Raw genomic sequence first — 55,530 nt, forward strand, 5'->3', positions numbered from 1 at the left:
TGAGCACAGTCACGGCAGCGCTGACTGAGCGCAGCCGGAGCCGGTTTGTGGCGGAGGTGAGCACAGTCACGGCAGCGCTGACTGAGCGCGGCCGGAGCCGGTTTGTGGCGGAGGCGAGCACAGTCACGGTAGACGCTGACTGAGCACAGATCCGCCTGGCAGATACCGGGGGCTGGCACCGCTGCGGGTACCGTGGCGGAGTGGATCAGCAGCGACAACCGGGTGCCGCCGGGGTTCCGTTCGATGTCGGATCGTTTCTTGCCGAGGAGCGGCGGCTGGCACAGGTCGCCAGCGTGGCGCCGTCCGGGATCCCGCTTCTCGGCAGCCTGTGGTTCAGGTACGAGCGGGGCCGCTTCTGGTTCAGCAGCCTCGCCGGATCCCCGCTGCCCACCGCGGCCAGCCGGGGCCGGCGGGTGGCGGTCATCGTCGACGACTTCAACCCTCCGGCTTCGATTCGACAGGTCAGGATCCGTGGTCGTGGGCGGATCGAGGCGCACGACGCGGAGACGGTACGGCGGATCTACCGTCGCTACCTCGGCCCGGAGCAAGAGAGCTGGCCGGAGTTCTTCCGGCTGCGGGCCGAGGACAGCGAGCGGTGGTTGCTGTGGTCGGTACGGCCGGACAGCGGGCTCGTCGTCACCTCGCCGGAGTACGGCGAGCTGGAGCGGCGCTGGACGCGCATGAGTGACTGTCCGCTGCCGTGACCTGTCCGCTGCCGTGATTTGGCCTCCGCGGCATCGCCATCACCCTGCACGCCGCATGGGTTTTGTGGCTCTGACGAGAAACACGGAAGCCGGCGACGCCTATTTGCCGACCTGTCGCCCACGGACACGCTCGATGCGGACCTCGGCCGTAGTCGGGTCCTCCATGCCAAGCCGGATCCGCCGCCGTAGCCGATTCACCACGATGTCCGCCAAGGGCGCATCGCGGTACTTGCGCCATCGCTTGGTCATCCACATCGACTTCTTGGCCAGCAGCATTGCCTCCGCCTGTTCGACCACCTCATCGACGATCCCGGCGCCCGTGGCTATCGCGAGGACCTGGTGCTCCCGATGCCGGTCAGCCCGGTTGGGCAACCGCTTGTTGCGCCGAATGTTCCTACGCGAACTCTTGTCGTTCTCGCCGTAGTCGTTGCGGCGATCCTTGGCGTAGCTCAACGCCTTCTTTTCCTGCGGACTCCTACCAGCCATCCCTCACATCCTCACCCTTGCACGTTACATGACCTGGGAGATGTCTATCGGCGAGACGTTCGTGGGTGCGGCGTGGGCGAGGCGGTGGCCGGTCGCGTCGTCGGGCGTCCGGTGGTGCAGATCGAGGCTGGCCGCGCGCTGGTGGCGTCCGGGGCGAGCAGCGCCACCAGGAAGCAGTACTCGCTGGAGGGATCCAGGGCCGTCGCGGTGTAGCTGGTCGTGCCCTGCGCCAGCGTCACGACAGCCCCGGACGGTTCACCGTTCCTGGACAAGGAGACCACGACTGTCGCGGTCCCGTGGCTGGGATCGTCCCAGCCGACCGTGATGCTGCCGCCGTGGTCCGCAAGCGTCAGGCCGGTCGGAACACCCGGAGCGGTCGGCGTTGGCGTCGGAGTATGGAGTTGCAGCGACTGGCCGGCGCGCCGCAACCCGCGTACCGCCGACGGAGTCTCCACCACCAAGGCGCTGATGACGGCGACCGCGACCACCGCCAGTGCCGCGGCCAGCAAGGAATTCTTGTGCCGACGGAGCGTGCCGTGGAGCCTCCGCCGCGTTCCGCCCCGCACCGGAACGGGCTGGAATCGCGCCGTCCACGTCGGTTCCTCCTGTGGCCAAGTCTGGGGCCGGTCGGCGGGCGGCTGTTCGGTGATCGGTCGTTCGATGAAACGCGGCCGTGCGGTGCGGTGCGGTTGTCGGGCGCGGTGCGGTCGTTGGGTGTGCTGCGGCTGTTGGGTGTACGCCGGTTGTTGGATGTACGCCGGTTGTTGGATGTACGGCGGTTGTTCGGCTTGTTGGGTCAGCGCCCGCCGCATCAGTGCTTGTCGGTCCAGGGCTTGTTGGTCCAGTGCCTGCTGGTCCAGTGCCTGTTGGTCCAGGGCTTGTTGGTCCAATGCCTGTTGAGTCGACGGCTCTTGGGTCAGAGCCTGAGTCAACCGTTGCTGAGTCAACCGCTGTCGCGCCAGCCTGCGCCGGGTCAGTCGCTGCCGGGCCAGCCGCCGGAGACGCGCCATTCGACGGTCCGCCAGCCGTTGTATGAACGCCGTCCGGTACCCGGTAGGCGGCTGCGTACGGCGCCACCTCCGGCGCCGCCGGGCGTCCTCCGGTTCCGGCGGGGTCGGCATCGGCGGCTCCACCGCCGCCAAGCGCTCCTCCAGCCGTACCGTGAACGGATGTCCGGCACCCAGCAGCGCGCGCACCCGGTGGTGGGCCCGGGTCAGCAGTTGCCGTGCCGTCGGAAGGTCGCCCGACACGAGGTGCAGCTCGGCCAGGTCGGCCGCCATCCGCAGCGTGTCCAGGTCCTCGTCACCGTACCGGCGGCGGAACGTGCCGTGTGCCGCCCCGAGCGTCGACAACGCCAGCTCCGGCTCGCCACGGTCGCGGTAGAGCCGGGCGAGGTTCGCCTGCGTCAGCAGAACGGCACGGGCGGCCGGGCCGTCCGTACCCTTGCCCGAGTCGAGCACCTGCCGGCAGAGGCCGTATGCCGTGTCCCGGTCCCCGAGGTCGTACGCGATGGTCGCGAGCACCGCACGAGCCCGCACGGTACCCGGGTGCCCCGGCCCCAGAAGACGCTCGCAGCGCGGTACCAGCGACGAAGCCAACCGCTCCGCCTCCCGCAGGTCGCCCAGTTCCCGGAGCACCTCGGCCAGCATGCGTTCGGTCGACAGAAGCGAGATGCCGTCCGACCGATCCGCCTCCTGGGTCACGCGCACGGCACGGCGCAACGTGTCCCGAGCCGCCGCCCACTGCCAGCGCGCCTGCTGCCGCCGCGCCGTCTCGTGGAGGCTCTCCACCTGGAGGCGCGTGGAGTCGTCCACGTCCTACCGCCCGCATCCGTATCGTCCGGCCGTCAGCGTGATCAGCCCGTCACCACGCCGTGCGTCCCGGCTTCTCTGTCCGGCACCGTGCGTCGCCCACCCGGGGCGCTGAGTGAGGATACCGGACCGCCGCTCGGCGCGCATGCCACCGCCGGGTGAACCTCAGATCCGCGACGATCGCCGGAACGACTCTCAACCTCGGTGACCCACTGGGCGTCGATACAGGTGACCGAGTACCGAAAGGAGTCCAGTGAGTGACGACGAATTCGCGGATTTCGTCTCCGTACGCTACGCGGAACTGTTACGCACCGCGTACTTGCTGACCGGCGGGCAGCACACCGCCGAGGACCTGCTGCAGACCGTGCTGTTGAAGGCGATGCGGCGGTGGGGACGGATCGACGAGCCCATGGCGTACCTGCGCCGGGCGATGGTGAACCAGAGCGCCAGCCGGTGGCGCCGGATCGGCAGGCGGAGTGAATTCCTCACCGCCGCGGTGCCGGACCGACCCGCCACAGGTGACTCGGCCGAGGACGTGGCCGCGCGCGATGAACTGCTGACCGCGCTCGGCACGCTGCCGGCGCGAATGCGCGCGGTCCTGGTGCTCCGGTACTGGGAGGACCTGTCCGAACAGGAGACCGCGTCGGCTCTCGGCTGCTCGGTCGGTTCTGTGAAGAGCCAGGCTTCGCGCGGTCTGGCTCGGCTGCGGTCGGTGCTGCGGCCGGAGACGGAAGCACATCCGCGGACAACAGCACGACTGAGTGCGCCAGTGCGGGCGGGGGCCACAGCGCGGCCGGACATGCCCGCCATGAGGGGGAGATCGTGAGCGTAGAAGAAGACCTGCGGATGCGGTTCGCACGAACCGCCGAATCCGTGGTACCGGATCCCGACCCGTACCAGCGACTGCTCCAGCGACGCCGGCGCTCCCAGCTGCGCCTGGCGGCGGCCGGTGGCGGCCTGGTCGCGGTGCTTGTCGCGGGCGCGCTCGCGTTGCCCAGCGTGCTCCCGGCGACGGACCGGACCGCCGGCCCCCGGCCCGGGGCGAGCCCGACCGGCGCCCCGGACGTGAACGACGGCGAGCCGATCAACTCCACGTGGGTGTCCCAGTTGCTCGACTCCCCGACCCGCGGAAAGCTGAGCGCCGACTACGTGCACAGCCTGGTCGAAACGGCACAGCAGAACCGTTCCGAGATGGGGATCGCGCCGGACCTCGACCACGCGGCCGTACTGTTCGTCGACGACATCGGCTCCGCGCGGGTCGGCCTGATCGCGTTTCACTCGACCGAGCGCGTGACCACGAACTGGTACGTGGCGGCCAAGGGCGCGTCGGCCGAGGATCTGCTGTCCCGTCCCGTGCAGGGAGCCTTTGGCTGGCGTGGCCTGATCGCGTTCGGCTACCAGGACACCCTGACCTGGTCCGGCCACCCCGGCAGCGTGGCACTCGACGCGCTGATCGGGCTCGTGCCGCAGAACTGCCGGATCGCCACCGCGAAAGACGCGGCGCATCACCAGTGGGTACCCGAACCCACCGGCTCGTACGTGGCCGCCACGACGGCCCGGTCGACCGAGTGGTGGAAAGTTACCTGCGGGGACACGGTGCACTACGAGGGACCGGCCAGGGACGCCGGCTCGTTCTCGTACGGCACCCTGTCCCAGGCCGAAATCGATGCGGCCCTGACCGGCGCCAGGGGACCGGTCGACAAGGAGGCGGCGCAGTTCGCGCTGTCCGGCCTGAACAACGCCGCGGCGACCACGACCGGGCCGGCACGGGTGCTGTGGGGCGGCAAGCTGCCCGGCCCCACCGGCTCCAGCTCGCCGGCCGTGGTGGCTATCGTGCCCGCCAGCGGGGGAGGCTGGCTGGTCAGTAGTTGGTGGCAGCCGGGCGGGCAGCCCGACGGCGTCACCGACGACGCCCCGCCCCCGGCGGACGTCACCAGTACCGACGTGAACCTCACCGATCCGACCGTGGTTTACGCGGTACGGCCCAGCAGCGCATCGGCTGTGGTCGCCGTCATCGCGCCACACGACGCGGCGACGGCCACCGCTTCGGTGGGTGGCCGGCAGGTGGCCCAGACCACGTTGCACGATGGGATCGGCCAGTTCAGCGCGGTGTCCGGCGAGTCGGTCACGGTACGGGCGATGGACTCGCACGGCCAGGTCGTCGGCACCTACGTTCTCGGCCACCACGCCGATGACCCCGACCCGAATCCCGATCCGGTCATCAACAGCTGGTAAGACGGCCGCGGAACGACACCCCGCGACGACGGTCGCGCGACCCCGCCGACCCGGCGGCACCCACCGTGCCGCCGGGTCGGTCGCGCCTGGCACTTCCACCCCGGACGCGGACCGCTACCCGATGCGCGCCGGCTACGCGGCGTGTGGCGGAGGCGCCGCCGTCTCTTCTGGCCGCTTCCTTCCCCGGATCATGTCGCGCACTGCCACCCCGGCCAGTACGGCGGCCGCGGCACCGGTGGCGGCGACCGGCGGCAACGGGAGCATGGCCGGCACCAGCACCCCCAACGCGACCACCCCGAGCGGCCGGGACAGCGACACCCGGTTGAACACCTCGTACTCGAAGCGGGACCGGCCGATCAGAAACAGCGCCGGACCGCCGAAGATCACCCCGAGCCACGCCGGGTCGAGGTGCCCGAACGGCCGGTCGATGACCAGCTCGTAGCCGCTCCCGGTGGCGAAGATGCCGGCCACCATGACCAGGTGGGTGTATGTCCCGGACCAGGCGAAGTCGCCCGGGTGCTCCCCGGCGTCGATCGCCAAAGGCAGCACGGCTCCGGCGCGGTAGAAGTAGATCCGGAAGATCAGTACGGTGGTCGTGAACGACAGCGCGATCGCGACCACCCGGCTGCTGTCGAAGGTTCTGGCGAACGACGCGCCCATCACCAGGATCGACTCGCCGAGCGTGATGATGACGAACTGCTGGTACCGCTCCGCGAGGTGTTCCGGGCTCAGCGTCCAGTCGCTGGGACGGGTGTGGCCGAGTCCCGGCACCCGCCAGCCGAGCGCGAATCCCACGTAGTCCATCACCAGCGCGATCGTCCACAGGACTCCGCGGGCGGGGCTCTGCGGAACGATCGCGGCTCCGAGGATCCACGGCACGGCCGAGACCCCGGCCCAGCACAGCCCGCGAATCGGAATGATCCGCTGAGGCCCCCGGATGGCGATCAGGAGCAGGAGCGGACGGGTCACCTGGACGACGACGTAGGTGACCGCGAAGGTGAGACCCCGCGCGCCGAACGCGTGCGGCAGCGCCACCGCCATGATCATGCTGCCGAACATGATCACGAAGACGTTGACCTGGATTATCGGGCTCCGGGGATCGAACACGCTGGTCATCCGCGCCGCGTAGATCCAGATCAGCCAGAGCGCCAGCAGCAGCACAACCGTCTCGCCGGTCTCGGTGATGATGACGCGCCGCTGGGTCGTGAAGTCCCCGACCAGCCGGGAGGACAGGCGGGTGAACGCGAACACGTAGACCAGGTCGAGGAACAGCTCCAGAAACGTGGGGCGGCCCTGACCCTCGCGGCTGGGCCTGATCACGCGCCCGCCAGTGGTCATCGTCGTCCGTTCCCGTTTGCTGTGCGCCGGCTCTAGAACGGTCGTACCACGAGGATCCGGGCTCAGGGCGGGGATGGGCGCAACCGGGGATGGGTGCGACCGGTAGCCGGCGCCGGCACCCGGGCGCGGAAGCGCCGGACCCGCGCCACGGGCCGTCGGGCGGGAGCGGAGCGATCGGGTGGCAGGGATCCCGGACGGCCAGTTGCCTCGACGGCCAGTTGCCCCGACGGCCGAGTCGCCGTCAGGCGGTCGGCGCCTCCGCGACGATCGGGAGCACCCGCGGATCGGCGAGTCGCTGGTAGTCGCGCGTGTCCAGTGCCAGCGAGCGGTGCGGCGATCCAGACCCCCGCCGGGATCGGGCGGGGGCCCGGACGAGGCTCGTCAGCCGGTGATCTTGTTGAAAATCTTCGAGTACGCGTACCCCGTCGGCTTGTCGTACCCGTGGACCTCCCAGAACGACAGCTCACGGACGCCCTTGGAAGCCGCGAAGCTCTCCAGCGTCGACGCGTTGGCCTGGGTGAAGTTCTCGTTGTCGTCGTTCTTGCCGGCGATCGGCGTGAGGCCCAGCTTGCCCCAGCTCGACGACGCGCCCCACAGGCTGTTCAACTGCCCGTTGGTGGCGTTGGCCGCGGATTCCGCGTCGGCCAGCGCGTTCTGGCCGTTGCCGAAGTCCATCGTCATGATGTTCACGATGGACACCGTGACGCCCTTGCTCTTCGCGTCCCGGAGCAGGTTGAGTGCGTTGCTCTCCAGGCCGCTCGGGTCGACCGGCAGGGTGTAGTCGACCTGGATCGACGGATTGTCCTTCTGCACCTGGGCGAGCGCCTGGTCCCGCCTCGCGTTGGCAGCGGTGTTGTCGAGGTCGGAGCCCTCGATGTCGAAGTCGAGCCGGTAGCAGCCGTACGTGCTGGCCACACTCTCGTACGCGGCGGTCAGGCTGGCCACCGACGTACACGTCTCGGCGAGTTCGCCGCCCTCGGCGCCACCGAACGAGATGGCCACCCGGCCACCGGCGTTCTCGATCGCCTTGACCTGCGACACGTACGTGTTCATCGCGTTGTCGCCGTCCTCCCACTGCGGCGTGCAGCCGGACTTCGGGATGAGGAAGGCGAGGGTGTAGTACTTCAGGCCGGTCGCCGCCAGGTCCGCGGACATGTCGTTCTTCGACTCGCTGCCGATCTGGAGGTACGGGGCGGCGAAGTGCGTGGGGAACCCGGAGGCGGCGGCCGGGCTGGCGGACAGGGCGAGCACGGACGCGGTGGCGAGCGCGGGTGCGACGACGGCGGCAACCACGCGGGATCGTCTGGGCATACCGGACCTTTCTCGTGTGTGACGGGCACGGCGGGGCCGACCCTTCAGTGGGCTCGCGACTTGCTGAAGCTGAGAGACGGTGACGCTGAGAGACGGTGACGCTGAGAGACGGTGACGCTGAGGCGCGGTGAAGCCGCGTCCCGGTGGAGCTGAGACACGTAGCTGCGACCCGGAGTCGCGACGATGGCGACAGCGACACGGGCCGCTACACACCAGTTCGGAGTGACTCCGGTTAGGAAGGCTTCCTGTCTGAAGAGGAATCATCGACTCCGATGCCTGGACATGTCAAGAGATGTCTATCGCTGACCGAGCTGACGGAGATCGTCGTGTGTGCCCTCGCCGAAGCCCCGTCTCGAGCCAGTACAGCTAGCTCGCGCCGGCCATCATCTCGCCGAACACCCGCGCCGCCGTCGAGTCCGTGAACAGCGCCGCCAGCCGGGTCCGGGCCAGGCGCCGCCGGAACGGTCCGACCCTCGAAGCGTCACCGGCGTCGTGCAGCATCTCCAGCATCCAGCGGGAGAACTCCTGGTACCGCCACGCCCGCTCCAGGCACGTCGCGCTGTACGCGCGCAGCCCGCTCTCGTCGCCGTCCCGGACCGCCGCGCTGATCGCGACCGCCAGCGTTTCGGCGTCGAGCACGGCGAGGTTCATCCCCTTGCCGCCCATCGGCGTCATCACGTGCGCGGCGTCGCCGGCCAGGAACAGCCGGCCGTAGCTCATCGGCTCGCACACCTCGCTGCGCATGTCCACCCGGCCGATCTCAGTGATCGGGCCGTCCGGGAGTGCGTCATCGCCGAGCCGCATGCGCAGCTGCGGCCACACCCGCTCGGCCGGCCAGTCGGCCGGCTCGTCCTCCGGCCGGCACTGGAGGTAGTACCGGCTCGCCTTCGGGCCACGGTAGAACTGCGCCGCGTAGCCGTGCTCGCTGACCGCGAGGAGCGGGTGCGGCGGCGGTGGCGCGGTGGCCAGGATGGTGAGCCAGCTGACCTCGTGGTCGAACGTGTACGTCGCCACCGCGCCGGCCGGCAGGCTGGCCCGGCTCGCCCCGCGGGTACCGTCGCAGCCGGCCAGGTACGGGGCGGTGAACGTGGTCGTGACGCCGGACGGATCCGTACCGGTGACCCGTACCCGGTCGCCGGTCAGCTCGTGCGGGGTCACGTCGGCCGTCTCGAACCGCAGGTCGCCGCCCCCGGCCAGGAAGCGCGCGATGAGCCCCCGGACGAGTACCTGCTGCGGGCACAGCCAGCCGTACTGCCCGCCGGACAGGGTGGCGTGGTCGACCAGGTGCGCCTCGCCGTCGACCCGGAACTCCAGGATGCCGTCGTCGGGCGGCCCGCCGAGCACGTCGGCCAGACCCCAGTCCTGGTACATGCGCCGCACCCGGGCGTCGACGATGCCGGCCCGGTGCCGGTTCTCGACGAACTCCCGGCTGCGCCGCTCCAGCACCACGCATGGGATGTCGTTGTGCTGCAACATGTTCGCCAGGGTCAACCCGGTCGGCCCGGCGCCGACGATGACGACGGTGGTGTCGACTTCGGCCCGGTCCGCCCCCGTGCTCTCGTTCATCGATCCAATCTACGGTTCCCGGCCGCCGGCCGGTACCCGTGAGAGCGGGGGAGAGGGGGAGAGGGCGTCAGCGCGCGCGGCCGGCGCGCAGCGTGTCGACGGCCTTCGCGATCCGCCGCTGCCGGGTCGCGTCCGTCTTGGCGTCCTCAATGGACAGTACGTGTACCCGCTTGTTGCTGTACGACAGGCCGTCGAAGGTGCGCCGGGCATCCGGCTCCGCGTCCAGCGCGGCGGCGAAGTCCGCCGGCACCTCCACCTCGCGCGGCGCCGTGTCGAGTTCGAGGTCGACGTCCAGCTCGTCGCCGGCCGAGACCCCGGCGCCGGCGCGGTGCTCCGCGCTGACCCCGACCAGGTACCGGCCGCCCATGCTCGCCACGGTGTTCCGGTAGGTGTACCCGTTGATGGTGACCCGCACCGCCGGGCGCTTACCCGCCCCGAAGCCGTCGACGATCTCGGCTGGTACCTCGAAACCGGTCGCGGTCTTGCCGTTCAACTCCAGCGTGGTTCGGAATCTCATGATTTCGGATCCTCGCACGGACTGCCGGTCGGAAACACCCGTGCGACCCCTCGGGTTTCGGCGGGGTCGTTGACAGGTGCCCGGCGGCTTGCCGGATTTCCGGGGTCAGCTCGCCCTGGCGTAGGTCAGGCCGAAATCGTGTTTCCACTCCTGTCCGTCGGCGGACGCTTCCCACGCGCCCGTTATCGTGTCGCCGTCGCCAGAGATCACTCCGGTGTAGCGCTGCCAGAAGCCGGGTGCCTCACGCCATACCTTCCAGACCCCGCCATCGAGCGTCATCTGGTAGACCCGGGCGACGCCGCGCGAGTCGTAGTAGTGCTGGGTGAAGGCGCCTGGTACAGCCAGCCCAGCGCGGTCCGTGGCCGGGCCGATGACGGCGATGCCGCTGGGAGCGGCCGGGTGCTCGTTGACGAACCGTTGGGTGAGGAAGAAGCCGCCGTCCAGCCACTCGAAGGTGGTCCGGCCGTCGCGGCCCGTGACGGACGGGCTGCCCGGTCCGAAGTACCCGGCAGCGAACGTGGCTTCCATCTCCCAGGTGCCGGTCAGCGCATCCAGGCGGTCGAGCGAGGCGGGCCGCGTGGTGGGAATGCCGTCGGGGATGTCGGCCGATCCCGGCCGGCCGTGGTTCTCGGGTCTGCTGGTCGTGGTCATCGTGCTGGGTTCCTTTCCGTGAAAGTCTCGGCGGTGGGGGATGGGGCTGTGGCGGCGGCGCTATCGCCTGATGGCGGCGGTCAGGCTTCTGGTCCGCGTCCACCGACTGCGGGCGATGAGCACGAACGCCACGCACAGGGGGATGGTCGTCGCGAACGCGGAGCTGTGCAGGACGGCGGCGTTGATGACGGTCGCGCCGGCCATGTCGGCGGCGAGTCCGGCCGCGGCCAGCCCGGCCAGCCGCGGGATGAGCAGACCGATGGCCCCGGCCAGCTCGGCTATCCCCACGAGATACCGTAGCCATTGGCCAGCGCCGATCTCGCCGAACATCTGCACGGCGGAGTGAGCGCCGGCCAGCTTTGGAACGGCAGCCAACGCGAACATCGCCGCCAACAGAATCTGTGCGGCCCACAGCAGGATGTTGAGGCGATTGCGCGCCGGAGCTCGGTCCGCCGTCGCGCGGATGCTACTGCTCATGACTGTCTCCGTTCAGTGGATAGCGCGGGTGTCAGCCGCGCCGCAACGTGGCGAGTAGTTCTTCCAGGCGCTCGTGAGAGTCACGCACACCGCGTTCCATGTCAGCGGCCACCATCGCGTCGCGGTCTTCCACCGATTGGAAGGCCGAGACGGTGCGGACCAGCGTCGTGGCACCGCGCTGCTCCAGCGTGGTGGTGTCGAGCTTGACGTGGCCCGGGGCTCCTTCGAATTCGAATGTCTGCACGATGACCTGCGGCGAGGGAGTGCCGTGGAAGATGCCGTGGAAGCCGTATGCGTTGCCGTCGGAGTCGGTGTGGACGTACCGCCACCTTCCGCCATCGCGGACGTCGTAACTCTCGACGGTCATCGTCAGGTCGCGTGGGCCCAGCCACTGCGCCAGCAGATCCGGGTCGGTGTGTGCGCGGAATACCAACTCGCGAGGCGCGGCGAACTCTCGGGCGATGACGATTTGCGGCATGCCCGGTTCCGCGGTGATTCGAGTCTTACCCATCGGGCTCTCCTTTGTTGGTTGTACTGCTGTTGATCGGTGATGCTGCTGCTGTGCGGTGATGCCGCTGCGTTGTCATGCGCCGCCGGCCGGTCAGCCGTGGCCGTGCCGGGCATCGTCGTCCTGCCTGGCTTGCAGCGCCGCGAGTAGCTCGTCGAGCCGCTCGTGGCTCTCGTCCCAGAACCGTTGGTAGCGGGCCAGCCAGGTGGTCACCTCGCGAAGCGGCTCGGCCTCCAGGCGGCTGAGCCGAGCGGTGGCGCGACGGCTGCGCGAGACCAGACCCGCGTGCTCAAGCACCCTCAGGTGCTTGGAGATCGCGGGCTGGGAGACGTCGAACGGCGCGGCGAGCTCGGCGACGGTCGCCTCGCCCTCCGTCAGCCGGATCAGGATCGCCCGCCGGATCGGATCGGCGAGCGCACCGAACACGAGGCTGAGCCTGTCTTCGGCCATCCATAACCACCCCGTTCCAAAACCAGATGGTTATAGAGTAGCGCGCCAACCCCCGCTGTCAACCCGTGCCGGAGCGGGAACGTGATTCGAACATGTGTGCGATAATGCTGGAGTGTCCGGCGAGGCGACCATCCTGCACGCCGACCTCGACGCGTTCTACGCGTCCGTGGAGCAGCGCGACGATCCCGCGCTGCGCGGCCGGCCGGTGATCGTCGGGTCCGGGGTGGTGCTCGCCGCCAGCTATGAGGCCAAGGCGCACGGCGTGCGCACCGCGATGGGCGGGCGGCAGGCCCGGCGGCTGTGCCCGGCCGCCATCGTGGTCGAGCCGCGGATGTCGGCATACGCGCAGGCCAGCAAGGCGGTCTTCGAGGTGTTCCGGCAGGCCACGCCGCTGGTCGAGGGACTGTCGATCGACGAGGCGTTCCTGGACGTCGGCGGCCTCCGTCGCATCTCGGGCAGCCCGACCGAGATCGCAGTCCGGCTACGCCGCGACGTGCTCGCCCAGGTCGGGCTGCCGATCACGGTCGGCGTCGCCCGGACGAAGTTTCTCGCCAAGGTGGCCAGCCGGGTGGCCAAGCCGGACGGCCTGCTGATGGTGCCGCCCGACGGCGAGCTGGCGTTCTTGCACCCGCTGCCGGTCGAGCTGCTCTGGGGCGTCGGCCCGGTCACCGCGGGCAAGCTGCGGGAGCGCGGCATCGTCACCGTCGGGCACGTGGCCCGGCTCGGCGAGGCGGCACTGGTCTCGATGCTGGGCGCCGGCTCCGGGCGGCACCTGCACGCGCTGGCCCACAATCACGATCCCCGTTCGGTCCAGGTGGGTCGGCGCCGGGGTTCGATCGGATCCCAGCGAGCCCTCGGTCGCGCCGAGCGGTCGCCGGCCGATCTCGACGCGATACTCGCCGGGCTGGTCGACCGGGTGACCCGGCGGATGCGGGCCGCGGGGCGGCCGGGCCGCACAGTGACGCTGCGGCTGCGCTTCGCCGACTTCACCCGCGTCACGCGCTCTCAGACGCTGCCCTGGCCGACCGCCGCGACGCGGGCCATCCTGGGAACCGCGCGTGCGCTGCTGGCAGCGGCGATGCCGATGGTGACGCGCCGCGGCCTGACCCTGGTCGGCGTCGCGGTCGGCAACCTCGACGACGGGCCGGTCCAGTTGGAGCTGCCGTTCGGCCGGCGGCCGGCTGCGGGGCCGGGTGGCGACTCCGACGACCGCGACGGGGACCTCGACGCGGCGCTGGACGCGGTACGGGACCGGTTCGGCTCCTCCGCTGTGACCCGCGGCACGCTGCTGGGCCGTGACGGCGGTCCGCAGGTCCCCCTTCTACCCGACTGAGCCTGCCCGACTGCTGAGCCCTGCCCGACCGAGCCCGGCGGACCGAGCGCCATGGTGCCGGAGTTCACCGTGGGCGCCGCCACAGGGCGGAATGCCCGCACCCGGTCCGGTGGTTGACCACCGCCATGACAACTGTTGGTTTCATCGGCAGCGGGAACATCGGCGGCACCGTCGCCAAACTCGCTGTAGCCGCCGGGTACGACGTGGTGTTGAGCAACTCCCGCGGCCCCGAGACACTCACGGACCTGGTGGCCGAGCTCGGCCCGCACGCGAGCGCCGGCACCGTGGCGCAGGCCGGGGCGGCCGGCGACCTGGTGATCGTGAGCATCCCGCTGAAGGCGTACCCGACCGTCCCGGCCGGGGCGCTCGCCGGGCGCGTCGTCATCGATACGAACAACTACTACCCGCAGCGCGACGGGCAGATAGCCGAACTGGACGACGACTCCACGACAAGCAGCGAGCTGCTGCAGCGGCACCTGCCGGACGCCCGGGTCGTCAAGGTGTTCAACAACATCTACTCCAAGCACCTCGCCTCGCTGGCCCGCCCGGCCGGCGCCGCGGACCGCACCGCACTGCCGATCGCCGGCGACGATCCGACCGCCAAGGCGACGGTGACCGCGTTCCTGGACGCGATCGGGTACGACGCCGTGGACGCGGGCGCGCTGCGCGACGGCCGCTCGTACCAGCCGGACACCCCCGCCTACGGCGGCCCGTACGGCCCGTTCAGCAACGAGAACGGCACCCCGGCCGACGCCGCGACCGTCCGGAGGGCTCTGGACGCCGCCTGACGCCCGCGTACAGAAGCGGGCCGCCACGGTCATCCGTGACGGCCCGCTGTCCACAATGGATCCACGGTGGGATCCACAATGGAGGAGTGTCAGCCGACGGCGGCACCCGTCGTCGCCTGCTTCTGGAACAGCTGGGTGATTTCCTCGACCGACCGGCCCTTCGTCTCCGGCAGGTACCGGCTGACGAATCCGACGGCGAGCACGCACAGCACCGCGAAGCAGACCATCACCCAGCCCAGGCCGATGGCCGACTGCCAGGTCGGGAACGCCTCGATGAGGGCGAAGTTGGCCACCCAGTCGACAGTGGCACCGATCGCGGCGGCCTGGCCGCGCACCGCGGTGGGGAACACCTCACCCTGGATCAGCCAACCCGTACCGCCGACACCGATCGCGAAGCTCGCGATGAACATACACAGCCCGATCATCACGACCACGATCCGCGGGGTACCGCTGAACAGCCCCAGCCCGATCGCGGTGACCACGCCGAACACCGCCATCCCGATGTACCCGCCGATCGCCAGCGGCCGGCGCCCGATCCGGTCGATGTAGCGGAACGCGAAGTAGGTGGCGGCCACGTTGACCACGGTCATGATGGCGGTCACCTCAACACCGGCGACCGTCGTAGCCACCTTCGAGGTGTCATGGCCCTGGAACAGCGGGCCGAGCAGGTGCGGCCCGTAGTACAGCGGCACGTTGATGCCGGTGATCTGCTGGAACGCGAAGAACACACAGACCACGATCAGCGCGCGCCGCACTCCCGGCGTCCAGGCCCGGAACTTCGCGCGCTCGCGCCCCTGGTCGCTCTCTTCGAGGCGGCGTGCGGCACGCTCGACGTCCTCGGCGGACGCCTGTACGCCCAGCACCTGCACCGCCTTGCGGGCCTCCTCGTACCGGCCGTGCCGCAGCAGCCAGCGCGGCGACTCCGGCATCTGGGTGCGCAGCACCAGACCGATGATGGCCGGTACCGCGCCCAGGCCCAGGACCAGCCGCCAGTCCAGGCTCGCCGCGTGCGACGGCATCGCCTTGAAGATGACCAGCGCGATGACGTACGCGACCAGGATGCCGACCGTGATCATCCACTGCTGCAGCATGCCCAGCGAACCGCGCTTGTTGCGCGGAGCGTACTCGGCGATGTACGCGGTCGCGATCGCCGAGTCGGCGCCGACGGCCAGCCCGATCAGCGTCCGTGCGACGAGCAGGACCGCGGCGTCCGGAGTGAACGCGGACAGCAGCGCGCCGACCGCGTAGATGAGGGCGTCGGCGATCAGAAGGTACTTGCGCCCCAACCGGTCGGTCAGTGGACCGGCGAGCAACGCGCCGGCCGCCGCGCCCAGCGATGCGCCGGCGACCAGATAACCCAGGGCGAAACCGCTGAGGTGGTACGGCACGAAGTTCAGCGCCGAGCCGATGTTCGAGGTGTCGAAGCCGAACAGGAAGCCACCGATCGTCGCGAGCACCGTCAGCGACCAGTAGAACCTGGTCGGTGCGCGCTGATCCAGCGCCTCCAGCACATCCGGCCCGCCGGTGGCGGTCGTTGCACTCATCTGTCTGCCCCCTTCGAACAGCCAGCGCTTCCACCCGCGCGGCTCGCGCCGTGCGTGCCGGCGAGGAGCGTCGCCGTGACGTCCCGACTACCCAATGGCCGCTCCGGTCAATCGGAATGCCGCAAATGTGAGATCGGCCATCGCCGCCCTGGGCCCCTCTCGCAGGCACTGGGCGGTTTGGGCGGTGGCGCCGGTCACGCCGCCGGGTCACACTCCGTTGCTCGTACGCAACCGTCCATTGTGGAGCAACGGATGGGTTCGCGGACTCGGTGACTTGCGTCCGCGGGGTAGCCTGCGGAAGCCGGGATCGGTGTGGCCGGCGTGCGATGGCAGGCGCGGCAGTGGCAGGCGCGGCAATGGCATCGGGGAGGCGGGTCGAGATGACCAGGGCGGAGACGGTCGCCCAGTTTCTGCGCGGTGAACAGGCCCGCCTGGTCGGCGAGTTCGAGCGCATCGACGGCGGCGGCGTGTTCCGGCAGGCGCCGTGGAGCCGCAGCGAGTTGGGCACCGGCACCGCCCGCATCCTGGAGCACGGAAAAGTGTTCGAGCGGGCCGGGGTGAACGTGTCGCTCGTCCACGGTGCCCGGGTGCCGGCGAGCATCGTCGAGACCCAGCCGTCCCTGGCCGGCAGGCCGTTCGTGGCGACCGGCATCTCGATCGTGCTGCACGCGGCGAACCCGTACACCCCGTCGTTCCACGCCAACTTCCGGTACTTCGAGGTTGGCGAGAGCACCGAGGACGAGCCGGACACCTGGTGGTTCGGCGGCGGTGCCGACATGACCCCGTCGTACGGGTTCGCCGAGGACGCCACCCACTTCCACGTCACCCTCAAGGACTGCTGCGACCGGTACGACCCGCGGTGGTACCCGGCCTGGAAACGCGCCTGCGACGAGTACTTCTATCTGCCGCACCGGGGCGAGATGCGCGGCGTGGGCGGCATCTTCTTCGACCGGCTGTCCGACGCCGACTCGGTCACCTGGCAACGGTGCTTCGACTTCGTCCGGGACGGGTGCGCGACCCTCATCGCCGCGATCGAACCGATCGTCGCCCGGCGCAGCGACACCCCCTTCGGCGACCGCGAGCGGCAGTGGCAGCTGCTGCGCCGGGGCCGGTACGTCGAGTTCAACCTGGTATACGACCGGGGCACCCGGTTCGGGTTGCAGACCAGGGGCAACATCGAGGCGATCCTCATGTCCCTGCCGGCGACCGCGAGCTGGGGGTTCGACGTGCGCCCGGAGCCGGACAGCCCCGAGGGGCAGATCGGCCGCTTCCTTCAGCCGACGGATTGGGCGGCCGGGGTCGGGCGGTCGCAGGACTGATACGCTGCCGGCGGCCGCGACTGGCGAGGGTGGACCACCACCGGGAAGCGGCCGTGACGTCGACGCCGACCGCCTGGGCACCCGCGACGCGCAGAACACCGCGCCGGAGGCTGCCAGCATGCGACTGCGTTACGGGATGAACCCGCACCAGCGACCCGCGACCGTGGAGCCCGTCGACGCCGGCCGGGCACCGCTGCGCGTGCTCAACGGCGAACCCTCGTACATCAACCTGCTGGACGCGATCGGGGCGTGGCAGCTGGTTCGCGAGGCGTCCATCGCGCTCGGGCGCCCGGTCGCCGCCTCGTTCAAGCACCTGTCGCCGGCCGGTGCGGCGGTCGCCGGGTCCGTCGACGCGGTGATGACCGACGCCTTCGGCCTCGACGGCCCGCCGGCCAGCGCCGTGACCACCGCGTACGTCAGGGCCAGGGACACCGACCCGAAGAGCTCGTACGGGGACTTCGTCGCGGTGTCCGAATCGGTCGACGCGGAACTCGCCGGACTGCTCCGCCGGGTGGTGTCCGACGGCATCGTGGCGCCCGGTTACCAGCCCGGCACGGTCGCCGCCCTGTCCGCCAAGAAGGGCGGCGGATTCCTGGTACTGGAGGCCGATCCCGGGTACCGGCCACCGGCCCGGCAGGTACGGGAGGAGTACGGGCTCCGGTTCACCACGCCGTACGACGACCGGGTCCCGAGCCGAGGCGACCTCGCCGACCCGGTGTGCGGCACGCTGCCCGGCCCGGCGGTCGACGACCTGCTGCTGGGCCTCATCACGGTTCGCCACACCCAGTCGAACTCGGTCGCGTACGTGCGGGACGGGATGACCCTGGGAGTGGGCGCCGGCCAGCAGTCCCGGGTCGACTGCACCCGGCTCGCCGGTGCCAAGGCCGACACCTGGTGGTTGCGGCGCCATCCCGCGGTACGCGCGCTGCCCGTCGACCCGACCGCACGGATCCAGGACCGGATCGCCGAGCGGCTCCGGTACCTCGACTGCGGGGCCGGCAGCGAGCGCGGGGCCGGCAGCGAGCGCGGGGCCGGCAGCGAGCGCGGGGCTGGCAGCGAGCGCGGGGCTGGCAGCGAGCCCGACGGCGTACCGGCGCTGACGGACGGCGAGCGCCGCGACTGGCTGGACCGGCTCGACGGTGTCAGCCTCGCCTCCGACGGCGCCCTGCCGTTCCGCGACAACGTCGACCACGCCCACCGCCACGGGGTGCGCTACATCGCCGAACCGGGCGGTGCGGCGCGCTCCGCCGACGTCATCGCCGCCTGCCGGGAGCACGGCATCGCCTTGGCACACACCGGAATCCGGTTGTTCCGGCACTGAGGCTTGTTCGGGCACTGAGCCGCTTGTTCCGGCACTGAGGCTTGTTCGGAGACCGAGCCGCTTGTTCCGGCACCGAGCCGCTTGTTCGACGCTGAGCCCGCACCGCGAAGCCACCGTGCACCGCGAAGCCGCCGCGCACCGCGAAGCCGCCGCGCACCGCGAAGCCGCCGCGCACCGCGAAGCCGCCGCTCGGCACTCAGCCGGCGTCCGGCTGCCCCGGCAGCGTGAGGACCGCGCAGACCGCGCGATGGTCGGTGTCCGGCACCGGGTGCACGGAGACGGTACGCACCCCGATCCTCGCGTCGACCAGCACGTGGTCGAGAGTCGCCACCGGTACCAGATCCTCGGGCCAGGTGGGTTTCAGGCCGGTACCGGTGGTCGCCGCCGCGTCGCGGTACCCCGAGGCGAGCAGGCGCCGCAGACCGGGATGGTCCAGGGTGGCGTTGAAGTCGCCCATCAGCAGCCTCGCGGTACCCCGGGTGGTGGCCCGGGGCTCCCCGGCCAGACCCCGCTGCCAGCACCGCTCGTGCGCCCGGGTGTAGGGGGCACAGGGATGCACCGACCGGACCATCACGGCCGCGGCGCCGGCCGGGTGAACCGTCGCGGTCGCCTCCACGAACCCGCCCGGGTCGACCGGTGTGGCGCCACCGGTGAGCGGTGTCCGGGCGAAGAGCGCCGAGCCGATCCCCAGCGGTTCCGGATCGGCGACCCGGTAGGGCAGCAGGGCGGCGAGGCCGGCCCGGTCGAAAGCGTCGCCGGCTTCCGGCGTGTACTCCTGCAACGCCAGCACGTCGATCCGGTTGTCGCGCACCAGGTCGACGATGGTGGTCGCGTCCGCCCCGCCGACCCGGAGGTTCGCGGTCATCACCCGCAGTACCACGCCGTCGCTTTCCCCGCCGGTGCCCCAGGAACGCGGTACCACCACAAGCGCCAGGACCAGCACGGTGGCCGCCGCCGCGGCAGTGGCCCACCGGTCGCGGATCGTCGCGGCGACGCCCAGCCCCACCACCGCCGGCACGACCACCCAGGGCGTGAACGCCAGCAGCGCGGACCCCGGCCACGGCGGCTCGACACCGCCGGCCCGGACCGCGACCCAGAGACCGCACACCGCGACCAACAACCAGACGACGATCCGGACCGCGCGGCGCCGGCGGGCCGCCGACGGTCGTGCGTCGCGCGGTCGCACGCTGGGGGGTCGCGCTTCGGGGGGTCGCGCTTCGGAGGGGGAGAGCACACGGCAGAGTATCCGGTCGACGCGCGACCGCGCCGGCCCTCTGCGCCGGGCCCCGTGGCCAGGCCGTTGGGTCAGACCCGGGTCAGACCACTCTGCAAGGCCGTTGGGTCCGGGCGTTGAGGCAGACCGCCGAGTCAGGCCGCGGCGGTCGCCTCCAGGCCGGTCAACGCGAGGCTCCGCGCCCACAGCTGTTCCCGGGCATGTGCGTCGTATGCCTGCGCATCGGCCCGCACGTCGCGGGTCCGGTCGAAGAACCGTCCCGTGGTACCGGCCAGCGCGGGGTCACTGACCAGCCGGTAGGTCGCGGCGACACCCTCTTCCAGGGTGTCGATGTGATGCCCGATCTCGGCGAGAACCATCTTGGTGGGCATGAACGTCGCCGGATGCAGGCTGTTGACGGTGACCTCGGTGGCGGGTACCCGTTCGCTCACCGAGAACCCGGACATGATCTGGGCGAGCTTGCTCTGACCGTACGCACGCATGCCGGTGTAGCCGCGCTCGATCATGATGTCGTCGAAGTCGATCGGGTGCTGCCCGATGGACGCCACGTTGACGATCCGGGCCGGAGCACTGCGTCGCAGCAGCGGGAGCAGTTCCGCGGTGAGCAGGAACCCGGCCAGGTAGTTCACCGCGAACCGCAGTTCGTACTCGTCGAGGCTGGTGCGCCGGGTGCGCCCGTCGGGTTCGCCGCCGCCGATGCCGGCGTTGCTCACCAGCACGTCGAGGCGGTCGGTGGCCGCGCGTACGTCGGCGGCCAGCCGCCGCACCTGGGCCAGCTCCGCGAGGTCGGCGAGTACGGTACGCGGGCGCGGTACCCGGTGAGCGTCCCGGATGTCGTCGGCAGTGCTCTCCAACCGGTTCCGGTCGCGACCGTGCAGGATCAGCGTGGCCCCGTCCTCCGCGAGCCGGTGCGCCAGCGCCCGGCCGAGTCCGTCGGTGGCACCAGTGATGAGGATCGTGCGGTCGTCGGTCATCCGTTCGTCCTTCGAGGAGAGGTGGTTCGGCCGGCCGCCCTGGTTTGGCGGGTCGGCTTGGTCTTCTGATGGGTCGGCTCGGTCTTCTGTTGGGTTGGCTTGGTCTGGCGGGCGCGCTTTGCGGCCCGTGGCCCGGGTTCGGCGAGCGTGGTCACGAGTTCGTCGACGAGCGCCCGGTCCAGCGGCTGGTGGGTGGCGAGCACCCGGTACCAGATGACGCCGAACACGATGTCGGCCACGGTGCCGGGGGACAGCCCCGGCGGCAGGTCGCCGCGGGCCTCGGCACGGTCGAGGATGATGGCGAGGGCGTCGCGCCGGTGCTGGAGGGCTTCGGTGCGGAACCGGCGACCGAACTCCTCGTCGATCTGTGCGTGAGCCATCAGGGCGCGCTGGATGTCCATGACCCGGCGGTCCCGGCCGAGCGTGAAACTGGCCGTGAGAAAGCCACGCAGGTCGGCCGCGTAGCTGCCTTCGTCCGGGATGGGTATGTGCATCTCGGCCTTGGTCATCAGCGCGTCGAGCAGCACGTCCGCCTTGGACGGCCACCACCGGTAGACGGTCTGCTTCCCGGCGCCGGAGCGCGCGGCGATGCCCTCGATCGTCAGCCCGGCGTAGCCGACCTCGGCGAGTAGTTCGAGCGCCGCGGCGAGGATGGCCAGCCGGCTCGCCTCGCTGCGCTTGCGGCCCGGCCGAGCGGGCGCGGATCCCGGATCGGCGTCCGCGGGGGCCGATCCACGGCCGGACGTCGCTCCCGGGCCGGGCGCGGGGGACATCTCGCGGGCGGCCCTTGCCGACTGCGCTGCCTTGCCGGCCCCTGCCGGCGGGGATTGGTCGTCCACGACACCCATGCTAGCGTAAAAACGAGACGAGACGTAACGGTTCGAAATAGGAGACTCGCATGACACAGCACACCGCACTCGTCGTCGGGGGAACGTCCGGGATCGGCCTGGCCACCGCCCGGCGGCTGCGCGCCCTCGGCGCCGACGTCCACGTCGTCGGCCGGGACGAGCGGCGGCTTGACGAGGTGGCAGCGAGCGACCCCGGCCTGGTCGGGCACCGGGCCGACGGTGGCGAGCGGGCCGAGATCGGCGCAGTGATCGAGGCGATCGGCCGGATCGACTGGCTGGTGGTCACGTTGGCCGGAAGCGAGGGCTCGGGGCCGTTCGCCAGCCTGGACCTCGGCATGCTCCGCAGGGCCTTCGACGCGAAGTTCTGGGGGCACGCCACCACCATTCAGGCGGCGCTGCCGCACCTCGCGGAGACCGGCTCGATCACGCTGCTCGGGGCGATCACGGCACGCGCCGGCATTCCGGGTACCGCCGGAATCGCCGCGGTCAACGGCGCCGTCGAGGCGATGGTCAAGCCGCTCGCGGTGGAACTCGCGCCGATCCGGGTCAACGCGGTCGCGCCCGGTGGAGTCGACACGCCCTGGTGGAGTGCGATTCCCGAACCGGCCCGACGTGAGTACTTCACTCAGGCGGCACGGGCGCTGCCGGTCGGCCGAATCGCCACCGCGGACGACATCGCGGAGGTCACCGTGATGGCGGCGACCAACCCCAACCTCACGGGCACCATCATCGAGACCGACGGCGGCGCCCGTCTCGTATCGATGGGCTGAAAGAGCACGCCGGTGCGGCGACGATGCTCACTCGTTGCGGGTCGGGTCTTTACGCTCGGGCATCAATGGGTTGCGCAGTTTTTGTGACATCCGATTTCGGTCGGCTGTTCCGTCGTGCCGTGATGCCGGTCGCGAAGATGCCCATCGCGAAGATGCCCGCGCTGAAGAGGCCGCCCCACAGATGAGTGCGGCGGTGATGACTGCGGCGGTGGCGACTGCGGCGGGCATTCGGTCGAGGCCGGCGTAACCGTTTCGATCGGTGCGGTTACGCCGGCCGACACTGCGCTGGCGGATATCGCGGCGGTGCCGATATCCGGTTGCCCAGGCGCGGAAAGCCGCCGCGACGCGGTGCCGGACGGATCAGCGTCCGGCCTCGGCCTCGTACTGTTCCGCAATGTGCCGGGGGATGCGGCCACGGCCGCTCAGCTGGATGTTGCGCCGCTTCGCCCAGTCGCGGATCGCCTGATTCTGAGCGCGGTCACTCTGATTCGTCGCCGCGGCCCGCGGCCGTCGGGTGGTCGTGATACCGCCCCGACCCAGGCGCCGGGCACCGAGCACAAACTTGGCGAGCGAGGCGCGCAGCTGCTCGGCATGCTTGGCGTTGACATCAATTTCGTAGTTGGTGCCGTCGAGACCGAATTTCAGGGTTTCGTCGGCTTCGCTGCCGTCGATGTCGTCGAGGAGCTTGACTTCGAGCTTCCGGGCCATGTCGCTATCTCCGAGGTCTGAAACGGTGTACCAGCGGCCCTATGTTACGGGTTAGTCAATTGCCGTGGTGGAGTGTCCGGGCGTTTTCGGCTGCCGTTTATCCCATCGGGGTGGTGTCCGTGCGAGCGGATTCCGCCAGCCGGGAGATCGGCGACGCTGACCGTGGTAAGACGAGGTAGTAAGAGAGCGGCGGTAAGAGGGCGGTGGTAAGGCGTCGGTGATAATCGGGGAGTACCGGAGTTCCCATTATCGGGACAACGCCCACCGGTCCGGCATCGTGCCGCTGCGGATCAGCGCGCGGCGGTGTTCCAGCAATACCAGGTGCGCCAGTGTCTCGCCGACCGCCGAGCGGCGGATGAAGCCCCGCAGTTGTGACCAGTCGCGCGACCAGGTCATGCCGGCCGCCAGTTGCCAGGTGGTCTGCCCGGGCCGGTCGGCCACCAGTGCGGTCAGCTGCGCCAGCCGCTTGTCGTGGTGGGCGCGGAGGTCGTCGACGCGATCGGGCAGCCCACGGAAGCGGTACTCGTGTGCCGGCAACACCTCGTCGACGGGCAGCTCACCGACCGCGGCGAGGGAACGCAGAAACGCCCCGAGCGGATTGGGCGCCGCCGTGGCGTGCACCGAGATGTTGGGACTGATCCGGGGCAGCACATGGTCGCCGGAGAACAGCAGCGACCGGGTCGGCTCGTAGAAGCACAGGTGGCCGGCGGTGTGCCCGGGCGTCCACACCGCGCGTAGGTCCCAGGTCGGCAGGTCCGCCTTGTCGCCGTCGGCCAACAGCCGGTCGGGTTCGGGCATCCCGAGCAGCGACGCGTACCGCTCAGGAGTGCTCAGCAACTCCGGTACCTCGGCCTCCGGCGCACCGCACCGGCGCAGCCAGCGCAGCAGGTTCGCGGCCATGCCGTCGGCCGAGCCGATCCGGCGGGGGAGACTGGCCGCCTCCTGCACGTGCATGCCGATCCACGCGCCGGACGCCTCCCGCACCCGGGCGCCGAGGCCGTAGTGGTCCGGGTGCACGTGCGTCACCAGGACCGCCCGGACGTCGGTGATGGCGTGGCCGGTCTCGACGATCCCGGCGAGCAGCGCCTGCCACGCCTCGTCGTTGTCCCAGCCAGCGTCGATGATGGCCACGCCGGACGGCAGCTCCAGCAGGTAGACCAGGACGTACCGCAGCGGAGTGTCGGGCAGCGGCACCGGTATCGACCACAGCCCGGGGGACAGCCGCTCGACCGGGGGCATGACCCGGTCGCGCCATGCGCGCACCTGCCGGACGCCCGTGATTTCGATCATCGGTCCTCCTCGCCCGTGCCCCGCTCCGGCCCAGCTTCCCCGCAGCCGGCGGGCCGCGCCATGGCGTGGATCACCCTCGGCCCGTTACCTGGGGGCTGGGAGGACAATGGCGGGAACCGACTCGCCGACCGAGGGGGACCACGATGGCTCAGCAGGGCTTCCGACCAGCCGCAGGTTGCCGGTGAGCGCCGGCACGCTGACGCCGCCGGCAGCCCGCGACTCGGCCTCGTCCCAGGATGTGGTCGCCGCGCTGCGCGCCGCTGGCATCAGTGAGGTGGACGACTCGACCCTGCGCCGGGCGGAATACTCCTCGGACGCCTCGCTGTACCGCGTCGTCCCGCGTGTCGTGGTCCTGCCCCGGGCCGTCGACGAGGTACTCGCCGCGGTCGACGTCTGCCGCCGGCTGGGGGTACCGCTGACACCCCGCGGAGCGGGCACGTCCATTGCCGGCAACGCTGTCGGGGCCGGGGTGGTTCTCGACTTCTCCCGGTACCTGGGACACGTGGTCGCGATCGACCCCGAGCAGCGCACCGCGACCGTCGAACCGGGCGTGGTGCTCGCGCAGTTGCAGCGCGAGGCCGGCCGGCACGGGCTGCGGTTCGGGCCGGACCCGTCCACGCACAACCGGTGCACGCTCGGCGGGATGATCGGCAACAACGCGTGCGGGTCACGGGCACTGGGCTACGGCCGCACCGCGGACAACGTCGTCGAACTCGACGTGGTCGCCGGCACCGGGGAGCGGTTGCGCGCGGGCCGCGGCGGAGACCTCGCCGCGTCGTCCGTGCTGGCGTCGGTCGACCGGATGGTCCGGGCGAACCTCGCCAGCATCCGCACCGAACTGGGCCGCTTCGGCCGGCAGACCTCGGGGTACTCGCTCGAGCACCTGCTGCCCGAACACGGCTTCGACGTCGCCAAGGCGCTGGTCGGCACCGAGGGCACCTGCGCGGTGCTGCTCGGCGCGACGGTACGGCTGGTCCGGGCACCGGTGGCCACGGTGCTGGTGGCGCTCGGGTACCCGGACATGACGGTGGCCGCGGACGCGGTACCGGCTCTGCTCAAGCACCACCCGATCGCGGTCGAGGGGCTGGACGCCCGCATCGTCGACGCGGTCGTCAGCCGCCGCGGCGCGAGCGCGGTGCCGGAACTGCCGGACGGCCGGGGCTGGCTGTTCGTCGAGCTGGCCGGAGACAGCGAAGCCGAACTGGCCGCCGCCACCGGACCGCTGATCGCCGACGCGGGCACGTCGGCGTCGATGGTGGTGACCGATCCGAAGCACGCGGCCGCGCTGTGGCGCATCCGGGAGGATGGCGCCGGACTGTCCGCCCGGTCGCCGCGAGGCCGCCCGGCGCACGCCGGCTGGGAGGACGCCGCGGTACCGCCCGAGCGGCTGGGCGCGTACCTGCGGGCGTTCGAGGCGTTGACCCGCCAGCACGACGTGACCGGGATGCCGTACGGGCACTTCGGCGACGGGTGCCTGCACGTGCGGCTGGACTTCCCGCTCGACGAGCCGGGGGGCGCGCAGCGGTTCCGGGCCTTCCTGCTGGACGCCGCGGACCTGGTGGCCTCGCACGGCGGGTCGATGTCCGGGGAGCACGGCGACGGCCGGGCTCGCGGCGAACTGCTGGAGCGGATGTACTCACCGGCGGTGCTGGACGCCTTCGCCGAGTTCAAGGGCGCCTTCGACCCGCAGGACGTGCTGAACCCCGGAGTCATCGTGCGGCCCCGGCCGGTCGACGCGGATCTGCGGGTACCGGCGGCACCGCCGCTGCGCGAGCGGCTGGCCTTCGCGTACCCGCATGACGGCGGCGACCTGTCGACGGCCGTGCACCGCTGCACCGGAGTCGGCAAGTGCCTGGCCAACACCACCGGTTCGGGCGGTGTGATGTGCCCGTCCTACCAGGCCACCCGGAACGAGAAGGACTCCACCCGCGGCCGGGCCCGGGTGCTTCAGGAGATGGTCAACGGCACCCTGGTGCGCGCCGGCTGGCGCTCGCCGGAGGTGCACGAAGCGCTCGACCTCTGCCTGTCCTGCAAGGGTTGCGCGTCGGACTGCCCGACCGGCATCGACATGGCCACGTACAAGGCCGAGGTACTGCACCAGGCGTACCGGGGGCGGCTGCGCCCGCGTACCCACTACAGCCTCGGCGCCCTTCCCCGCTGGGCCCGGCTGGCGTCCCGGATGCCCCGACTGGCCAACCGGATGCTCACCGTGCGCCCGCTGGCCGCGATCGGCAAGTGGCTGGCCGGGGTCGACGCGCGCCGGCCGCTGCCCACGTTCGCGACGCGTACCTTCCGGCAGTGGTTCGCCGACCGTCGGCCGGCCGCCACCGGCGTCGATCCGGTGCTGCTCTGGGTCGACACGTTCACCAACCACTTCACTCCCGAGGTCGGCATCGCCGCGGTGCGCGTGCTCGAAGCGGCCGGATACGAGGTGCGGATCCCGGACGCAGGACTGTGCTGCGGGCTCACCTGGATCTCCACCGGCCAGACCGACGCCGCCAAGCGGATCCTGCGCCGTACCGTGGCCGCACTCGCTCCGCACGCCGAGGCCGGGGTGCCGATCGTGGGACTGGAACCGTCCTGCACGGCGGTGTTTCGCGGCGACCTGCCCGAGTTGCTCGGCACCGGAGATTCCGCCGTTTCCGCGGTGGCCGCCGCCACCCGTACCCTCGCCGAACTGCTCACCGATCGTCCACAGTGGACGCCACCGCGGCTGGACGAGGTACACGCCATCGCCCAGCCGCACTGCCACCACCACGCCGTACTCGGCTGGCACGCCGACCAGTCGCTGCTGAGCGACGCCGGCGCGAGCGTGGACGTACTGGGTGGGTGCTGCGGGTTGGCCGGCAACTTCGGCATGGAACGCGGGCACTACGAGGTGTCCACCGCCGTCGCCGAGGTCGCGCTGCTGCCCGCGGTACGGGCGGCGGAGCCCGACACAGTGGTGCTCGCCGACGGCTTCTCCTGCCGGATCCAGCTCGACCAGCTCGCCGGCCGCCGTGGCCGGCACCTCGCCGAGGTTCTCGCCGAACGGCTCGACTCGCGGTAAGTCGGTACCGTGCGGGTATGACGAATCCGCTGCGCGTGCTGTCACTGCCTGACCTCCGCCGCCGGACGAGCATGAAGTGGCGGCGGTTCCCGCCGGACGTGCTGCCGCTGTGGGTGGCCGAGATGGACGTACCCCTCGCCGAGCCGGTCGCCCGCGCGTTGACCGACGCCGTCGCGCTGGGCGACACCGGCTACCCGGCGGGCACGGTCTACGCCGAGGCGCTCGCCGGCTTCGCCGCCGACCGCTGGGGCTGGACTGTCGACATTGGACACACGGCCATCGTGCCGGACGTGATGCTGGGCATCGTCGAGGTGCTGAAGCTGGTCACCGGGCCCGGCGACGCGGTCGTCGTGAACTCGCCGGTCTACCCGCCGTTCTACCAGTTCGTCGAGCACCTGGACCGGCGGGTCGTCGAGGCGCCGCTCGACGCCGAGCACCGCATCGACCCGGACGTGCTCGCCGCCGCGTTCGCCGACGCCACCGCCGGTGGTCGTGCCGCGGCCTTCCTGCTGTGCAGCCCACACAATCCCACCGGCACGGTGCACACCCGCGAGGAGTTGGCCACCGTCGCCGAGCTTGCGGCCCGGCACCGGGTACGGGTCGTCGCCGACGAGATTCACGCCCCGCTCGTGTACCCGGGCGCCACGCACCTGCCGTACCTGTCGCTGCCCGGCACCGGCGACGCGTTCGCCTTGCTGTCGGCCTCGAAGGCGTGGAACCTGGCCGGCCTGAAGGCAGCCGTCGCGGTGGCCGGTGCCGACGCCGGTAAGGATCTGGCCAGGATGCCCGAGGAGGTCAGCCACGGTCCCAGCCACCTGGGCGTCATCGCCCACTGCGCGGCCCTACGGCACGGCACGGACTGGCTCGACGAGTTGCTGGCCGGGTTGGACGACAATCGGCGCCTGCTGGGCGGTCTGCTCGCCGAACACCTGCCGGCGATCGGGTACCGGCCCCCGCAGGGCACCTACCTGGCGTGGCTGGACTGCCGCGCACTCGACCTGCGGGCCGACCCGGCCGCGGTGTTCCTCGACCGCGGCCGGGTCGCGCTCAACTCCGGTTCCGAGTTCGGTACCGGCGGCGCGGGCCACGTCCGGCTGAACCTCGCCACGTCCCCCGAGACGCTGACCGAGGCGGTCGCCCGGATGGCGGCGGCGCTGCGCTAGGAATCCTCCGGTTCGGGTTCGGGGTTCGGGTTCGAGGCGGGATCCGGCGGCTGGCCCGGCATCCGGAACGCGTGCGTCGGCGGGAACTCGTCCAGGTTCAGGGCGGTCACCCCGCCCCGCGTCGCGGACTCCGGCGCCGGGCTGCACCGGGCCACCAGCCGTCCCAGGCCGGTACGGGTGCAGACCACGATGACCCGGTCGGTGCGTACCAGCTGCCGCCCCTGATGCGGCGACCACAGCGTCTGGGCACCGCGCCCGGTACGCAGGGCGAGTAGCCGGGTCTCGTGCGGCCGGTTCACCTCCGAGGCCAGCCGGCCCTCCAGCGGCGAATCCGCGCCGACCGGCAGCTCGGCGACGAGCAGCACCCGGCGGCGTACCGGGATCGTGTCCAGCACCGCCCGGCCCATCATCGCCGCCGCGAACGTCGGCGCGGCCAGGTAGGACACGCTGCGCGAGGTGGCCAGGCCGAAGGCCCGCTCGATCCGGGTCGCGAAGTCGCCGTCGAACAGCCGCAGTACCACCCGGAGTTGCCCCGCGATGGCCCGGCCGAGCAGCGCGGCTTCCAGGTTGCGGACGTCGTCGGTGGTCAGCACGACCAGCGCGCGGCTGGTCTGTACCCACGCCGCGCGCAGCACCCCCTCCTGCGTCGCGTCGCCGACGATGACCGGGATGCCGAGGTCCCGCGCGACCTGGATACCGCGGGCCTGTTCCCGGTGGTCCACCGCGACCACGTCGAGTCCCAGCTCATGCAGCGCGGTGATCACCCGGGTCCCGATGTTGCCCAGTCCGACCACCACCAGGTGGTCGCGCATGGGTTCGACCGGGCCGCCGGAGGCCATCGCCAACCGCGCGCGCACCGCGCCCTCGACGACCGCCGCGGTCAGGACCGGGATCAGCGCGACGCTGAGCACCGCGAGTACGGTCTGGACGAACTGCTCCGCCCAGGACAGGCTGGTGTCCGGGTCCGCGCTGCCCAGTGAGGTCAGGATCGTCACGTAGAACGCTTCCGGCCAGCTCAGATTGTCGATCTGCCGGAACAGCACCGCGCCGACCACCAGCAGGGTCAACACCACGGCGAGCACGACCCGCAGCCGCCGGCCGACGAAGACCGACATCGTGTACAGCGGATGCCGGCGGCGCCTCCGGTGCACCGGGGCAGCCACCGGCACGTCGGCGAGCACCAGGTCGGCGGTGCTGTCGTCCTCGGGAAGCAGTTCGGGCTCGTCCGCCTCCGCGGTGCCGTCGTTCCCCGTCGGTGCGGTGATCGCGAGCCCGCGCACCACGTCCTCCGCGGGTACCTCGCCGCGCCGGGTGACGACCAGGGTGCGGCCCGCCACCCGGAGGTGGGTCGGCGTACCCTCGCCCAACGCCGCCGCGACGAACCCGGGTGCGGCGATCGCCGACTCGGACAGCACGGCGCAGTCGCTCAACAGCGCCCGTACGCCGGTGGCCAGGCTCTGGTTGAACATCCGGAGCACGATGCGCAACCCCGGCCTGATCTCCTCGGCCAGCAGGGCGGCGTCGACATTGCCGGCGTCGTCCTGCGACACCAGCGCGAGGGCGGTGGCCTCGGCCAGCCCGGCCTCGGTGAAAGCTGCCGCGGTCAGCCGGGACGCCTCGACGATCCGCACGCCCGGCACCGCGGCCAGGTTCGGACCCTGCGACTGCGCGCGCGACGGGAGGATGACGATCACCTCGGCACCGTGCCGCACCGTCAGCTCGTCGACGAGGCGCAGCGCCAACGCGTTGTCGCCACACACGACGAAGCGGTGCCGGGCGGTGTCCGCCTCGACGCCGGGTGGCGGCGAGGAACCGGACCTGCCCGGCAGCCACGCCGCTGGTGACAGTCGCGAGCGCTTTTGCCGCGCGGGCTGTTGCATTTGCGGCGCGGGCTCTTGCGCTGCGGGCGGTGGGTTCGGCGTTTGCGACGGCTCCGGCGCGCGGTCGACCACGGCGGCACCATAGCGGAAGCGATCGAACGCGGTGAGTACAGGAACCCAACACCGGTTTACGTTCGCCAGCCGTCTTTACGTTCGCCAGCCTTCGCTACGTTTCGCCGGCTGGCGCTATGTTTCGCCGGCTGGCCTTCTTGCCCGGCGTCCCGCGCCGGCCGGTGGCTGATCCAGCCGGCTGGCGCGGGACGTCACGGCGTCCGGTCGGTCAGACCGGCTGTTCGCCGACCCTGAACTCCATCCGTCCCTCGGCGTCGGTGGCTACGTCGAGGGCCTTGTCGTCGAGCATCGTGGCCGCCTCGGCGTCAAGGAACAGGCGAGCGCCTTCGGTGTCGATGACCGCGTCTCCGGTCCATGGGGCCGGGGTGACGGTCAGCGTGAGAGCGCCGCGCGTCGGGTCCGTCGCGATGCGCAGCCCGGCGCCTTCGGGCGCGTTCGGCTGGTGGGTCAGGTTCCGTACGGCGGTCACGGCGGGATCGGTCAACATGAGCATGGTGGAACTCCTTCTGACTCGTATTCGATGACACTCTCTGCGTCGCCACGGGCTCTGTGTCGCCACGGGCTCGTGAGATGGGCTCGTGAGGTGGCAACTACCTCATGAGCCGGCGACAGCGCGGCGGGTCACCTAGACGGTGACGGCGCCGGGTTCATCTGCGATACGACAGGATCCTTTCCGGCTGGCGGGCTGCTTCGGACGGCCGTCAGGCACCCCACGTTTCACCCGATCACCGCATGCGTCAAATCGAGCCGGGGTGAACTGTGGAATTTGTCGCACCGATGAACCGGCCCGTCACCCGTGCGGGTGGCGCCTGATCCTGGCGCCGCCGCGCTGTCCGGCGCCGCTTCCGGCTCGCGACTTTCGGCTTTCGGCTGCCGGCTCGTGGCTTCCGGCGCGGTTGTCGTTGCCGTGTCCTTTGCTCTGCTTACCTGGACGCAACACTCGAACGCCGTTTGTGTCGCGTATGAGTAAGCAGAGCAAAGCATGCCGGAGAGACCTCCCCCGACCCGGCGCCATCAGCGGAAAGCCGGGGTCAGGCGGTCACGGCCGCGTCCAGCCAGGGACGCAACAGGGAGAGGACGTTCGCGGCCTGCATGGCCCCGGTGTGGTCGAGCCCGTCGAGCAGCGCGACCGTCCACCCCGCCGCCTCCAACTCCGCGCGGTGCCGGATGAGCGGTTGGGCCATGGACACCTGGACGCCTCCCCATCGCTCGCCGTAGTCGATGTCGTCGGCGGTACCGGCGAAGCACAGCCGCGGACAGGCGACCCGTGACTGTGCGGCGCGGTCGTCGAAGCCCTGCAGCGCCCGGTACAGCGTGACGAACTGGCCGGTCTGCGCCGGTGACAGGGTGACCTCGACCGACGACCAGTCCGGGTCGTCGCCGGCCGCGGGCTGGGTCGCGGACTGGGTTGCGGCCGAGGCGGACGCGGTCGCGGTCGGAGTTGCCGGGTCCGGGGCGGACATCGCCATCCCGTGCGTCGCGGTGGTGACCCGCAACATCTCGGCGTACGGCCCGCCGAGAGGCGGGAAGCCGCCCATGGCCAGCCCGGACAGCCGGTCGGTGCGGATCGCCAGCTGGAGCCCGGCCAGCGCCAGCCAGGAGTACCCGTAGTAGGCGAACCGGTCCGCACCGGCGGCATCGGCGACCGCGAGCAGGTCGCTCACGACGGTGTCGGGGGTCAGCGTGTCCGGCTTCGGAGCGGCCAGCACGTGCCCCTCGTAGTCGACGGCGACCACCCGGAACGCGTCGCTCAGCCCGTCGATGAGGGACCGTCCGAGGGCGGGGTCGGCGCCCCACTTCCGCATCTCGTCGGCCTGCGGGCCCTCCACCGGGCGGGGATTGACCGGGATGAGCACGGTCGGCCCATCGCCCTGGATCGCCACGTCGACCAGCGACCCGTCATGTAGCTGTGCCTGGGGCATCTCGCACCTCGCTCGGGGCATCCCTTTATGGGGTAAAGTATTAAGGACACAATAGCTTAGGCCGTAAGGAGATAGCTCGTGGGCGTCTTCGCGGGACAGGGCGACCCGGCCTGGTCGATGGCGATGCTGTGGCGCCCGCCGTCAACCGGGCCGGCGCGCACCGGGCCGGGACCCAAACCCGCGCTGAGCCTCGACGCGATCGTGAGGGCGGCCATCGAGGTCGCCGACCGCGACGGCCTCGCCGGGCTGTCCATGCGGGCGGTCGGCGAGCGGCTCGGCCGGACCGCGATGGCGCTGTACACGTACGTGCCCGGCAAGGAGGAACTGCTCGACCTGATGTACGACGGGGCGCACGCCGAGCTGCCCGGCGGGTACGGGCCGGGCGAGGGCTGGCGTGCCGGCATCGGCCGGTGGGCGGCCGACCTCGGGGCGTTCTACCTCCGGCACCCATGGACGCTCCAGGTGTCCCACTCGCGCCCGGCGCTCGGCCCGCACGAGCAGGGCGTCGTCGAAAACCTGGTGGGCATCCTGCGCGAAACCGGCCTGCCCGCCACCGCGCTGCGCCGGATCGTCGGCGTGCTCATCCACTTCGTGCGGGGCACCGCGCAGACGATCGCGGAGGCGCGGCTCGCCGCGACCGCGACCGGGGTCTCCGACGAGGAGTGGTGGTCGGCTCGGTCGGCGCAACTGCACCAGGTCGTCCCCGACTTCAATGCGCGGTTCCCGATGTCGGCGTGGCTCGGCGAGGAGGGCCTGCGGGAGGAGGGCCTGCGGGAGGACGGGCCGGGGGAGAAGGGCCTGCGGGAGAGCGGGCTGGGGGAGGACGGGTTGCGCGAGCGGGCCGCGTCCGGGACCGGCCCAGACGAGGGGTGCGACGAGGACGCGTCGGTGCCATACCTGGAGCGCGAGGCCCGGGCGATGATCGAGACCGGCCTGGCGGTGCTCCTGGACGGCATCGAGGCCGCGACGCTCCGGGCGTCCCGGCGGGCCCGGCCCTAGTCAGGCGGGTCGGCGCCAGCACGGTAGCTCGCGGTGCTACGGCTGCTCGAAGAATTCCCAGGCGATATTGTCCGGATCGCGGAAGCAGACCAGACCCGGCCCGAGCGCGTCGACCTCGAAGCCCACGGTCGGTGAGCATAGCCACGCATGAGGTTGTGCGCTGTCCGGTATCCGGTCCGCGGCTGGACCCGCTGGGCCGGTCAGAGGTTCTGCTTACGGAGCCAGTCCAGGCAGGCGTCGGCGACCGCGCGCCAGCCGCTGTCGACGGTCAGCGAGTGACCCCGGTCGGGGAACTCGACCAGGTCGGTCACGGCGCTGGATCCGCGATACTGCTTGAGCGTCGACTTCGTGATGACTTCCGGTACCGTGTGGTCCTGCCCGCCCATGATCAGCAGCAGCGGCCCGCGCTCCTCGTTTTCGGTGTGCACGGCCGCCGGCGAGTGCGGCGAGAAGTTCGCCGTCGCGGCCTCGAACAGGGGCTTGCCGGGTGCCGGGATCGTCCACTGCCGGTGGAGTTCGTCGGACTCCTCGGGGCTGACCGCGTTGCCGAAGCTGTACCGGAACTCCTCGGCGGTCAGCGAGACCGCACGGTGCCGGTTGGCCGGGTTCTTGAACACCGGCAGCGTGGCGCGCAGCGACGACAGCGGCACCGGCAACACGCCCTTGATCTGTGCCGCGTCGATGGCGATAGCCGCGACCCCTTCGTTCTCGCCGAGGAGCTTCTCGGCGATCATGCCGCCGAACGAGTGCCCGATGATGATCGGCTTGCGGGGCAGCGTGTCGATGACGGCGGCATAGTGCCGGGTGACGTCGTCGATGCCCTTGTCGGCGATGCTCTCCGGGTCGGCGCGGGCGAGTTCGACCGTGTCCGGTATGCCGGGCCAGCCCGGTGCCAGGGGCTGGTACCCGTTTTCGCGGAACAGCTCCAACCACGGTGCCCACGAGGAGGCGTGCAGCCAGAGACCGTGGATGAAGACGACTGGGATCCCGCTGTCGGTCATGATGTGGCCCGTCTGTCGAAGTGGGCATTCGAGGTCGGCATGTCGCGGTCGGTGATGACGCCGTTTCAGCGTGTCGACTGTCTCAGTGCCCGAAGCGGAGCGCAATAACCTCGCCACAGTGTGGACGGGCCGGCGGCCATAATGGCGCTTTCGGCGGTGACGCGAACCCGCGTCCGAACGGTGGGGAGTACGGGATGGAGCAGGCGCGCGAGCCGGAGCCGGACGGGGACGGCGGCAAGCCCGTCGTCATCCTGCGGGCCGCCCCGCACCCGAACGACCGGATCTTCTCCGCCGAGTCGCTGGCGGCGCTGCGCGACCGGTTCACCGTCGTGGAGCCGACCGACGAGGCCGAGTTGGACGCCTGGTTGCCCCGGGCGTTCGCTATCGTCGGGCAGCCCGACCTGCCCCGGCAGCGGCTGCGCGACGCCCCCCGGCTGCGTGCCGTGCTCAACGTGGAAGGCAACTTCTACCCCAACGTCGACTACCAGGCTTGTTTCGAGCAAGGCGTGTATGTGCTGGGCTGCGGGCCGGCGTACGCGCAGGCCGTCGCCGAGTACGCTCTCGGCCTCGCGCTCGACCTCGCCCGCGGTATCAGCCGCGAGGACCGGGCCTTCCGCGCCGGCAACGAGCGCTACGTGGCGGCGGGCAACGTGGACGCCGTCCTGCTGCGCCACGCCGACGTCGGCCTTGTCGGGTTCGGGAATCTCGGCCGGGCGCTGCACCCGCTGCTCGCCCCGTTCCACCCGACGATCCGGGTGTACGACCCGTGGCTGCCCGACTCGGTGCTGCGCGGGTACGAGGTCATCCCGGCCAGCCTGGACGAGACCCTGAGCCACAGCCAGTTCCTCTTCGTCCTCGCCACGGTCACCGAGCAGAGTCGCCACCTGCTCGGCCCCGCGCAACTGGACCGCATCCCGGCGGGCGGGCGGCTCATCGTCATCAGCCGGGCGCCCGTGGTGGACTTTCCGGCACTGCTGGAGCGGGTGGCCGCCGGCCGGTTCACGGCCGGCATCGACGTGTGGCCCGACGAGCCGGTACCGGCCGACTACCCGGCCCGCACCATGGAGGGGCTGGTGCTGTCCGCGCACCGGGCCGGAGGCATCCCGGCGGCCTTCCGCGAGATCGGCGACATGGTCCTCGACGACCTCAGCCTCATCGCCGCCGGGTTGCCACCCGCCCGGATGCAGGTGGCGGCGCGCGAATTGGTCGAGCGGTACCGGAACCGTCCGGTCACCTGACCGCCCGGCCCCGCGCGGCCCGCCCGGCCAGCCCGGAGCGCCAGCGCCAGCGCCAGCGCCAGCGCCAGGACGGTCGACCGGCGGCCGCACCGGCCGAGCCGCTCGACCGGCGGCCGCACCGGCCGGGCCGCTGGACCGGCGGCCCGCCTCGGCCGGGTCAGGCGCCGTCAGATGCGCGGTACGGCTACTGTCGCACCGCCGCCGAGTCGACCGCCGGCCTGCGCAGCGCGACCGCGGCAGGGATCAGGCTCGCCAGCACGGCGACGAGCAGGCACACGCCGGCGATCGCGCCGACCGTGCGCCACGGGATGGCCACCTGGACGGCCGGTGCCACCGGCGCCAGCCCGCGGTGCATGCCGAGCAGGGTCACCGCCGTGACCACGCCGCCGAGCAGGATGCCGATCGCGGCCACCAGTACCGACTCCAGCCCGATCATCCGGCGTACCTGGCGGGGCGTGGCGCCGGCCAGCCGCAGTGCGGCCAGTTCCCGGCCCCGTTCGCCGGTCGCCATGACGAGGGTGTTGGCGATCGAGATGATCGTGTAGATCAGGGCCAGGCCGAGCACCGCGGTCATCGCCGCGTTGTTGACGCTGTTCTGCTCGTCGTCCACAGTGGACAGGTAGTCGGCGGTGGACAGCAGTGCGCCGCCACCGGTCGCCGCGGCCCGGGCGACCGCCGCGCGGTCGGCGGTGCCCGACAGTCCAAGGTAGACAGTGTCGGCCAGCGGTCGGGCGGTGTGCCCGTCGCGCAGGGCCCACGGCAACAGGACGGTGTCGGCGAGGTCGATCTGGTTGGCCAGCACCGCGACGACGCGCAACCGGACGCGTACCGAGTCGTCCAGCCAGAGCGCGACGGTCTGACCGAGCCGGCCCTTTCCGGCCGGTACCGCGACCGTGTCGGTACCGGTCAGGTCGGCGAGGTTGCCGGCGCTCACCGGCAGGTCGAGCACGCCGGCAAGCTCCGGACCCGGCAGGTACCGGGCGTCGTAGTCTTCGGCTTCGTCGCTGTCGCGCAGGTACACGCTCGTGTCGAGCGCCGGTACCGCGGCGGTCACGCCGGGCACCGCGCGCACCGCGGCGACGGTCGCGTCGGACAGGCCATCCTGCCCGCCGGCCGGCAGAACCACAGCGGAGGCGGTGATCCGGGAGTGCGCCGCGTCGCTCTGGGTACCGGCCAGGGTGGCGAACCCGGCCAGCGACGAGCCGGCGATACCGACCGTGACGAGGATCGGCGCCGCGGTGGCGGCGGTCCGCCGGACGCCGGCGATCGCGTTGCGCCGGGCCAGCATCGCGGTGGCTCCCGGCGCCCCCGACAGCGGCGCGGTGAACAGCCAGATCAGCGGCGGGATCAGCAGCGGGGCGAACATCGCCAACCCGACGATCAGCAGCATCGCGACGACGAGGATCAGCGCGGCCCCGTCCGCGCTGCGGGTGTGAGTCAGCACCACCATCATCGGTACCGAGCCGCCGAGCGCGGCCAGCCCCACCAGCGCCCGGCTCAGCGTCATCGCGTGCCGGTCGATCGCCGCCTCGCGCAAGGCTTCGGCCGGGCGCACCCGCCCGGCCCGCCGGGCGGCCAGCGCGGCACCGGCGAGCGCGACCAGCAACCCGACCCCGAACGCGGCGGCGAGCGGCCAGAAGATGACGTGCGCGGTGAAGTCCCGCGGCGCGAAGCCGGACCGGGCCAGCCAGTGCGCGAACGGCGGGGCGAGTACGGTACCGAGCGCGTCGCCGGCGACTCCGGCCAGCACGCCGACCACCATCGCCTCGGACAGGACCAGCCGGCGTACCTGACGCGGGGTGGCACCCGCCGTACGCAGCAGGCCGAACTCCCGGCGCCGGGCGGCGACCGCGTAGGCGAACGTACCGGCGACCACGAAGACCGACACGAATCCGGCCAGCCCGCTGGTGGTACCGAGCAGCGACGCGGCGACCGCGAACAGGTCGCGGTCCGGGTCGGGTTCGGCCTCGGCGCGCCGGTCCCCGGTCAGTACCCGTGCCTGGGTGCCCGTGATCGCGCGGGCCCGCTTGGCAATCGTCGCGACCGTGGTACCGGTACCCGGCTCGCGCAGCAGCGCGACCGCCCGGATCCGGCCGCCGGCCAGCTGGGCGGCCAGCGGATCGGTGACGTACAACGCCGCCGGCGCGTCGGTGCGCAGGACGCCGCTGACGGTCAGTTCCCGCGTCCCCAGTACGGTCTGCACCGCGACCATGTCGCCGGGGCGGTGCGCGGTCGGCGCGCTCAGCACGACCTGTCCCGGGTCGGTCGGCGGTCCGCCGGCCTGCCAGGCGTAGCCGTGCAGCGCGGCGGAGGACCACGGGTGCGCGGTGTCGCCCGGCGCACCTGGCGCCTGTGCGTAGCCGGCGTAGTCGACGACCTGCCGCACACCGTCCAGTGTGGACAGACGGTCGGAAAGGCCGGCGGGCAGTGCGGCGGGCTCGCCGGTGGTCGTGGTCGAGGTCTCCCGGTCGTCGCCGGAGCCGGTGACGACGCGGATCGTCTGGGCGCCGGCCACCACCACGTCGGCGTTCGGGTACCAGCGCGGCGCGTCCGGCGACCCCGCCGTACTGGCGATCGTCAGCGCCATCGCGGACAGCAGCGCCACGCCGAGGGCGAGCGCGATGAAGCTGCCGGCGAGGCTTGCCTTGCGGGCGCGGGCGGTGTGCCAGGCCAGCGCGATCATGACCGGGCTCCGGCCAGTTCGAGGGTGGTCATCCGGTCGGCGACCGACCGCGCGGTCGGGGCGGCCAACTCGTCCGCCACCGCGCCGTCGGCGAGGAACACCACCCGGTCGGCGTACGAGGCGGCGACCGGGTCGTGCGTCACCATGATGACGGTCTGCCCACCCGTTGCCAGCCCACGCAGCAGGGCCAGCACGTCGCGGCCGGTGGCCGAGTCCAGCGCGCCGGTCGGCTCGTCGGCGAAGACCACGGCGGGCTTGCTGACCAGCGCCCGCGCGATGGCCACCCGTTGCTGCTGGCCGCCGGACAGCTGCGCCGGACGGTGCCGGGCCCGGTCCGCGAGCCCGACCGCGGCCAGCACGTCGCGCACCTCCCGGCGGCTCGGGCGCCGCCCGGCCAGCCGCAGCGGCAACGCGACGTTCAGCTCCGCGGTCAGCGCGGGCAGGAGGTTGAACGACTGGAAGATGAACCCGACGGTGTCCCGGCGAAGCAGGGTCAGCTTGGTCTCGGACAGCGGGCTCAGCGGCTGTCCGGCCAGGTACACCTCGCCGGCGGTGGGCCGGTCCAGCCCTGCCGCGCACTGCAGGAGAGTGCTCTTGCCGGAGCCGGACGGCCCCATGACGGCGGTGAACGTACCGGTGACGAAATCGAGCGTCACCTCGTGGAGTGCGACCACCCGGCCGGCGCCGGTGCCGTACACCTTGCCCAGCGATCGCAGCGCGACTGCCTCTTCATCCATGTCCTCAGGAAACCGTTCGGCGGTGGGTGAACACACGCCCGCAGCCGGGCGTCCTGAGGGTAGGGCCAGCCCCAGTATCGGTAGGTGACCACCAAACCGGTCGTTGGCGGTGTTCTCCCGGCACCGCAGCCTCGGCGTTCCGGCCACCACCCTCCGCATCCGTGGCTAGGCTCGGCAGGACAGCCGCGAGCAGTGAGGATCCCTTATGTCGTCGGCAACCGCAGTTCGCCCGTTCCGTGTCGAGATTCCGGAAGCGGACCTCGCCGATCTTCGTCAACGTGTGGCGGCGACCCGGTGGCCGGACGCCGAGACCGTCCCGGATCAGTCCCAGGGCGTGCAGCTGAGCAGGATCCAGGACCTCGCCCGCTACTGGGGCACGGACTACGACTGGCGGAAGGCGGAGGCGAAACTGAACGCCCTGCCGCAGTTCGTGACGACCATCGACGGCCTCGACATCCACTTCATCCACGTACGTTCCCCGCACCCGAACGCGATGCCGATGATCATCACGCACGGCTGGCCGGGCTCGATCCTGGAGATGCTGAAGGTCATCGGCCCGCTCACCGATCCGCCCGCGCACGGGGGACGGGCCGAAGACGCGTTCGACCTCGTCATCCCCTCGTTGCCCGGCTACGGCTTCTCCGGCAAGCCGACCTCCACGGGCTGGAACCCGGACCGGATCGCGAGCGCCTGGGCCGAGCTGATGGGACGCCTGGGGTACGAGCGGTATGTGGCCCAGGGCGGTGACTGGGGTGCGCTCGTCACCGACGCGTTCGGGCGCCAGGCGCCATCCGGACTTCTGGGCATTCACGTCAACATGCCGGCGACGGTGCCGGGGGACATCATGAAGGCCATCCTCGCCGGTGACCCGGCCCCTGCCGAGCTGTCCGACGACGAGAAGGCCGCGTACGACACCCTGACCGTGTTCTTCGCGAAGCAGGCGGGCTACGGCATCATCATGCAGACCCGCCCGCAGACCGTGGGCTACGGGCTCACCGACTCGCCCGTCGGCCTGGCGGCCTTCCTGCTCGACCACGGCGACGGGGACGGCCAGCCGGCCGAGACGTTCGAGCGGGTGATAGAGACGGGACAGTCCGGCGACCTCACCCGGGACGATCTCCTCGACGACATCACGCTGTACTGGGTGACGAACAGCGCCGTCTCGTCCGCGCAGCTCTACTGGGAGAACGTCAACTGGCAACCCAACAACTACTTCTTCAACGCCACGGCGCAGAAGACGGCGGACATCCCGGTTCCGGTGGGCGTCACCGTGTTCCCGAGCGAGCTGTACCGCGCCCCGCGGAGCTGGACCGAACAGGCATACCGTCAGCTCATCTACTTCAACCAGGTCGACAAGGGCGGCCACTTCGCGGCCTGGGAACAGCCGGGACTGTTCAGCAACGAGCTGCGGGAGGCGTTCCGGTCACTGCGCTGAGGAGCCTCAGCCCAGCCCAGCCCAGCCTCAGCCTTCGCCGTCCGGTGCGGTCCCGGGATCCGGGGCCGCACCGTGATTCGGGGCCGCACCGTCCTTGTCGCGCCGGGCGCGGGCGCGGCGCTTGCCCTCGTGCATGGCCTGTACCCGCGCGATCGGGATCGTACGGCCCTGTTCGACCAGCCCGGGATCCAACCGTTGCGGCGGCGGCATCAACTCCGCCCAGGGATCCCCGTCGCCGATCAGCCGGGGCACCGTGCGCAGCGTGAAGTCGCCGGGAGCGGCGCCGTCGAGCGCGTCCCAGGGCAGCGGAAAGGACACCGGCGCACCGGGCCGTACCCGCGGGCTGTACGCCGCCGCCACGGTCGCGCCGCCGGCCCGGGTCGAGTCGAGGAACACCTTGCCACCCCGGTCCTCGCGGATGAACGCCGTCGTGGCGAGCGCCGGGTCCAGCCGCTCGGCGCGTACCGCGATCGCCCGGGTGGCCGCGGCCACCTCCTCGATCGTCGGCGTCTCGTCCAGCGGTACGAACACATGCACGCCCTTGGCGCCGCTGGTCTTCACGACACCGGACATGCCGACCTCGCCCAGCACCTCGCGGACCAGCAGCGCCGCTCGCACGGCGAGGGTGAATCCGCCCTCCGCAGGGGGATCGAGGTCGAGCACGAGGTGGGTGGGGCGGTCCCAGTGGCCAGCGGTCACCAGCGTCGGGTGGTACTCGACGGCCCGCTGGTTGGCGAACCAGAGCAACGTGCGGCGGTCGTCGCACAACGCGTACGACACCTCGCGCCGCGAGGTCTCCGCCCACATCGGTACCGTCGCCACCCACGGCGGCGTGTATTTCGGGACGTTCTTCTGCATGAACGGCGCCTGGCCGCGCAGCACCCGGATGACCGACAGTGGCCGGCCGCGCAGCGCGGGGAGGATGCGGTCGCGGACGGCGTCCAGGTAGTCGACCAGGTCGCGCTTGGTGGCCTCCGCGCCGTCGAACAGCGGCTGGTCGAGGTTGGTCAGCGCAACCCCGTCCCGCTCCTCGCCGCCACGGTCGCTCATCCGCGCCTCCCTTGCCATGCTGGCCCGCCCCATTGTGGACGCTCACCCGTCCGCCGGTCCGGAGGACGGGCCGGTTCCGTCCACCCTCGCCGCATCCACATGTCCCGGTCAACCGGAGCGGGGACCGCGAAGGAAATTCACGCGACGTGCGCCGGGGCGGCCGGCACACTCGCAGGGGTGACCATCCTCCTCCGCGGCATCGTCGGGTCGACCGCCTACGGGCTGGCCGGACCCGCGTCCGATGTCGACCGGCTGGGCGTGTTCGCCGCGCCTACCGAGGATTTTCACGGCCTGCATCCGCCCGTCGGCAAAGCCGCCACCGTCGTGCGCAGCAAGCCGGACCTGACGCTGCACGAGGTGGGCAAGTTCGCTTCGCTCGCGCTGGCCGGCAACCCGACGGTGTCGGAGCTGATGTGGCTGCCGGACGAGCTGTACGAGGTGCGCACTGGACTCGGCGACGAGCTGATCGCCATCCGTACGGCCTTCCTCAGCGCCCCGCGTGTCCGGGACGCGTACTTCGGGTACGCCACCAGCCAACTGCACCGGTTGCTGCGCGCCGGCCCGGTCCCGTCTGAGACCCGCCAACGGTCGGCGAAGCACGGGCGGCACCTGCTTCGCCTGCTGGATCAGGGTTTCGCGCTGTACTCGACCGGGCAGTTGCCGATCCGGTTGGCGGATCCGGAGCGGTACCTGGAGTTCGGAGCGCGGGTGGCCGACGACCCGGAGGCGGCGAGGCCGGTGTTGGCGGCGGCGCAGGCGAGGTTCGACTCGGTGCGGTCGCCGCTGCCCGGCCAGCCCGACGAGGCGACCGTCGAGCGGTGGCTGCTCCGGGTGCGCCGGGCTGAATTGCGCGAACCGTGTGACATCATGCCCCGGTGACCCGGACCGCGCGCGAGGCAACCCGGGCGGGGTGACGCTGGATGGTGGTCGAGGTCCTGGCCGGTGTCGCGGCCGCCGTCCTGGTGTCGTGGCTGGCGCTGGTCGTGAGCCTGGTCATGGTGCGACCGAAGGGGCCGCTGCTGGCCGAGGCGGTGCGCATCCTGCCGGATCTGCTGCGGCTGCTGCGCCGGCTGGCCGGCGACTCCAGCCTTCCGCGCGGCGTGCGGATCCGGTTGGTCCTGCTGATGGTGTACCTGGCCGTACCCATCGATCTGATTCCGGACTTCATTCCGGTCCTCGGGTACGCCGACGACGCCATCATCGCGGCGGCGGTGCTGCGGGCGGTGGTGCGGCGGGCCGGCATCGGCGCGGTACGCCGGCACTGGCCCGGAACGGATGACGGCTTCGCGGCACTGTGCCGCCTGACCGGCCTGAGCGCCGGCAGCCCGAGTGGCGACAGCTGAGAGACCCGAGGCTCAGCGCACCGGGCGGACGGACTCCGAGTGGGTACCGTACGTCCGCCGGTGGTACGCCAGCGGAGCCCCCGGCTCGGCAACCGCGCGCTCGACCACCCCCGGTACCAGGACGTGATCGCCGCCCGCGACGAACGCGTCCACCCGGCAGACGATCCACCCGATGGCGTCGTGCAGCCGGGGCAGCCCGTCCGTCTCGGTCCACGACACGTCGCGGAACTTGTCGCCGCCCCTGCCGGCGAACCGCCGGGCCACGCCGTCCTGGTCGCTCGCGAGGATGTTCACGCCGAAGCGCCGCGTGCGGCGCAGCCCGGCCAGCAGTTTGCTCGATTCACCCAGAGCGACCACGACCATCGGCGGCCGCAGCGACAGCGAGGCGAACGAACTCACCGTCGAGCCGCGCGGCTGCCCGTCCTCGATGCTCGTCACGACCGTGACCGGTGAGCACACCTCGGCCATGACGGCCAGAAAGTCCGATTCACTGGCGGGTGTGGCGTCGCTCATCGTTGTTCGTCCGAACACACTCTGAACATGTCCACACCACTCCGCCACGATCTCGTGCAATGCGCTGAAGGATAGTCCAGCACGGTCGTCGCCATGGTTTGCCGTCAGGCCGCGGTTTGCCGTCAGACCGCCCGGGTGGCTGCTGGCCGGCCGAGTCCGGTCAGCTCCTCCTCGAGCAGGCAGGCCAACCGTTCGTACCGGCCAGGATTCGACTGTGGAGTGATGCTCCGGCTGGGCATCTCGACGGTCATCAGCAGGTAAAGGTGCAGCCGGTAGAGGGCCAGCCGGCGGCGAATACCGTCGTGGAGCACCAGCGGCGGCCGGGTGGCGGCGGCGTACCCGCGCAGGAACGGGTGCTCGGGCTCGTCCTCGATCCGCCGGTACAGCGCGGGCGACACCAGGTCCAGCACCGGATCCCCGAACAGGTACCGCTCGCCGTCCACGAGTCCGGTCATCCGCAGCACGCCGTCGGCGCCGGGCTCGGCCAGCACGTTGCCGTCCCAGCCGTCGAAGTGCAGCAGCGCCGGCCGGTGCACAGCGTCGAGCATGTCGGCGTGCCGGCCCACCAACTCGTGCAGGCGCGCTTGTGTGACCGGCAGCTCCACCGCCCAGTCGGCGGCGTCGGCGAGCAGGTCGTCGAGCATCGCGGTGAACGCGCCGCGCCAGGTCGCCCCGCCGGTGCGGCCGTCGTCGTACCCGAACCGGTCACCGGTCACCGCGTGCACGTCGGCCAGCGCCGCGCCGAAGGCGGCCCGTACTGGTGCGCTGTCGATGTCCGGCCGCTGCCGGGACAGGTCCGGCAGCGACCGCCCGGGCAGCCTCCCGGTGAACAGCCAGTCGCCGTCCAGCACGGCAGGGTCGGCGCCGTAGTGCAGCACCGGCGGCACCGGTACCCGGGGCGCCCGCGCGGCCACCAGCCGGAAGTACCGCGCCTCGGCCGCGATCATCCCCTGCTCGTACCGCAGCAGAGGTACGTCCGGCGGCGGCGCCACCTTCAGCACCGCGCGCCTGCCGTCGTCCAGGTCCACCCACCACACGGCGGCGAACCCGCCGCCGCCCATCGGGCCGCATTCGGCCACCCCGACGCCCGATCCGAAGGACGCGGCGACCAGCCGCGCGACGTCCGACCGGGCGAGTCGACGCTGGGTGGGGCTGGCCCCGCTCACCGGGACGCCTGGCACAGCTGTCCGGCCGAGCCCGGGCAGAGGTAGTAGCTCCTCCCGGGCTGCAGCTCGACCCGGGAATCGATCCGGTACGTGGCTCCACCGCTTCCCGGTACCAGCACGACGACGTACGGCTGGGACAGCCCCCACCCGCCGTCGTACCCGTCGAACACGTCGTTCTCGCCGGCCGTGTACCCGGCGGTGAACGCGTCCCGGACCGCCTGCTGCCGATCGGACGGCAGCGACTGGGTCAGCTGGATGGCCCGTCCTTCCCGGAGCCCGTCGGCGTGACCCGTCGCCGCACCGGCCGTGTAGCCCTGGTGGTAGGCGTGGTCCCGGACGCCGCCGGTGCCGACCGAGGCCCGACCCGCGACGAACAGGCCGGCCGCCACCGCGACGGCCGCCAGTACGGTCGCGATCCTGCCCCAGGTACGCATGCCCATGATCGTCCTCCTCGAAGAGGAATCCAGGCTCTCACGCGGGTCGGGCTTGACACGCACTATTCAACGAATGAATAGTGTCGCCATGTCGATGGGCTACGTCATCCTCGGGCTGCTGTGCGCCGGCCCGTTGCACGGGTACGAGCTCAAGCGCGCGCACGACCAGCGCATGCCCCAGGCCAAGCCGGCCGCCTTCGGGCAGGTCTACGCGAGCCTCGGGCGGCTGGAGCGGGACGGGCTGGTCGAGTCGGCCGGGCACGACCAGGCCGGCGGGCCGGAGCGCACCCCGTTCGGCATCACCGACCGGGGACGCGCGGCCCTGGACGGCTGGCTCGACGAGGTCGAAGCGCCCTCGCCGCACGTCACCAGCGCGTTGCTGACGAAGGTGACGGTCGCGCTGCTCACCGCGGGGGAGCAGCGCGCCCGTGACTACCTCACCGCCCAACGCCGGGCGCACACGGACCGACTCAGGGAGTACACGCGGTTGAAGACAGAGCCAGGCGTCAGGTTCGCCGACCTGATCGCCGCCGACTACGCCATCGCCCACCTCAACGCCGACCTGGTGTGGTTGCAGACCACCCTGGCCCGCGTCGCCGACCTGCGCCGGGAGGTCGGGCAGTGACCGAGATCGTCTACGGCCGGGGAATCGTCAAGTCCTACGGCAAGACCCAGGCGCTGCGCGGCGTCACGATCGGCGTCGCCGAGGGGGAGATCATCGCGGTGACCGGGCCGAGCGGCTGCGGAAAGTCCACGCTGATGCTCTGCCTGGCCGGCATCCTGCGCCCCGACGCCGGCGAGGTCGGATACCGCGACCAGCGCATCGACGGCTGGTCCGAGGCCGCGCGGACCCGGCTGCGCCGCGGCGACTTCGGGGTGCTGTTCCAGTTCGGGCAGTTGGTCGCGGAGATGCCGGCGGCGGAGAACATCGCGCTGCCGCTGCTGCTGAAGGGAGTGCGCCGCCGCGAGGCGCGCACGGCCGCGATGAGCTGGCTGGAACGGCTGGGCATCGCGCACCTCGCCGACGTCCGGCCGGGGGAGATGTCCGGTGGCGAGCAGCAGCGCGCCGCGCTGGCCCGGGCTCTCGTCACCGAGCCGCGGGTGCTGTTCGCCGACGAGCCCACCGGGGCGCTGGACACCCTCGCGGGCGAACAGGTGCTCGGCCACCTGGTCCGGGTCGCCCGCGAGCAGCGGACCACGGTCGTGCTGATCACGCACGACGCGCGGGTGGCCGGGTACGCCGACCGGGAAGTCGTGCTGCGCGACGGGATGCTCGACCCGTCCGGGCTCGGACTCGCGGGTGCGGGAGTGGCCGGATGAGGCCGGGGACGGTGCTGCGGCTGGCTGTGACGGGTACCCGCACCGACGTCACGCGCATCCTGCTGACCGCGTTCGGTGCCGTACTCGCCACGCTCGCCCTGCTGTCCGCGGCCACAGTGCTGTCCATTCCGAACCCTCACCAGACGGTGTCGCCCGAAGTCGTGGCGTACGCGCCGTACACCAACGCGCTGTTGCGCGAGTCGGGGCTGCGGCCGGGGCTCGCGTTCGCCCTGGTCGTCCTGACCATCCCGGCGCTGCTGTTCGTCGGCCAGTGCGCCCGGCTCGGCGCGCCGGCCCGGGACCGGCGGCTGGCCGCCATCCGGCTGGCCGGGGCCACGCCGCGCCAGGGCCTCGTGGTCGCCGCGGCCGAGTCGGGGGTGGCGATGGCACTGGGTACCGTCGTGGGCCTGCTGGTCTACCTGGCCGGCCGCCGGCTGATCGACGCGCCGAACGCGCGGGGGCTGCGGCCGCTGCCCACCGACGTGCTGCCGGACTGGCGCGTGATCGCGGCGCTCGTGATCGGGCTGCCGGTGCTGTCCGCACTGGTCACCGCGGGCCTGCTGCACCGGGTCGTGGTCACCCCGCTGGGCGTGGTGCGCCGGGTGCGCACCGAGTCGCCCCGGCCCCTGCCCGGGCTGCTGATCGTCTTCGGCGTCGTGCTGTTCGCGCTGATCGCCCCGGCCGAGCGGTACGCCGGCCGGCACGAGATCGCGCTGCCGTTCTGGGTGCTGCCCCTGGTGGTGTTCCTCGGTGGGCTGTCCGCGACCATCGGCGTGGTGACCGGGGCCGGCTGGATCTCGTACACGGTCGGCCGGCTGCTGGCCCGGTATGCCCGCCGCCCGGCCGGGCTGATCGCGGCGCGGCGCTTGCAGGCCGACCCCTGGCAGGGCAGCCGCGCGCTGGCGGCGTTGCTGGCCGCCGTACTGCTGGCCGCCGGCACGGCCTGGATCGCCTCGTGGTATCGGACCCAGGCGCGCGACGAAGTACTCAACGACCACCTGCAGCACCTGGCCTTCCACGAGCCGGACAGCGCCTACCAGCCGGACCCGTTCTACGAGCGCGCGGTGCACCTGGCCGGCTACGGCGCGCTGGTCGCCGCGTTGATCGCGGCGGCCGGGCTGGCGGTGGCCGTGGCGAACTCCGTCGTCGAGCGCCGCCGGTCCCTGGCAAGCCTCACCGCGAGCGGGGTGCCCCGCGGCGTGCTCAGCCGCGCGATCGTGTGGCAGACCATGGTGGTCGCGGTGCCGGCGATCGCCGTCGCGATCGCGACCGGGGTGGCGCTGAGCATCGGCTACGCGCAGCCGACCGTGAGGGAAGGGGGATCGACCTATAGCTGCAGCGCGCCACCCGAGAACCCGCACGCGTGCGAGTCCGCCGACCCGGAGAGCCAGGGCGCGACCGTCGTGCGGGTGCCGACCGTCGCGATGCGGGTACCCGTGCCCTGGCGCGACCTGGGCACGATCGGCGTCTGGGGGCTGGGCTCCGCGATGGTCACCGCCGGCCTGGGCCTGGTCTTCCTGCGATCGAGTACGGCGCCGGAGGAGCTGCGTACCACCTGAGGAGTGCCCGCCGGTCACCGCAGCAACGGCGCGACGGCCGTCGACGCGACGGTGACCAGCAGGCCGATGACCAGATAGCCGGCGTAGTCGTTGACCGATCCGGTCTGCACCGACCGGATCCGCCGCACGGCGTCGCTGTCCCGGTACCGCCGCGCCAGCCAGATCAGCGGTACCGCCAGCGCCAGCGTGACCGGCACCAGCGCCACCTCCAGGGGTTCCAGGTACCGGTACGACACCTCCGCCACCGTGATCCGGCCGCCGCCGGACAGCACCGCGTGGGCGTACCCGGGTGCGTCCCGCATGGCCGAGGACGCCGGTTCGACGAGGTTGTCCAGTACCCACTCCGGGAAGATGCCCATGGTCAGGCAGGAGCCGGCGAGCAGCACCAGCGCGGAGATCATGCCGAGGCGCAGCCGTTCGTCCCGGGCGTACGGGTTGCGCTGACGGCGCAGGAACGCCAGCACCACCTTGCCGAGCGCGGCCACCGTGATGGCCTGGGCCAGCACCAGCAGCGCGTACGGCAGCGGTTGCCCGCTGCCCAGCACGGCATCGTGGATGAGACCCAGCGACACGTACCCGTTGAGCGGCGGGATACCGGCGATGGCCGCCGCGCCGACGGTGAACGCGCCGACGAGCCACGGCATGCGCCGCGCGATGCCGCCCATCTCCGACACGTTCGTCGCGCCGGTGGCGTGCACGATCGCCCCGGCGCACAGGAACATCAGCGACTTGAACAGCGCGTGGTTGACCAGGTGGTAGGCGGTGCCGGCCAGGCCCGTCCCGCTCGCCGTGGCCAGCCCGACGGTCAGCACGCCCATCTGTGAGATGGTGTCGTAGGCCAGCAGGCGCTTCAGGTCGTCCTGCAGCAGCGCGAGGACCGCCCCGCCCAGCGCGGACACCAGGCCGAGCACCATGAGCAGCCCGAGCACGTGGGTACCGGCCAGCGGGTACACGGTGAACACCAGCCGGCCGATGGTGGCGATGCCGAAGTTCACCATCAGTCCGGAGAACAGCGCCGAGATCGGCCCGGGCGCCGCCGTGTGCGCGTCCGGCAGCCAACCGTGGAACGGCACCAGACCGGCCTTCGTGCCGAAGCCGGCGATCAGCAGGCCCAGCGCGACCAGGTCGGCGCCGCCGGTGTGCCGGACCAGCGCGTCGTGCAGCTGTCCCAGGTTGAGAGCGCCGTGCTCGGTGTAGAGCAGTGCCGTGGCGATGAAGATGAGGAAGCTGGCCACGTTCGTGAGCACGAGCAGTTTGAAGGCCGCCTCCAGGGCGGGCGGCCGTTCCAGGAAGAACGCGGTCAGGGCGTAGCTGGCCAGTGCCGCGACCTCGAACCACACGAACAGGTTGAACAGGTCGGCGGTCAGTGCGCCACCGACCAGCGCCGCGTCCAGCAACAGGAACAGGCAGGCCGACGCGCCGAGTTCGCGGTTGCCCAGCTGCGCGTTGGTGGACAACAGGAACAGCAGCAGCAGGGCGCCGACCGCCGAGGCGACGAGTGCGAAGGTCAGTCCCCAGGCGTCCACGCCGAAGGTGACGCCGAGCACCTGGCCATCGACCGGCTTCCAGTTGCCCAGGTACTCGGTCAGCACCCGGCCGCCGTAGACCGAGGGCGCGAACGCGACCAGCAGCGCGGCGGAGGCCAACGACGCCAGGACCGACACGGCGGTCAGCACGTGCCGGGACACCCGGATCGCCAGCGGGGCCAGGGCCGCACCGGCCAGCAGGATCGCCACCGGCAGCGGCAGCAGCGAGGAGAGCGTGGTCATCCGCGCATGTCGCGGACGCGGTCGGCGTCCAGCGTCCGGTAGTGCTGGGCGATGCGCACCACCACGGCGAGGAAGACGCCGGTGACCGCGACTCCGATGACGATCGCGGTCAGGCAGAAGTTCTGGAGCACCGGGTCGGCGACGTTGCCGTGCGCCAGCCGCTGCGGGGTCTGCCCGTGCGGCGGGGTCAGCAGCACCGGCGCGGTGGACCCGTTCCGGTACGCCAGCGACAGCAGGAACAGGTACGTCGACGCCTCCATGAGCGACATGCCCATGACTATCTTGAGCAGGTTCCGCCGGGTCAGCACCGTGTAGATGCCCAGGCAAAACAGGGTCACGGCGGCGAGGTAGTTACCGAGAATCACGGCGGCTCCCAGGCGGCCTTCGGCCCTGCCCCTGGCGGCCCTGCCCCTCCGGCTCCCAGTCGTGTCCCATGCCCAGCAGCCCGAACACCGCGAGCACCAGGCCGGTGGAGACCTCGATGAGTTCGGCGACCGAGAACGCCTGCATGACGCCGCCGCTGCGGATCGTCTGCACCGGCCCCAGGGGCAGGAAGTTGGCCGAGAAGGAACCGCTGAACACCAGCCCCAGCACGCCGATGAGCCCGATCGCCAGGGCGCCGGCCATCTCAACCGGTTCGATCACCCCGGGGCGCAGCCACGGCTCCACCCTCCGGTACCCGAGCGACACGTACACCAGCAGCACGACGCCGAGCGCCACCGCGCCGCCGGGGAACCCGCCGCCGGGGGAGTACCCCCAGGCGACCAGGTACAGGCCGGCCATGGCCAGCAGCGGCGCGACGGTGCGTACGGCGGCCCGGACCACGACCGTCATCGCCTCCGCGCGCTCCACGCCGGGCTCGCCCACCGGCTCGTCGTCCGGTGACGGCGCACCCTGCCCGCGGCCCTCCTCGCCGGCCTCCGCCTGCTGCGCCTGCCGCTGGTCGGCGCTTCCGCCCTCAGCCGGGTCGGTCCTGTGCTGCTCGCGTCGGCCGGCCTCCTGCTCGCCGATGAAGCCCCGGCGCGGCTCGCGTGCCCGGGTGATCAGCCCCACCCCGACCACGGCCGCGAGCAGCAGGAACGTCTCCCCGAACGTGTCGAAGCCGCGGGTGCCGTAGACCACCTCGCTCACCGGCTCGGTCGTGCGCCACTCGGGCAGTGCCACGGTCATCGCGCGCCGGGCGATGGCGGGCAGCGGATTGTCCCCCCGAGGCAGAGCCAGCACAGCGACCAGCAGCGTGGCCGCGACACCGGCGGACAGCAGGAGCCCGGGGACCACGCGGCGGCGCGGCTCGTCCTCGAACGGCTCGGGCCTGCCGCTCACCGGTCGCCTCCGGAACCCGCCCGGCCGGCGTCCGCGTCGGCCGCGGCATCGGTGTCGCCCTGCTCGCCGAGTTCCGGCTCGTTGACGACCTCGGTGCGGATCTTCGCGATCGCGATCAGGTACAGCGTCGGAACCGCGATCGACCCGACCACGATCTGCGCGTGCGCGTCGTCGGGGGCGCCCAGCACGACGAACAGCAGCGCCAGCACGGTACCCATCGCGGACAGCGCCATCACCGAGCCGTTGAGGTTGCGGAGCCGGATCACCAGTACCGCGGCGGCCACCACCAGCGCCAGGCATGCGTAGTCGATGGCCCAGAACATCTACCCCTCCCGGTCCGCGGGCTGGCCGCCGCCCGGGTGCGGCGCAGCCGTTGGGCCCGCGGCCCGCGCCGCGGCCTGGTCCACGACCGCGCCGGACCACATCGGGATGCCCACCGAGTACGCCGCCCGGGCCAGCGCGTGCGTCGCCAGCGGGTTCATCACCAGCAGCAGTACGGCGACGATGAGCGCGCGCCCGCCGTAACTGCTCACCGGCCCCTTCGCGATGACGAGTGCCACCAGTACCGGCAGCGCGCCCAGCGTCACCGGTTTGCTGGAGCACTGGATTCGCAGGTACACGTCGGGCATGCGGAGGATGCCCACCGCCCCGCTGGTCGACACCGCGACGCCGACGGCCAGCAGCGCGATCACGAACACGAGTCTCACAACAGCCCCCGTTCCAGGTACCGCGACCAGACGATGGTGGCCAGGTAGCTGAACGACGCCAGCCAGATCGAGACGTCCAGGTAGGTTGCCCGGTCGGCGAATGCGGCGAACAGCAGCACGGCGAGCGTGATCTGGGTGGACAGCGTGTTCAGCGCGACGATCCGGTCGCACACGGTCGGGCCGAGCCCGACCCGGATGAGCAGCAGCGCGCCGATCACGACCTCGGCGAGGCAGGCGACGCCGATCGCCAGGGTCATCGCAGATCCCCGCTCATCGCAGGCCCCCTCCGACTGGTCCGGCCCGGCGCGTCTGGCGCCGAGCCACGACCCGGACCAGTCGCCTCACCGCAGGCCCGCCCACCGCAGGCGATCCTCGATCGGCCCGTTGATCCGGTCCCGGTTGGCACGGGCCTCGGCCGAGTCGATCCACACCCCGTGGTACTGCAACTCGTGCCGGCGCCGGTCGATGTCGACCAGTTGCGAGTCGACGATCACGGAGGTGAACAGGCCGACCGCGGTCAGCGTGCCGTCGCCCGTCACCCGGGTCGGCACGACGATCATCCCGCTGCGCAGCGGGATCCGCGGCGACCAGATGCGCCGGGTCAGCGCGACATTGGCGCGTACCACGCGCACCACGACGACCCCGGCGAGCCGAGCCAGACCCGCCACCCGCCGCGGCCGCAGCAGCGTCCACGGCCCGGCGACCGGCCCCAGCCGCGCGCACACCAACGCGGTCAGCGCGGACAGTACGGCGCCCACGACGATCTGCTCCACGGACAGCGTCCAGCTCAGGATCGTCCAGACCAGGTACGCCCACCAGAACAGCGCCCACCAGCGTGCCAACACCGCAGGTAAGTGCCCCGGGGTCCGCCGGCACAAACCAATCGGGCGCCGCGCGCGATCGGGAGGGTAGCCGCCGTTCAGGCATGTACCGCCACAGTCCGGGTAGGGCAGCGGCGACTGGTCCGGGTCGTCGCGCGGCGTCGTTCGCGCCGAGCCAGACCGGTCGGAAGGCGGGCCGCGTCAGCGGCGGGGCGAAACAGCGGACGAAGCGGAGCGGGTGTTCGGAAATCATGAACGGGCGTCGAGCCGGGAGCGAAGTGCACAGCCCGCGGCCGGGCACGGTGGATGTGGAGTCCGCCACGCTGCGGTACCTGCTCTACGTGCTGCTACCGGCCTGGTTCCTGCCCGGGCTGCTCGACTGGCGGATGCACCGGCGGACCGACATCCAGCACACCTCGGGGACCCGGGAGTCGGTGCTGCACCTGGCGATGATCGCCGAGGTGGGCGCGCCGTTGCTGATGGCGCTGCTGCTGGAGATCAACCCGGCGATGCTGGCGCTGATGGGTGGCGCCGCGCTCACCCACGAGGCGACGGCCATGTGGGACGTGCGGCTGGCCGCGCACAGTGCCCGCGAGGTGCGGCCCAGTGAGCAGAACATCCACAGCTTCCTGGAGTCGATGCCGTTCATCGCCATCGGCGCGGTGGCCTGCCTGCATCCCCGGCAGGTACGCGCGCTGGTGCGTCCGGTCAGCCGGGAGAGCTGGCGGCTGCGCCGCAAGAGCCCACCATTGCCCCGCCGGTACGTGGTCGGCGTACTCAGCGCGGTGGGGTCGCTCGGCGTGCTGCCGTACTTCGAGGAGCTGTACCGGTGCCTGCGGGCTGGACGCGACCGGTGAGGCCGGCAGGCGCGGCCCGCGTGACTCGCCGGCCGCCCCGCGGCCCGGTGGCCCGGGGAAGGTGAGGAGACATGCGGATCGGCTACGGGCTGTCTACCGAGGAGTACCGGCCGGCGGACCTGATCCGGCAGGCCGAACTGGCCCAGGAGGCGGGGTTCGCCTCGCTGTGGGTGGCCGACCACTTCCACCCGTGGACCGGCGAACAGGGCCAGGCGTCTTTCGTCTGGTCGCTGATCGGCGCGCTGGCCCAGGCCACCACGCTGCCCATCATCACCGGGGTGACCTGCCCGATCGTCCGGACACACCCGGTCATCGTGGCGCACGCCGCGGCGACCTGCGCGGTGCTCACCGAGGGCCGGTTCACCCTCGGGGTGGGCACCGGCGAAGCGCTGAACGAACACGTGCTCGGCGACCGGTGGCCCCGCGCGGGGCAGCGGCTGGAGATGCTGGAGGAAGCCATCGGGGTGATGCGCGCCCTGTGGAGCGGCCGGGTGGTCAACCGGCGGGGCACCTACTACACGGTCGAGAACGCCCGCCTCTACACGCTCCCCGAGACGCCCGTGCCGGTGTACGTGTCCGGCCTCGGCCGCCGGTCGGTGGGGCTGGCGGCCCGGGTCGGCGACGGGTATGTCGCCACCCGTCCCGAAGCCGACGGGGTCACCCGGTTCCGCGAGGCCGGCGGCGGGGACAAGCCCGCGGTGGCCGGCGCCAAGGCATGCTGGGCGAAGACCGCGGACGAGGCGCGGGACATCGCGCACCGGCTGTGGGCCAGCGAGAGCCTCACCGGCGAACTCAACCGGCTGCTGCCCACCCCCGAGGACTTCGAGCAGGCGGTCCGGCTGGTCACCCCGGAGATGGTCACGATGCCGTGCGGCCCGGACGCCGGCCCGCACGTGGCCGCGGCCCGGGCGTACCGGGACGCGGGCTTCGACACACTGCACGTCGGCGCGGTCGGGCCGCACTACCGAGAAATGATCAAGTTGTACCGGGATGAGGTCATCCCCGCGCTCGCCGGATGAGCCGGCCGCCCGGGACGCCGGGCCGGCCGGAGCGATCAGAAGCCCAACCGAGGAAGTGAGACCAGTGCCCAACCAGTTCGAACTGGACGTCACGAAGATCCGGGAGAACGCCCGCCGCCAGATGGAGGACGGCCCCGTCACACCGGCCTACGGCGGCGATCCCAACCCGGTCATCGGCATCCTCAACGATGTCCTGGCCACCGAGATCGTGTGCTACCTGCGGTACTCGCAGAACGCCATCACCGCCGCCGGTATCGACCGCGCCCAGGTGGCCGCCGAGTTCCAGGAGCACGCCGCCGAGGAATTGAAGCACGGGCTGAGCGCCGCCGAGCGGATCAACCAGCTCGGCGGGGTGCCCGACTTCGACCCGGCCACGCTCGCCCGCCGGGCGCACACGGAGTACTCCGCGCCGGAGTCCACCGACCTCAACGCGATGCTGCGGGAGAACCTGGTGGCGGAGCGCATCGTCATCGCCTCGTACCAGGAGATCGTGCGGTGGATCGGCGATGCGGACCCGACGACCAGGCGGCTGATGGAGCACATCCTCGAGGAAGAGGAGGACCACGCCGACGACCTGGTCGACCTCCTCGGAATCTGATCCGGAGTCTGATCCGGGCTGGCCCCCGCGCGGGGACGCTCAGCCGAACAGGTCCGGCTGCCGCGCGTCCTGCAGGTCCGCCGTCGTGTGGGTGGGTGCGGGCCGGTGCGCCGGCGGCAGGTGCGAATACAGCCGGTTCCGGTCCGGACCCGGGCGCGAGGTCACCGGGCAGGTCACCATGTGTACCGGCGGTGGCGGCGGCTCGAAACCGCGGGTGCCCCACCGCACCCACAGCGCGATCCGGCCCTCGGCCGCCTCGGCGAGCAGCTTGTCGACGGTACGGCGACGGTCGGTGTGATCGATCTCGATCGCGATCGGCGCACCGGCCGGGCGGGCGCACGCCACGTCGAGGTACGAGTGCCGGTGCTGGTACGGCGGCGGCAGCGGCAGGACGCTCTTCGCCCGCCGGTACACCCGCCAACCCTGCGCCGCCGCCCAGTCCGCCACCGCGTCGGCCAGCAGGGCGGTCACCTGGTCCGTGCCCTGGTCGGAGAAGGTCAGCGCGGCCAGCCAGTCGGCCAGCGAACCGGCCACCGTCTCGCCGTCGTGAGCCTCGTCCATGCCCCGACGGTAGCTGGGCCCGCGCCACGGCGGCGACGGCGGGCCGGCGCGTACCGGCACAATGGCGCCATGAGCGATCCGGACGGCATCGACATCAGGCCCGGCGGCGAGGACGACGTCCCGCGGGT

Annotated in this window: 56 protein-coding genes and 1 riboswitch (1 of these 57 only partly in view); of the genes, 22 read left to right on the top strand and 34 right to left on the bottom strand. The window is 71.7% G+C overall.

Annotation, left to right across the window (positions count from 1 at the left end; all coding sequences use genetic code 11):
* Window positions 1-200: 200 nt before the first annotated feature.
* Window positions 201-704 (top strand): pyridoxamine 5'-phosphate oxidase family protein, encoded by a 504-nt coding sequence (locus Raf01_RS12990; protein ID WP_203918090.1) that lies wholly within the window; start codon window positions 201-203, stop codon window positions 702-704.
* A 99-nt stretch (window positions 705-803) separates the two neighbouring features.
* Here Raf01_RS12990 and Raf01_RS12995 read toward each other — a convergent pair whose 3' ends face one another.
* Complete coding sequence (locus Raf01_RS12995; protein WP_203918091.1) at window positions 804-1,157, bottom strand: hypothetical protein; 354 nt, start codon at window positions 1,155-1,157, stop codon at window positions 804-806.
* A gap of 77 nt (window positions 1,158-1,234) precedes the next feature.
* Entirely contained in the window at window positions 1,235-3,004 is a 1,770-nt protein-coding gene (locus tag Raf01_RS50510; protein ID WP_203918092.1) for a tetratricopeptide repeat protein, read from the bottom strand.
* A 250-nt stretch (window positions 3,005-3,254) separates the two neighbouring features.
* Between Raf01_RS50510 and Raf01_RS13005 the strand changes: the two genes are divergently transcribed.
* On the top strand, window positions 3,255-3,827 hold the full coding sequence (locus Raf01_RS13005; RefSeq protein ID WP_203918093.1) for a SigE family RNA polymerase sigma factor: 573 nt from the start codon (window positions 3,255-3,257) through the stop codon (window positions 3,825-3,827).
* Complete coding sequence (locus tag Raf01_RS13010) at window positions 3,824-5,236, top strand: hypothetical protein (protein WP_203918094.1); 1,413 nt, start codon at window positions 3,824-3,826, stop codon at window positions 5,234-5,236. The genes Raf01_RS13005 and Raf01_RS13010 overlap by 4 nt, the downstream gene beginning before the upstream one ends.
* A 132-nt stretch (window positions 5,237-5,368) precedes the next feature.
* On the opposite strand, the gene Raf01_RS13015 is transcribed toward Raf01_RS13010, so the two are convergent.
* The 8 genes from Raf01_RS13015 to Raf01_RS13050 form a co-directional block, all read right to left on the bottom strand.
* On the bottom strand, window positions 5,369-6,556 hold the full coding sequence (locus tag Raf01_RS13015; protein ID WP_239133571.1) for a low temperature requirement protein A: 1,188 nt from the start codon (window positions 6,554-6,556) through the stop codon (window positions 5,369-5,371).
* A gap of 399 nt (window positions 6,557-6,955) precedes the next feature.
* The gene (locus Raf01_RS13020) at window positions 6,956-7,885 is read right to left on the bottom strand and encodes a chitinase (RefSeq protein WP_203918096.1); all 930 of its coding nucleotides are present in this window, start codon (window positions 7,883-7,885) and stop codon (window positions 6,956-6,958) included.
* A 366-nt stretch (window positions 7,886-8,251) separates the two neighbouring features.
* Entirely contained in the window at window positions 8,252-9,451 is a 1,200-nt protein-coding gene (locus Raf01_RS13025) for a 4-hydroxybenzoate 3-monooxygenase (RefSeq protein ID WP_203918097.1), read from the bottom strand.
* 67 nt (window positions 9,452-9,518) lie between these two features.
* A complete protein-coding gene (locus Raf01_RS13030; protein ID WP_203918098.1) occupies window positions 9,519-9,968 on the bottom strand; it encodes a YdeI/OmpD-associated family protein in 450 nt (149 codons plus the stop codon).
* A 105-nt stretch (window positions 9,969-10,073) separates the two neighbouring features.
* Window positions 10,074-10,619 carry a hypothetical protein gene (locus tag Raf01_RS13035; RefSeq protein ID WP_203918099.1) on the bottom strand — a complete coding sequence of 182 codons (546 nt, stop codon included), beginning with the start codon at window positions 10,617-10,619 and terminating at the stop codon, window positions 10,074-10,076.
* 60 nt (window positions 10,620-10,679) lie between these two features.
* Window positions 10,680-11,096, bottom strand: a complete 417-nt coding sequence (locus Raf01_RS13040) for a DoxX family protein (protein WP_203918100.1) — start codon at window positions 11,094-11,096, stop codon at window positions 10,680-10,682.
* Between the two features lie 31 nt (window positions 11,097-11,127).
* The gene (locus Raf01_RS13045; RefSeq protein WP_203918101.1) at window positions 11,128-11,607 is read right to left on the bottom strand and encodes an SRPBCC family protein; all 480 of its coding nucleotides are present in this window, start codon (window positions 11,605-11,607) and stop codon (window positions 11,128-11,130) included.
* 90 nt (window positions 11,608-11,697) lie between these two features.
* On the bottom strand, window positions 11,698-12,054 hold the full coding sequence (locus tag Raf01_RS13050) for an ArsR/SmtB family transcription factor (RefSeq protein WP_203918102.1): 357 nt from the start codon (window positions 12,052-12,054) through the stop codon (window positions 11,698-11,700).
* Window positions 12,055-12,166: 112 nt separating this feature from the next.
* On the opposite strand from Raf01_RS13050, the gene dinB reads away from it, so the two are divergent.
* Both dinB and Raf01_RS13060 read left to right on the top strand, forming a co-directional pair.
* The gene (gene dinB, locus Raf01_RS13055; RefSeq protein WP_203918103.1) at window positions 12,167-13,387 is read left to right on the top strand and encodes a DNA polymerase IV; all 1,221 of its coding nucleotides are present in this window, start codon (window positions 12,167-12,169) and stop codon (window positions 13,385-13,387) included.
* A 125-nt stretch (window positions 13,388-13,512) separates the two neighbouring features.
* The gene (locus Raf01_RS13060; RefSeq protein WP_203918104.1) at window positions 13,513-14,175 is read left to right on the top strand and encodes an NADPH-dependent F420 reductase; all 663 of its coding nucleotides are present in this window, start codon (window positions 13,513-13,515) and stop codon (window positions 14,173-14,175) included.
* An 89-nt stretch (window positions 14,176-14,264) separates the two neighbouring features.
* On the opposite strand, the gene Raf01_RS13065 is transcribed toward Raf01_RS13060, so the two are convergent.
* Window positions 14,265-15,719 (bottom strand): sugar porter family MFS transporter, encoded by a 1,455-nt coding sequence (locus Raf01_RS13065; RefSeq protein ID WP_203918105.1) that lies wholly within the window; start codon window positions 15,717-15,719, stop codon window positions 14,265-14,267.
* A gap of 380 nt (window positions 15,720-16,099) precedes the next feature.
* On the opposite strand from Raf01_RS13065, the gene hemF reads away from it, so the two are divergent.
* Together hemF and Raf01_RS13075 are read left to right on the top strand one after the other, a co-directional pair.
* Entirely contained in the window at window positions 16,100-17,038 is a 939-nt protein-coding gene (gene hemF, locus Raf01_RS13070) for an oxygen-dependent coproporphyrinogen oxidase (RefSeq protein ID WP_203918106.1), read from the top strand.
* Between the two features lie 6 nt (window positions 17,039-17,044).
* Window positions 17,045-17,124, top strand: a riboswitch (ZMP/ZTP riboswitch).
* A 32-nt stretch (window positions 17,125-17,156) separates the two neighbouring features.
* Complete coding sequence (locus tag Raf01_RS13075; protein ID WP_203918107.1) at window positions 17,157-18,359, top strand: phosphoribosylaminoimidazolecarboxamide formyltransferase; 1,203 nt, start codon at window positions 17,157-17,159, stop codon at window positions 18,357-18,359.
* Window positions 18,360-18,555: 196 nt separating this feature from the next.
* On the opposite strand, the gene Raf01_RS13080 is transcribed toward Raf01_RS13075, so the two are convergent.
* From Raf01_RS13080 to Raf01_RS13090, 3 genes are all read right to left on the bottom strand, one after another.
* Entirely contained in the window at window positions 18,556-19,479 is a 924-nt protein-coding gene (locus Raf01_RS13080) for an endonuclease/exonuclease/phosphatase family protein (RefSeq protein ID WP_239133573.1), read from the bottom strand.
* 248 nt (window positions 19,480-19,727) lie between these two features.
* A complete protein-coding gene (locus Raf01_RS13085; RefSeq protein WP_203918109.1) occupies window positions 19,728-20,567 on the bottom strand; it encodes an SDR family NAD(P)-dependent oxidoreductase in 840 nt (279 codons plus the stop codon).
* The gene (locus tag Raf01_RS13090; RefSeq protein WP_239133574.1) at window positions 20,564-21,406 is read right to left on the bottom strand and encodes a TetR/AcrR family transcriptional regulator; all 843 of its coding nucleotides are present in this window, start codon (window positions 21,404-21,406) and stop codon (window positions 20,564-20,566) included. Before Raf01_RS13090 ends, Raf01_RS13085 begins: the two co-directional genes overlap by 4 nt.
* A gap of 59 nt (window positions 21,407-21,465) precedes the next feature.
* Between Raf01_RS13090 and Raf01_RS13095 the strand changes: the two genes are divergently transcribed.
* Window positions 21,466-22,185: an SDR family oxidoreductase gene (locus Raf01_RS13095; protein WP_203918110.1), complete on the top strand. Its 720-nt coding sequence runs from the start codon at window positions 21,466-21,468 to the stop codon at window positions 22,183-22,185.
* A 360-nt stretch (window positions 22,186-22,545) separates the two neighbouring features.
* On the opposite strand, the gene Raf01_RS13100 is transcribed toward Raf01_RS13095, so the two are convergent.
* On the bottom strand, window positions 22,546-22,893 hold the full coding sequence (locus Raf01_RS13100) for a histone-like nucleoid-structuring protein Lsr2 (protein WP_203918111.1): 348 nt from the start codon (window positions 22,891-22,893) through the stop codon (window positions 22,546-22,548).
* Between the two features lie 246 nt (window positions 22,894-23,139).
* The gene (locus Raf01_RS13105; RefSeq protein ID WP_203918112.1) at window positions 23,140-24,183 is read right to left on the bottom strand and encodes an MBL fold metallo-hydrolase; all 1,044 of its coding nucleotides are present in this window, start codon (window positions 24,181-24,183) and stop codon (window positions 23,140-23,142) included.
* A 181-nt stretch (window positions 24,184-24,364) separates the two neighbouring features.
* Here Raf01_RS13105 and Raf01_RS13110 point away from each other — a divergent pair, with 181 nt between their 5' ends.
* Window positions 24,365-27,232 carry an FAD-binding and (Fe-S)-binding domain-containing protein gene (locus tag Raf01_RS13110; RefSeq protein ID WP_239133575.1) on the top strand — a complete coding sequence of 956 codons (2,868 nt, stop codon included), beginning with the start codon at window positions 24,365-24,367 and terminating at the stop codon, window positions 27,230-27,232.
* A gap of 17 nt (window positions 27,233-27,249) precedes the next feature.
* Window positions 27,250-28,395 carry a MalY/PatB family protein gene (locus Raf01_RS13115; RefSeq protein ID WP_203918114.1) on the top strand — a complete coding sequence of 382 codons (1,146 nt, stop codon included), beginning with the start codon at window positions 27,250-27,252 and terminating at the stop codon, window positions 28,393-28,395.
* On the opposite strand, the gene Raf01_RS13120 is transcribed toward Raf01_RS13115, so the two are convergent.
* From Raf01_RS13120 to Raf01_RS13130, 3 genes are all read right to left on the bottom strand, one after another.
* Window positions 28,392-30,275, bottom strand: coding sequence for an NAD-binding protein (locus tag Raf01_RS13120; RefSeq protein ID WP_203918115.1), 1,884 nt, complete (start codon window positions 30,273-30,275; stop codon window positions 28,392-28,394). The genes Raf01_RS13115 and Raf01_RS13120 overlap by 4 nt on opposite strands.
* Window positions 30,276-30,555: 280 nt before the next feature.
* The gene (locus tag Raf01_RS13125; RefSeq protein WP_203918116.1) at window positions 30,556-30,840 is read right to left on the bottom strand and encodes an iron-sulfur cluster assembly accessory protein; all 285 of its coding nucleotides are present in this window, start codon (window positions 30,838-30,840) and stop codon (window positions 30,556-30,558) included.
* Window positions 30,841-31,378: 538 nt separating this feature from the next.
* On the bottom strand, window positions 31,379-32,269 hold the full coding sequence (locus tag Raf01_RS13130) for an alpha/beta fold hydrolase (protein WP_203918117.1): 891 nt from the start codon (window positions 32,267-32,269) through the stop codon (window positions 31,379-31,381).
* A 78-nt stretch (window positions 32,270-32,347) separates the two neighbouring features.
* On the opposite strand from Raf01_RS13130, the gene Raf01_RS13135 reads away from it, so the two are divergent.
* Window positions 32,348-33,268, top strand: a complete 921-nt coding sequence (locus Raf01_RS13135; protein WP_203918118.1) for a TetR/AcrR family transcriptional regulator — start codon at window positions 32,348-32,350, stop codon at window positions 33,266-33,268.
* 200 nt (window positions 33,269-33,468) lie between these two features.
* On the opposite strand, the gene Raf01_RS13140 is transcribed toward Raf01_RS13135, so the two are convergent.
* Window positions 33,469-34,269: an alpha/beta hydrolase gene (locus tag Raf01_RS13140; protein ID WP_203918119.1), complete on the bottom strand. Its 801-nt coding sequence runs from the start codon at window positions 34,267-34,269 to the stop codon at window positions 33,469-33,471.
* A 194-nt stretch (window positions 34,270-34,463) separates the two neighbouring features.
* Between Raf01_RS13140 and Raf01_RS13145 the strand changes: the two genes are divergently transcribed.
* Complete coding sequence (locus tag Raf01_RS13145; RefSeq protein WP_203918120.1) at window positions 34,464-35,507, top strand: NAD(P)-dependent oxidoreductase; 1,044 nt, start codon at window positions 34,464-34,466, stop codon at window positions 35,505-35,507.
* A gap of 184 nt (window positions 35,508-35,691) precedes the next feature.
* Here Raf01_RS13145 and Raf01_RS13150 read toward each other — a convergent pair whose 3' ends face one another.
* Complete coding sequence (locus tag Raf01_RS13150; RefSeq protein ID WP_203918121.1) at window positions 35,692-38,190, bottom strand: FtsX-like permease family protein; 2,499 nt, start codon at window positions 38,188-38,190, stop codon at window positions 35,692-35,694.
* The gene (locus Raf01_RS13155) at window positions 38,187-38,927 is read right to left on the bottom strand and encodes an ABC transporter ATP-binding protein (RefSeq protein WP_203918122.1); all 741 of its coding nucleotides are present in this window, start codon (window positions 38,925-38,927) and stop codon (window positions 38,187-38,189) included. The genes Raf01_RS13150 and Raf01_RS13155 overlap by 4 nt, the downstream gene beginning before the upstream one ends.
* A 205-nt stretch (window positions 38,928-39,132) precedes the next feature.
* Here Raf01_RS13155 and Raf01_RS13160 point away from each other — a divergent pair, with 205 nt between their 5' ends.
* Window positions 39,133-40,362 carry an epoxide hydrolase family protein gene (locus tag Raf01_RS13160; protein WP_203918123.1) on the top strand — a complete coding sequence of 410 codons (1,230 nt, stop codon included), beginning with the start codon at window positions 39,133-39,135 and terminating at the stop codon, window positions 40,360-40,362.
* 27 nt (window positions 40,363-40,389) lie between these two features.
* Here Raf01_RS13160 and ligD read toward each other — a convergent pair whose 3' ends face one another.
* Window positions 40,390-41,412, bottom strand: coding sequence for a non-homologous end-joining DNA ligase (gene ligD, locus Raf01_RS13165; protein WP_203918124.1), 1,023 nt, complete (start codon window positions 41,410-41,412; stop codon window positions 40,390-40,392).
* Window positions 41,413-41,589: 177 nt separating this feature from the next.
* On the opposite strand from ligD, the gene Raf01_RS13170 reads away from it, so the two are divergent.
* Entirely contained in the window at window positions 41,590-42,291 is a 702-nt protein-coding gene (locus tag Raf01_RS13170; protein ID WP_203918125.1) for a nucleotidyltransferase domain-containing protein, read from the top strand.
* 41 nt (window positions 42,292-42,332) lie between these two features.
* The gene (locus Raf01_RS13175) at window positions 42,333-42,755 is read left to right on the top strand and encodes a YkvA family protein (RefSeq protein ID WP_203918126.1); all 423 of its coding nucleotides are present in this window, start codon (window positions 42,333-42,335) and stop codon (window positions 42,753-42,755) included.
* Between the two features lie 12 nt (window positions 42,756-42,767).
* On the opposite strand, the gene Raf01_RS13180 is transcribed toward Raf01_RS13175, so the two are convergent.
* From Raf01_RS13180 to Raf01_RS13190, 3 genes are all read right to left on the bottom strand, one after another.
* Complete coding sequence (locus Raf01_RS13180) at window positions 42,768-43,268, bottom strand: flavin reductase family protein (RefSeq protein ID WP_203918127.1); 501 nt, start codon at window positions 43,266-43,268, stop codon at window positions 42,768-42,770.
* 122 nt (window positions 43,269-43,390) lie between these two features.
* Complete coding sequence (locus Raf01_RS13185; RefSeq protein ID WP_203918128.1) at window positions 43,391-44,434, bottom strand: phosphotransferase family protein; 1,044 nt, start codon at window positions 44,432-44,434, stop codon at window positions 43,391-43,393.
* Window positions 44,431-44,874: a hypothetical protein gene (locus Raf01_RS13190; RefSeq protein WP_203918129.1), complete on the bottom strand. Its 444-nt coding sequence runs from the start codon at window positions 44,872-44,874 to the stop codon at window positions 44,431-44,433. Before Raf01_RS13190 ends, Raf01_RS13185 begins: the two co-directional genes overlap by 4 nt.
* 82 nt (window positions 44,875-44,956) lie before the next feature.
* On the opposite strand from Raf01_RS13190, the gene Raf01_RS13195 reads away from it, so the two are divergent.
* From Raf01_RS13195 to Raf01_RS13205, 3 genes are read left to right on the top strand one after another with little or no spacing between them, the layout of a single operon-like run.
* Window positions 44,957-45,493, top strand: coding sequence for a PadR family transcriptional regulator (locus Raf01_RS13195; protein WP_203918159.1), 537 nt, complete (start codon window positions 44,957-44,959; stop codon window positions 45,491-45,493).
* Entirely contained in the window at window positions 45,490-46,188 is a 699-nt protein-coding gene (locus Raf01_RS13200) for an ABC transporter ATP-binding protein (RefSeq protein WP_203918130.1), read from the top strand. The genes Raf01_RS13195 and Raf01_RS13200 overlap by 4 nt, the downstream gene beginning before the upstream one ends.
* The gene (locus Raf01_RS13205; RefSeq protein WP_203918131.1) at window positions 46,185-47,747 is read left to right on the top strand and encodes an FtsX-like permease family protein; all 1,563 of its coding nucleotides are present in this window, start codon (window positions 46,185-46,187) and stop codon (window positions 47,745-47,747) included. The genes Raf01_RS13200 and Raf01_RS13205 overlap by 4 nt, the downstream gene beginning before the upstream one ends.
* 14 nt (window positions 47,748-47,761) lie before the next feature.
* Here the strand turns inward: Raf01_RS13205 and Raf01_RS13210 are convergent, their stop codons facing one another.
* From Raf01_RS13210 to Raf01_RS13240, 7 genes are all read right to left on the bottom strand, one after another.
* Entirely contained in the window at window positions 47,762-49,516 is a 1,755-nt protein-coding gene (locus Raf01_RS13210; protein ID WP_203918132.1) for a complex I subunit 5 family protein, read from the bottom strand.
* Window positions 49,513-49,881: a sodium:proton antiporter gene (locus tag Raf01_RS13215; protein ID WP_203918133.1), complete on the bottom strand. Its 369-nt coding sequence runs from the start codon at window positions 49,879-49,881 to the stop codon at window positions 49,513-49,515. Before Raf01_RS13215 ends, Raf01_RS13210 begins: the two co-directional genes overlap by 4 nt.
* Window positions 49,868-50,839 (bottom strand): MnhB domain-containing protein, encoded by a 972-nt coding sequence (locus Raf01_RS13220; RefSeq protein WP_203918134.1) that lies wholly within the window; start codon window positions 50,837-50,839, stop codon window positions 49,868-49,870. The genes Raf01_RS13215 and Raf01_RS13220 overlap by 14 nt, the downstream gene beginning before the upstream one ends.
* Window positions 50,836-51,162 carry a Na(+)/H(+) antiporter subunit B gene (locus tag Raf01_RS13225; RefSeq protein ID WP_203918135.1) on the bottom strand — a complete coding sequence of 109 codons (327 nt, stop codon included), beginning with the start codon at window positions 51,160-51,162 and terminating at the stop codon, window positions 50,836-50,838. The genes Raf01_RS13220 and Raf01_RS13225 overlap by 4 nt, the downstream gene beginning before the upstream one ends.
* Window positions 51,163-51,546 (bottom strand): monovalent cation/H(+) antiporter subunit G, encoded by a 384-nt coding sequence (mnhG, locus tag Raf01_RS13230; RefSeq protein WP_203918136.1) that lies wholly within the window; start codon window positions 51,544-51,546, stop codon window positions 51,163-51,165.
* Window positions 51,543-51,803 carry an MrpF/PhaF family protein gene (locus Raf01_RS13235; protein ID WP_203918137.1) on the bottom strand — a complete coding sequence of 87 codons (261 nt, stop codon included), beginning with the start codon at window positions 51,801-51,803 and terminating at the stop codon, window positions 51,543-51,545. The genes mnhG and Raf01_RS13235 overlap by 4 nt, the downstream gene beginning before the upstream one ends.
* An 84-nt stretch (window positions 51,804-51,887) precedes the next feature.
* Entirely contained in the window at window positions 51,888-52,388 is a 501-nt protein-coding gene (locus Raf01_RS13240) for a Na+/H+ antiporter subunit E (RefSeq protein WP_203918138.1), read from the bottom strand.
* Window positions 52,389-52,645: 257 nt separating this feature from the next.
* Here Raf01_RS13240 and Raf01_RS13245 point away from each other — a divergent pair, with 257 nt between their 5' ends.
* The 3 genes from Raf01_RS13245 to Raf01_RS13255 all read left to right on the top strand — a co-directional run bounded on the left by Raf01_RS13245 (window position 52,646) and on the right by Raf01_RS13255 (window position 54,841).
* Window positions 52,646-53,224 (top strand): hypothetical protein, encoded by a 579-nt coding sequence (locus tag Raf01_RS13245; RefSeq protein ID WP_203918139.1) that lies wholly within the window; start codon window positions 52,646-52,648, stop codon window positions 53,222-53,224.
* A 71-nt stretch (window positions 53,225-53,295) separates the two neighbouring features.
* On the top strand, window positions 53,296-54,243 hold the full coding sequence (locus Raf01_RS13250) for a TIGR03557 family F420-dependent LLM class oxidoreductase (RefSeq protein ID WP_203918140.1): 948 nt from the start codon (window positions 53,296-53,298) through the stop codon (window positions 54,241-54,243).
* Between the two features lie 64 nt (window positions 54,244-54,307).
* Window positions 54,308-54,841: a ferritin-like domain-containing protein gene (locus Raf01_RS13255; protein ID WP_239133576.1), complete on the top strand. Its 534-nt coding sequence runs from the start codon at window positions 54,308-54,310 to the stop codon at window positions 54,839-54,841.
* Window positions 54,842-54,880: 39 nt separating this feature from the next.
* Here Raf01_RS13255 and Raf01_RS13260 read toward each other — a convergent pair whose 3' ends face one another.
* Window positions 54,881-55,402: a hypothetical protein gene (locus Raf01_RS13260; RefSeq protein ID WP_239133577.1), complete on the bottom strand. Its 522-nt coding sequence runs from the start codon at window positions 55,400-55,402 to the stop codon at window positions 54,881-54,883.
* 69 nt (window positions 55,403-55,471) lie between these two features.
* On the opposite strand from Raf01_RS13260, the gene Raf01_RS13265 reads away from it, so the two are divergent.
* A protein-coding gene (locus Raf01_RS13265; RefSeq protein WP_203918142.1) for a GNAT family N-acetyltransferase crosses the window boundary here: on the top strand, window positions 55,472-55,530 show its beginning. Its footprint extends 469 nt past the window's final position; only the first 59 of its 528 coding nucleotides appear in the window; the start codon lies at window positions 55,472-55,474; its stop codon lies beyond the right edge, outside the window.

The organism is Rugosimonospora africana, assembly GCF_016862975.1.
Lineage (GTDB): Bacteria > Actinomycetota > Actinomycetes > Mycobacteriales > Micromonosporaceae > Rugosimonospora > Rugosimonospora africana.

Coding starts and splice junctions, on each gene's coding strand:
- Raf01_RS13020 (WP_203918096.1), bottom strand. CDS start 7,885: ATGCCCAGACGATCCCGCGTGGTTGCCGCCGTCGTCGCACCCGCGCTC.
- Raf01_RS13025 (WP_203918097.1), bottom strand. CDS start 9,451: ATGAACGAGAGCACGGGGGCGGACCGGGCCGAAGTCGACACCACCGTC.
- Raf01_RS13030 (WP_203918098.1), bottom strand. CDS start 9,968: ATGAGATTCCGAACCACGCTGGAGTTGAACGGCAAGACCGCGACCGGT.
- Raf01_RS13035 (WP_203918099.1), bottom strand. CDS start 10,619: ATGACCACGACCAGCAGACCCGAGAACCACGGCCGGCCGGGATCGGCC.
- Raf01_RS13040 (WP_203918100.1), bottom strand. CDS start 11,096: ATGAGCAGTAGCATCCGCGCGACGGCGGACCGAGCTCCGGCGCGCAAT.
- Raf01_RS13045 (WP_203918101.1), bottom strand. CDS start 11,607: ATGGGTAAGACTCGAATCACCGCGGAACCGGGCATGCCGCAAATCGTC.
- Raf01_RS13050 (WP_203918102.1), bottom strand. CDS start 12,054: ATGGCCGAAGACAGGCTCAGCCTCGTGTTCGGTGCGCTCGCCGATCCG.
- Raf01_RS13060 (WP_203918104.1), top strand. CDS start 13,513: ATGACAACTGTTGGTTTCATCGGCAGCGGGAACATCGGCGGCACCGTC.
- Raf01_RS13065 (WP_203918105.1), bottom strand. CDS start 15,719: ATGAGTGCAACGACCGCCACCGGCGGGCCGGATGTGCTGGAGGCGCTG.
- hemF (WP_203918106.1), top strand. CDS start 16,100: ATGACCAGGGCGGAGACGGTCGCCCAGTTTCTGCGCGGTGAACAGGCC.
- Raf01_RS13075 (WP_203918107.1), top strand. CDS start 17,157: ATGCGACTGCGTTACGGGATGAACCCGCACCAGCGACCCGCGACCGTG.
- Raf01_RS13085 (WP_203918109.1), bottom strand. CDS start 20,567: ATGACCGACGACCGCACGATCCTCATCACTGGTGCCACCGACGGACTC.
- Raf01_RS13095 (WP_203918110.1), top strand. CDS start 21,466: ATGACACAGCACACCGCACTCGTCGTCGGGGGAACGTCCGGGATCGGC.
- Raf01_RS13100 (WP_203918111.1), bottom strand. CDS start 22,893: ATGGCCCGGAAGCTCGAAGTCAAGCTCCTCGACGACATCGACGGCAGC.
- Raf01_RS13105 (WP_203918112.1), bottom strand. CDS start 24,183: ATGATCGAAATCACGGGCGTCCGGCAGGTGCGCGCATGGCGCGACCGG.
- Raf01_RS13115 (WP_203918114.1), top strand. CDS start 27,250: ATGACGAATCCGCTGCGCGTGCTGTCACTGCCTGACCTCCGCCGCCGG.
- Raf01_RS13120 (WP_203918115.1), bottom strand. CDS start 30,275: ATGCAACAGCCCGCGCGGCAAAAGCGCTCGCGACTGTCACCAGCGGCG.
- Raf01_RS13125 (WP_203918116.1), bottom strand. CDS start 30,840: ATGCTCATGTTGACCGATCCCGCCGTGACCGCCGTACGGAACCTGACC.
- Raf01_RS13130 (WP_203918117.1), bottom strand. CDS start 32,269: ATGCCCCAGGCACAGCTACATGACGGGTCGCTGGTCGACGTGGCGATC.
- Raf01_RS13140 (WP_203918119.1), bottom strand. CDS start 34,269: ATGACCGACAGCGGGATCCCAGTCGTCTTCATCCACGGTCTCTGGCTG.
- Raf01_RS13145 (WP_203918120.1), top strand. CDS start 34,464: ATGGAGCAGGCGCGCGAGCCGGAGCCGGACGGGGACGGCGGCAAGCCC.
- Raf01_RS13150 (WP_203918121.1), bottom strand. CDS start 38,190: ATGATCGCGCTGGCCTGGCACACCGCCCGCGCCCGCAAGGCAAGCCTC.
- Raf01_RS13155 (WP_203918122.1), bottom strand. CDS start 38,927: ATGGATGAAGAGGCAGTCGCGCTGCGATCGCTGGGCAAGGTGTACGGC.
- Raf01_RS13160 (WP_203918123.1), top strand. CDS start 39,133: ATGTCGTCGGCAACCGCAGTTCGCCCGTTCCGTGTCGAGATTCCGGAA.
- ligD (WP_203918124.1), bottom strand. CDS start 41,412: ATGAGCGACCGTGGCGGCGAGGAGCGGGACGGGGTTGCGCTGACCAAC.
- Raf01_RS13175 (WP_203918126.1), top strand. CDS start 42,333: ATGGTGGTCGAGGTCCTGGCCGGTGTCGCGGCCGCCGTCCTGGTGTCG.
- Raf01_RS13180 (WP_203918127.1), bottom strand. CDS start 43,268: ATGAGCGACGCCACACCCGCCAGTGAATCGGACTTTCTGGCCGTCATG.
- Raf01_RS13190 (WP_203918129.1), bottom strand. CDS start 44,874: ATGGGCATGCGTACCTGGGGCAGGATCGCGACCGTACTGGCGGCCGTC.
- Raf01_RS13195 (WP_203918159.1), top strand. CDS start 44,957: ATGTCGATGGGCTACGTCATCCTCGGGCTGCTGTGCGCCGGCCCGTTG.
- Raf01_RS13205 (WP_203918131.1), top strand. CDS start 46,185: ATGAGGCCGGGGACGGTGCTGCGGCTGGCTGTGACGGGTACCCGCACC.
- Raf01_RS13210 (WP_203918132.1), bottom strand. CDS start 49,516: ATGACCACGCTCTCCTCGCTGCTGCCGCTGCCGGTGGCGATCCTGCTG.
- Raf01_RS13225 (WP_203918135.1), bottom strand. CDS start 51,162: ATGTTCTGGGCCATCGACTACGCATGCCTGGCGCTGGTGGTGGCCGCC.
- Raf01_RS13235 (WP_203918137.1), bottom strand. CDS start 51,803: ATGACCCTGGCGATCGGCGTCGCCTGCCTCGCCGAGGTCGTGATCGGC.
- Raf01_RS13250 (WP_203918140.1), top strand. CDS start 53,296: ATGCGGATCGGCTACGGGCTGTCTACCGAGGAGTACCGGCCGGCGGAC.
- Raf01_RS13260 (WP_239133577.1), bottom strand. CDS start 55,402: ATGGACGAGGCTCACGACGGCGAGACGGTGGCCGGTTCGCTGGCCGAC.